Below are 57,671 nucleotides of genomic sequence, written 5' to 3'. Positions count from 1 at the left end.
CCCCAAATAGTACATCATCCCGCCTCCTTTGTTCTTCTCCCTGATTATAATGCACCCGGCCCGGCGGCACAAGAGGAAAAAACGGCGTCCATAGGACGCCGTTTTTCAGGTCACGATAGGCCCCCGGGCCTGCTTAGGGTAAGGGGTGGAATCCTCCATTCTCCGCTGGCGGCGGGTCCGCAGATGGACCGCCAGCGCGACAATGGCGCTGATCACCAGGAAGGAGTAGAAGCTGATGCCCCGGGACACCAGCACGGCAGGCGTCACCAGGCTGGAACCGAAGAAGAGGGCCATGGCGGTCACAAAGCCGCCCTCAGAGGCGCCCACGGCGCCGGGCAGCGGCAGATTGGCCACCGCCAGGGTCACCAGCGCCTGGGTGGCGATGATCTCCAGCGGACTGGCGCCCGACAGGCCGAAGGCGTAATATACCGCCACAGGAACGGAGAAGAGCGCGGTGAGCTGGACGATGGTGATGAGCACCAGGCCCACCATCATGCCCGGATTCTGTTTGACGCACTGGGCGCCCTTGTGGTACTCCTCCATCTGCTTCTCCAGCCGCTGGCGGGCCTTGTCCTCATTGCGGATGATGCGCACCTTCACCAGCAGCTTGAGCACGCCGCCGGTAAGCTTGCGGGCTGCGTTGGGCAGGAACATCAGGGAGAGCATTCCCACTGTCAGGCTGCCGTTGACCACCACACCGTAGAGCAGCAGCAGTCCCAGACCGCTCCCCAGATTCTGCACCAGATAAAAGTGGGTCAGGGCCGCCGCCAGAGCATAGACGATGACCACCGCCTGATAACACACCGCGATGAGCATCATATTCAGCGCGCCGTGGGCCGCCGGGATATTGTCCTTGGACATATAGTAGACCTGAGCCGGCTGACCGCCAGTAGAGGAGGGGGTAATGGAACTGACATAAAAGCCCACAAAGGAATAACCCAGACAGCGGCGGTAGCGCACCTTATGGCCCAGACGCCCCAAAACGATCCTGGAACACAGGGCCTCGCTGCCCACAAACACAAACATCATACCCAGCCCCACCAGCAGCCACAGGGGATTGAGCTGCCGCAGGGTGCTGGCCAGCCGCGAGAAGGACATATCCCGGAGCAGCATATAGCCGGTAAAGGCCATGAGAGCCAGGATCAGCCCGATACCGACCAAGCTCTTCCGTTTGTCCATCAGGCGCACACCCCTTTTCCCGCAGTGAGCCGGGCCAGGATATGGGTCAGGCTCTCCTGCTCCAGCTGTTCTTTCAATGCGTGCATTTTGGCCGACATATCGGCCAGCGTATAGTCGTCATAGATCAGTTCCCGAATGGCGGTCAGGCACTCGTCGGGCTCCTTGGCCGCCACACGGCCCAGTCCCCGCTTCACCAGGAAACGGGCGTTGTTCTTCTCCTGCTCCAGGAAGGGCTCCCAGGCCAGAATGGGCAGCTCGGAGAAAATGCTCTCAAACATGGTGATGCCGCCGGGCTTGGTGAGCACTAGGTCGGCCCAGGCCATATATTCATAGACCCGGTCGGTAAAGCCGATCACCCGGATGTTCTCATATTTGTTGACCAGCCGGTCGTACAGCTTCTGGTTGCGGCCGGTAATGATGGTGGTATGTACGCCGGGCATGGTGTCCAGCGCCTCATAGAAGGAATCCTTCCGGGGCATCATGCCCAGGCCGCCGCCCATAATGAGCAGGTTGCGTTCCTTTCGGTCGCCCCGGTGGACGGGCAGCTTAAACTCCGCCCGGACGGGAATACCAGTGACATAGATGATGTCCCGGCTGACCCCCTTGGCCGCCAGCCGCTCCCTGATCTCCTCGGTACCCACCAGATAGCAGTCGGTAACCCGGTGGATCCACTCGGAATGGCTGGTCAGGTCGGTGACGCAGGTCACCATGGGCAGGCTGCTCCCCGTCTCCTTCTTCCAGCGGGCCACAATGCGGGCACAGATGGGATGAGTGGCGATGATCACATCGGGCCGCTTGCGTTCGAAGAGCTCCTCCACCCGGTCGGGGCACTGCTCATCATTCAGGGGCCGTTCGTCGGAATCCTTGTTCTGGGTAAACTTATAATAAAGGTTGAACAGTCCGCTGCCCCGGGTCACCAGGACATTGAACCACTTGTACATGGACTCGGAGTTGTGGTTGGTATAGGCGATCAGGTCCATGACCTCCACCTGTGCTTCCGGGAAAGCCCGCAGCAGCTGCTGACGCAGGGACATGGAGGCCGACCAGTGGCCCATGCCGAACTTACCCGTTACGATCAGGATATTCACGCTGCTCCCTCCTCACGATACTCTTTCTCATGGTCAAGTATAGCGGGTGTTCTTTTAGAAAATCAGAGCCTGTTTCTTAAAAAGATATTAAGAAAAAGAAACAGATTGTCACTTTCCCGCCCAGACCTGCCTGGGCAGGGGCTCTTTTCCAGCAGTACACACCGCCGCCCGCCAGTCCGGACCGGCGTAGGCCCCAAAGCGCAGGCCGTCTTGTTCCCCCGTCTGTCCCGGCTCCAGCAGAGGCACGCCAATGGTCCGGGGCGCTTGACGCAGGCCGGTCCCCAGGCACTTGACCTTGGCCTCCTTCAGGGTCCACAGGGTATACAGGCTTCCCCAGTCTCCCCCCCGGTCCTGGAACCAGGCAAATTCCTTCTCCGAGAGGACATAACGGGCCAATCCTGCCCGCCGGGGCCGCACCCGCTCCACATCCACCCCCAGCGGAGCCTCATCTGCCCCGCACAGGGCCAGGCCGCCGCTGTGGCTCAAGTTGAAGTGCAGGCCGGGCACATCCGGAAACCAGGGCTTCCCCGACTCCATGCGGGCCACCCGGGGCAGTTCCGTCCGGCCAAAGTTCTCCCTGATCAGACGGGCGAGCAGCGCCCAGGCGTCGCCATTCTCCATCCGGAGCACCATCGTTGCCCGCCTCCTTCCGCAGCCACAAAAAGACGGCGAGCCCCGCCGGCCGCTTCACGGCACGGCAGGGACGCCGCAATATGCGTTTATTCATCATTATATCCGTCCGTCTCCCAATCCGCAAGTCCTTTTTACGTCATGATACCATTTTTCACAGTTTTTCCCTCTTCATTGAAAAAGAAGAAGAGGCCATTTACCCCTGCATTTGCTTTTACCGGTGGTTGGAGGTACAATGAGATATAACACGCATCAGACCAGACGCTCTTAAAGGCTTTTTAAACAAATTCCCGTTCCGCCCTTAAAAGACGTCTGCTATTCTTTACAGCATACGAGGTGAGCCTATGTATACCATTCTCGTCTGTGATGACGACCGCGACATTGTTTCCGCCCTGGACATCTACCTGACCAGCGAAGGTTACCGCACCGTCAAGGCCTACGACGGACTGGAGGCCATCAAGGCAGCCGAGGCCCAGCCGGTGGACCTGATCCTGATGGACATCATGATGCCCGGCCTGGACGGCATCCGGGCCACCGCCAAGCTGAGGGAAAAGTTCAATGTTCCCATTATCCTGCTCACCGCCAAAAGTGAGGACGCCGACAAGGTTCTGGGACTGAACATCGGCGCCGACGACTATATCACCAAGCCCTTCAACCCCATCGAGGTCATTGCCCGGGTGAAAAGTCAGCTGCGGCGCTATACCAGCCTGGGCGGTAAAAGCGGCGCCAGTGAGAACACCCAGCTGCTCACCAACGGCGGCATCGCTCTGGACGACAGCGCCAAGTCGGTCACCGTGGATGGGGACCGGGTGAACCTGACCCCTCTGGAGTACAACATCCTCCTTCTGCTGCTGAAAAATCCCGGCCGGGTCTTTTCCACCAGCCAGATCTACGAGCTGGTATGGAACGATCCCTCCCTGGGTTCGGAGAACACCGTGGCGGTCCATATCCGTCACCTGAGAGAAAAAATCGAGATCGATCCGGCCAACCCCAGGTACATTAAAGTGGTGTGGGGGCTGGGCTACAAGATGGAAAAGCTTTGACCCATTCAAAAGGAGGGGAAACACCATGAAAAAACTGGGGACCCGGCTGGTGGTGAAGGCGATCGCCTTCCTTCTGGCCCTGGGCACCGGCGTTGGGGGCTTCTGGGCCACCCTGTTTATCCTCTCCCAGTGGGACACCCTGTGGACCGGCGTTGGCTACTACTCCAGCAACGCCTGTTCTCAATACATGAGCAACTGTATGGTACCGGTGGAAGAACTGGCCCGGCTGCTCCAGTATCAGGCCTGGGAAGCCCCGCTGTCCTACCTGGACCAACAGCGCCTCAGCGATCTGGAATACGCTCTGGACAGCGAGCGCACCAATTTCTGCTTTACCATCCGGCGCAATGACAGCGGCGCGCTGGTCTACTCCAATCTGGAGGATGGCCAGACGGTGGAAAGCAGCGTCCATACCGTCCTGCGGGATTCCATTGACGTCACCTACAACGACGGCGGCGAGCGCCGGAAGGATTACTTTGTATGGAACGGAGAAAAGCAGTTTTATCTGCTCTATGTGGTGCTGGACAACGGCACCGAGCAGCTGCTCACCCCTACCGACGCCGCCCTGGCAGCTCAATACGGCTACACCTTTAACGGAAACTCCTGGGACTACAACCAGGCTCAGGACAGCCGCCTGCTCTATACGGAGCTGGCCATTGAATACGGCGTGGCCTATCCCCTGTCAGTCCACGATGAGTTCTGGGACAGCTTCCAGGATTTCAACGAATATGCCAGGTACCTGCCCGCTCTGGCGGTGCTCACCGTAGTGCTGGACGTATCCTGCGTGCTGGCCTGCGTCTTTCTATGCCGGGTGGTAGGACGCCGTCCCGGCAGAGAGGACATCATCCCCAGCCGGTTTGACCGCATTCCGCTGGACCTGCTGGTACTGCTGGAACTCTGGGTCATCATCCTGCTGCTGACCGGCGGCGATCCCATGGCAGTGGCCCTTAACTCCAACGGCCCGTCCACTGATGTGGTGGTGGGGCTGGCCCTCGTCTCCAGCGGGGTGGGTCTGTGTCTGCTCTCCTCCCTGCTCACCCTTATGACCCGCATCCGCACCAAAACCCTGTGGACCAACACCCTTGTTTGGCGGCTGATCCAGGTACTGGGCCGGGCGATCCGCAACGCCGCCCACAGCTGGCCCCTGACCGGGCGGGTCATCGTGCTCTTTCTGCTCTATCTGGTAGGCACCTACCTCACCGCCCTCACCATAGTGCTTGTTCCGGTCTACCAGGGCCTGGTGCTGTGGCTGCTGTGCCGCTGGGCCATCCAGTGGCACCGGGTTCGCCAGGGCGCCGACCACATCCTGGGCGGCGACCCCAGCTTCAAGATCGACACCAGGGGCCTGTACCACGACCTGGCCCAGCACGCCAAGCAGCTCAACGACCTTGGCGGCACCATTAGCCAGGCAGTGGATGAGCGCATCCGCAGCGAACGTTTCCGGGCGGAGCTCATCACCAACGTATCCCACGACCTGAAAACCCCCCTGACCTCCATCATCAACTATGTGGATCTGCTGAAAAAGCAGCCCATTGACAACCCCCAGGTCCAGTCCTATATTGAGGTACTCACCCGGAAAAGCCAGCGGCTGAAAAAGCTGACCGAGGATCTGGTGGAGGCCTCCAAAGCCTCCACCGGCACCCTGCCCGTCCACCTGGAGCGGCTGGGTATGGTGCAGCTGGTCCAGCAGGCTCTGGGTGAATTCGAGGAGCGATTTGCCCAGAGCAATCTGGCGGTGGTCACCCTCTATCCGGAAGAAGAAGTATGGATCATGGCGGACGGCCACCACCTGTGGCGGGTCATCGACAACCTGCTGTCCAACTGCAACAAGTACGCTCTGGAGGGCACCCGGGTCTATCTGGAGATCACCCGCCGGGATAACAGCGCCGTATTCTCGGTGAAAAACATCTCCCGGCAGCAGCTCAACATCCCCCCAGAGCAGCTGATGGAGCGTTTCGTCCGGGGAGACACCTCCCGCACCACCGACGGCTCCGGCCTGGGGCTGTCCATTGCCCGCAGCCTTACCGAGCTGCAGCACGGACAGTTCGATCTGAGCATCGACGGCGACCTGTTCAAGGCCACCGTCACCTTCCAGCTGGCTCCCCCGCCCAAGGCGGAGACGGAGCCCCAGCTTCCCCCGCCCGCATAAAAGAAGTCCTGCCGTTTTCACGGCAGGACTTCTTCGTTATCCGCAGGAGGAGCAGCAGTGCCCCTCCTCACAATCGCAGGGCAGCTTAAGGGACTCGGGCACCGGCTCTCCCTTCTTCTGATAGTAGTCGGCCAGCGCCGCCTTGATGGCCTCCTCCGCCAGCACGGAACAGTGCATCTTGTGGGCGGGCAGCCCGTCCAGGGCCTCAGCCACGGCGGCATTGGTAAGGGTCATGGCCTCGGCAATGGTCTTGCCCTTGATCATCTCGGTGGCCATAGAAGAGGTAGCGATGGCAGAACCGCAGCCGAAGGTCTTGAACTTCACGTCGGTAATAACGTCGCCGTCGATCTTCAGATACATCTTCATGATATCGCCGCACTTGGGATTGCCCACCTGGCCCACCCCGTCGGCGTTCTCGATCTCTCCCACGTTGCGGGGATGCTCAAAATGGTCCATCACTTTATCTGAATACAGCATTGTAGTTGCTCCTTTCCAATTACAGTTCCCAGGTGGGTTTCTGGGCTTCCTTGTCCCACACCGGGGACATCTCCCGCAGGTAGGCTACCACGGCGGGCACTTCTTTCAGGATATAATCCACGTCCTCCTCGGTATTCTCCGCTCCCAGGGAGAGCCGCAGGGACCCATGGGCAATGGCGTGGGGCAGTCCGATGGACAGCAGCACATGGGAGGGGTCCAGAGAGGCGGAGGAACAGGCCGAACCGGAGGAGGCACAGATCCCCTTGGCGTCCAGATGGAGCAACAGGGCCTCACCTTCCACACCTTCAAAGACAAAAGAGGCGGTGCCGGGCAGCCGCTTCACCGGATGGCCGGTGAGGCGGGTATAGGGCAGCGCGGACAGGCCGGCGATGAGCTTGTCCCGCAGAGCGGCCAGCCGGGCGGACTCCTGGGCCAGGTGGTCCACCGCCTCCTTCAAAGCGGCAGCCATACCGACGGCGCCGGGCACGTTCTCAGTGCCGGAGCGGCGGCCCTTCTCCTGTCCGCCGCCCTGGATGAGGGCGGGCAGCCGGAGGGGCTTTTTCATATACAGGGCCCCGATCCCCTTGGGTCCGCCGAACTTATGGCCGGACAGGGAGAGCAGGTCCACATTCCACGCCTCCACATCCACCGGGATGTGGCCCACCGCCTGGACGGCGTCGGTGTGGAACAGCACCTTATGGGCTCTGGCAATGGCGCCGATCTCCGCAATGGGCTGGATGGTACCGATCTCATTGTTGGCGGCCATGACGGAGATCAGGATGGTATCCGGCCGGATGGCCTGTTCCAGGTTGGCGGGGTCCACCAGACCGTCCCCGTCCACCGGCAGGTAGGTCACCTCATAGCCCTGCTTCTCCAACCACTGGGCGGTATGGAGGATGGCGTGGTGTTCAATGGCGGTAGTGATGATATGGCCGGTCTTTTTGCCCTTGAGGGCCATCAGTTCGGCCACCCCCCGCAGGGCCCAGTTATCGGCCTCGGTGCCGCCGGAGGTAAAATAGACTTCTTCCGGCTTTGCGTTCAGGCAGGCGGCCACCTGAGCCCGGGCTTCCTCCAGATGGGTCTTGCCCTCCTGGGCAAAGCGATACAGGCTGGAGGGATTGCCATAATCCCGGGTAAAGTGGGGCAGCATAGCGGCAAGAGCGGTATCGGTAACGGCTGTAGTAGCCGCATGATCGGCGTAGACAAATTTTTCAGACATCGGTGGCTCCTTTCCGGAATCTACTTAATTCCTATCTGTTTACTAGATTATACGAAATCTCACTTTGTTTGTCAAGCAAAATCTTCCGGCCGCATTTGATTCGGCCGCTAATTAAATTTTCTTAAAGATCCTGCTTTCCCGTTGACGGTATGCGGCGAGGGTGCTATAGTGGAGTCACCAGTTCCTGTAAAGAAATCGAGGTTTCACATGGATAAGAAACTCTTCCGCAGTATCCTGCTCATTATTACATACGCAGTCCTGCTGGTTATGGTCCTGGCCCGTCTGGATGTGATCGGCGGTGTGCTGGGCACTTTACTGGCGGTCTTTAAGCCGCTGATCATCGGCTTCTGTCTGGCCTTTATCCTCAACCGGCCCTGTCAGTTCTTTTACCGGCTGTACAGCCGTGGGCTGGACAAAACACCCGCCCGGGGGGCCGCCCGCCCGCTGGCGGTGCTTACCGCCTATCTGGCCCTCATCCTCCTGATCGTGGCGTTGTTCTCCTTCGTGCTGCCCAAGCTGGTGGAGAGCATCCAGACCTTTGTGCTCAATCTGGGCGGCTACATCACCAACGCCCAGAACTCCATCAACCAGCTGCTGGAATACCTGCACCTGGACATCGAGCAGCTGGACCTGTCCAGCCTGAACACCACCCTGGAGGGTGTGCTCAAAAACGCCCTGAACATCCTGTCCAACCTGGGTCCCCGGTTGGTGGAGTTCACCACCGGTCTGGTCTCCATTCTGGTCACCGGCGTGCTGGCCCTGGTCTTTTCCATCTATATGCTTTCCGGCCGGGACAAACTGCTGGGCCAGTGCCGGCGGCTGCTGAAGGCCTATGTTCCCGCCAAGGTGGCCGGCCCCATCTCGGACGTGGTCTCCCTCACCGCCGCCACCTTCACCAAATTTGTTACCGGTCAATGTATCGAGGCCTGTATCCTGGGCAGCCTGTGTTCCCTGGGAATGCTCTTTATCCAGCCGGATTACGCCCCCCTCATCGGCGTCACGGTGGGAGCCTCCGCCCTCATCCCGGTAGCGGGCGCCTACATCGGCGCCATCGTATCCGCCATCCTGCTGCTGATGGTCTCCCCGCTGAAGGCCTTTATTTTCGTGATTTTCCTTATTATCCTCCAGCAGGTGGAGGGCAATGTGATCTATCCCCGGGTGGTGGGTACCTCCCTGGGACTGCCCGGCATCTGGGTGCTGGCCGCCGTTACCGTGGGCGGCAGCCTGCTGGGCCTGGTGGGTGTGCTCATCAGCGTACCCATCGCCTCGGTGATCTACACCCTGCTCCGCCGGGACATCCACAAGCGCCTGGGACCCCCGGACCAGGCCTGAAAACTATAAAAAAAGCCTGCTGCCGCAGCAGCAGGCTTTTTTGTACTTGTCAATCCTCCAGAATCTGGATGCCGCCCCCCAGCACACCGTCGCCGATGTACACGCTGAGGGTGGCGTCAATCTCGCCCTCCCACATATGCACAGCGTCGGGGAAGCGCTCCTTCATCCGAACGGCAAATTCCGCCATCTCCTCGGGCGCGCCGCCGTTGGCAATGCCCAGGTTGTACCGGACGCCGGGCCGGATGTGCTGTTCCATCAGCTCCAGGATCTTGTCCTGAACCTGCCGGCGGCCCCGCACCTTGGCCACGCTCTGAAGCTGGCCGTCGGTGGCGAAGGAAATCACCGGCTTGATGCTCAGCAGGGTACCGGCAAAGGCGGCCACCTTTCCAATCCGCCCGCCCTTGCTCAGGTATTCCAGGGTGTCCACCGAGAAGAAGGGGAAGGTATTTTCGATCAGCTTGGGTACCCGGTGGCTCACCAAAGTGTCCCAGTCCATCCCGGCCAGAATGTCCTCCCACAGCTGGAGCACCATGATCCCCATACCCAGGGAGCCGCTTTTGGAGTCGAACACGGCGATGTCCAGGTCCTTCCGGGTCTCCGCCTGGAGGCGCACCATATTATAGGTGCCCGACAGCCCGGAGGAAAGCATGACGGCCAGCACCTTTTCATAGCCGTCGGCCTTGATGCGGTCCAGGGTGTCGCTGATGCTGCCGCCGTCAGGCAGAGAGGTGCGGGGCAGCTCTCCCCGATGGAGGCGGTCATACACATCCTTGGCAAAGATGTCCACTCCGTCGGAGTATTCTCCGTCGTCGCAGACGATCTTCAGGGGCACCGTATAGATGGGCTTATCCGCCCGCAGCGCAGGGGACAGGTCGGCGGTGGAATCGGTAAGCAGCGCGATCTTCTGTACGTTTGACAAGTTGATCATCCTACCCTATAATCAATATTGCGAAACTGACATAACGTCGTTATGTGACTACTTAAATTATAGCGGCAAAGAGCCGCTGCTGTCAAGAGGTGGAAGCCAATGGAGGACTATCGGACCCGCAGAAAAGAGCAGGCCAGGCAGACCGAACAGGCCATTTTGCAGGCCGCCATGGATCTGTCCCGAAAGCAGAGCTTTGACAAGGTATCCATCCGGGAAATCTGCCAGCAGGCGGGGATTACGACCGGCGCCTTCTACCACCACTTCCGCTCCAAGGAGGATCTGCTCTCCCGGGGTTTCGCCCCCCTGGACACCTATCTGGAGCAGTGCCTGGCAGGCCATGAGGACGATCCCCCCGCCCGCCGCCTGTGGCGGCTCATGACCAACTATGCGGAATTTTTGGAAAACCTGGGCTGGGAGCTGGTGGCCCGGTACTATCAACGGCGTCTGGACGCCCCCGACGACACTTCCTCCATGGACTCCAGCCGGTTCACCCTCCGGGCCATGGCCGGCTGCCTGGCTCAGGCGGAGGCGGAGGGCGGACTGCTGCCCGGCTGGTCGGCGGAGTGGACCGCCGATTTTCTGCTCCGCCATTTCCGGGGCGTGGTCATTGACTGGACCCTCCACCGGGGCTCCTACCGCCTGCTGACCAAACTGGAGCAGGATTACACCCTCTTCAGCCATGTGTTCCGCACCGGCTGAGGGAGACAGGCAACTTTTGGCTCCATGGCGCATACCCATCTGTGAAGGAGGTGTGTGCCATGTCCCGGCTGCTGTCCAAAGCCAGAGTCCGCGATCTGATTCTGGGTCTTGTTCTGTTGTGCGCCACATTGGCGCTGATGCTCTACCCCAAGCCCTCCATGGAGGCGGCCCGCACCGGCCTCCAGCTGTGCTACAACGTGATCATCCCCTCGCTCTTTCCCTTTTTTGTGCTCTCCTCCCTGGTGGTGGAGCTGGGCCTGGCCCGCTATCTGGGCCGGCTGCTGGAGGGGATCATGCGCCCCCTGTTCCACGTCAGCGGAGCCTGCGCCTCCGCCTTTGCCCTGGGTTTTGTGGGGGGCTATCCGGTGGGGGCCAAGACCGCCATCAGCCTCTATGAAAAAGGGATGTGTACCCGCACCGAGGCGGAGCGGCTGCTGGCCTTCTGCAACAACTCCGGCCCGGCTTTTATCCTGGGCGTGGTGGGCGCAGGCATCTTCGCCAGCAGTACGGTGGGAGTCCTTCTCTACCTGGCCCATGCCATGGCCTCGGTATGCGTAGGGCTGCTCTTCCGCTTCTACAAGGCCGGCGAGGACAGCGGCAGAGGGAAATCCACCCGTCCCGCGCCCCAGTTTCAGGCCCAGCGCTTTTCCACCGCCTTTACCGGCTCGGTGAAAAGCGCCTTTCTCTCTACCTTAAATATCTGCGCCTTTGTGGTGTTCTTTACGGTGGTCATCCAGCTGCTTATCCGCTCCGGCTTCCTGCCCGGTCTGGCCCAGGCGCTGGGCACCGTGCTGGCCCCCTTCGGCCTGACACCGGAATGGGCCCAGCGGCTGCTCACCGGCGCGCTGGAGATCTCCTCCGGGGTGTCCACCCTGTCGGAGGGCGGCGCCCTCAGCAGCCGGTTGACCATGGCAGCCTTTATGCTGGGCTGGGCAGGCATCTCGGTCCACTGTCAGGTGCTCTCCTTCATCGGGGGCAGCGGCCTGTCGGTGGGCACCTACCTGGTAGGCAAGCTGCTCCACGGCGGTCTGTCCGCCCTTTTCATCGGCATTCTGGTCCGTTTTGTCCCCCTCAACGCCCCCGTCTCCAATTACCTGGCCGATCAGGTGGCCGGCATCGCCGGTATGGAGTTTCACGGCGCCCTCACCGCCTCCATCCTGGCCGCCTGGATGATCTTTCTGGGCTTTCTGCTGGCAGCAGCCCTGGGTTCACGAAAAAGCCTTGGCAAATGCCGCAAGCCCGTGGTATAATGACAGGTACTGAATTTATATAAGGACAGGAGGGATTCCATGCTGTTCCAAAAGGATATCGAACCCCGCTGCTGCTACTGTCAACGGGGCACTCAGCTGGACGAGGAGCAGATCCTCTGCGTCAAGAAGGGTGTGGTCTCCCCTGGGGGCAGCTGCCGGGCCTTCCGGTATGATCCGCTGAAGCGGGTACCTACCCCGCCGGTGACGCTCAATCTGGATAAACTGAAAGACGAAGATTTTTCCCTGTAAACAGGCCGGGACCCGCTGCTCAAGCAGCGGGTCCCGGTTTTTTGTCTCAGAAGATCAGCCGCACCGCCCAGGCGGCAGCCAGAAAGCCCGCCAGGTCGGCGCACAGAGCGGCGGGGACGGCATAGCGGGTTTTGACGATGCCCGCCGCCCCGAAGTACACGGCGATGGTATAAAAGGTAGTTTCGGTCGACCCCAGCATCACGGCGGCAGTACGGCCGATCTCCGAGTCGGGTCCATAGGTAGAGATCAGCTCCGCTCCCACGCCCAGGGCGGCGGAGCCGCTCACCGGCCGCACCAGCATCAGGCCCACCGTCTCCGGCGGGATGCCCACAGCGGTAAGCAGAGGGGCCAGCGCATTGGCGGCCAGCTCCAGGGCTCCGGAAGCCCGGAGCATATAGACCGCCGTCAACAGCCCAACCAGAGCCGGAACAATGCGGATGAGCACGCTCAGCCCCTCCCCGGCCCCCGAGAGCAGGGCGCTGTAGACGTCCACCTTCCGGGCCATACCCCACAGGGCCACCACTCCAATGATGAGGGGCACCAGCATGGTGAAAAAGGTATCCATGCTCAGTCCCTCCACAGCCGGGCCAGCACCTTGGCCGCCAGGATGCCCACGCATACCGAAATGGCGGAGGCCAGCCACACCGCCGGCAGAATATCAAAAGGGGTCTCACATCCTGCGGCCAGCCGCACCCCTGCCACAGTGGTGGGGATCAGCTGGATGGAGGCGGTGTTGCACACCACCAGCATACACATCCCGTCGCAGGCCACCCCCGGCCTGCGGCGGCTCATCTTCTGGGCGGCCTGAATGCCCAAAGGAGTGGCCGCATTGCCCAGCCCCAGCAGATTGGCCGACACATTGGCGGAAATACAATCCATTACCTCCCGGTCCCGGGCAAACTCCGGATAGAGCCGCCCCAGCAGCGGGCGCAGCAGCCGGGACAGACCCGCCGACAGGCCGGAGCGCTTCATGATCTCCATAACTCCCATCCACAGGCAGAGCACCCCCGCCATGGCCAGACAGAGATCCACCGCCGCCCCGGCTCCCTCCAGCGCCGCCGCTCCTACCGCCGGACCGTTCCCCGTGGCCAGCCCACACAGGATGGAAATCACCACCATGCCCGTCCAGATCGCCGCCATTGCCATGGCTGTCCGCCCCTTTCCCTGTCCAAATTTCCAGTTCAGACTATCTATACGATCCAGCTTCGGAAAAGATACCCAATTCCAAGGCGAAAAATGGCAGATAATATATGAAGTTTTTGTAACATTGCTTGACAGAACAATACGTTGTGTTATAATTGTGTCAGTTTCTAGTTAATGAAGGGAATAATTGGAAGCTAATAGGGAAAGGAAGTAGCATTTATGAAGTCAACCGGGATCGTACGTAAAGTAGATGAATTGGGCCGCATCGTTCTGCCCATCGAGCTCCGCCGCACGCTAGATATCGCAGAGAAGGACTCTCTGGAGATCTATGTGGACGGTGCTTCCATTGTGCTGAAAAAGTATCAGCCTGCCTGCATTTTCTGCGATGATGCAAAGGATGTCATCAACTTCAAGGGCAAGAACGTCTGCACCAACTGCATTCGTGAGCTTCAGCTGAAGTAATCCGAGTTGAAAGAAAAAGGGACTCCTCTGGCGTTTTCGCCGGGGAGTCCCTTTCTTTTTCCATTACTGTTAATAATTATACAATTAACACAGGTTAAAAGAATCCTGCAATTTTGTGCTGTTTTTTCCCATCTTTTTCCCTGTTTTCCCGGCGATTCGACCGTTTTTTTGCTGTTTCAGCATTTTTGGAACGTCTCCAAAAAATACATTTTGTAATATTCAATTCCTCTCATTAGCATAACGGCGTTTTTTCATTCATCGCCCTGCCGTACAGCTCATTCTTAGGCAAACCGGTCTCCTTGGCGGCCTGCCGGGCGGCATCCTTCAGGGACAGCCCTTCGGCCCGCAGCTGGGCCACCCGCTCCAGGCCCTGCTCCAGGGTGGGGGTCTCTTTGGCGCTCTCCGCCGCCCCCTCCACCACCAGGACAAACTCTCCCCGGGGCGGGTTTTCCTCATACCAGGCCACCGCCTCCCCCAGAGTGGTGCGGCGCACCTCCTCGTGGAGCTTGGTCAGCTCCCGGCACAGGGAGATCCGCCGGTCCGGTCCAAACACCTCCGCCAGGTCGGCCAGGGTGGCATTCAGCTTATGGGGGGCCTCATAGAAGATCATGGTCCGCTGTTCCTGCCGGAGCTCCTCCAGGTGGGCGCGGCGGTTTTTCTTGTTCATGGCCAGAAAGCCCTCAAAGGTAAAGCGGCCGGTGGGCAGGCCGGACACCGACAGAGCGGTGATGAGGGCGCAGGGACCGGGAATGGCCACCACCTCCACCCCGCTCTGAGCGCACAGCCGCACCAGGTCCTCGCCGGGGTCGGACACCGCCGGGGTGCCCGCGTCGGTAACCAGGGCGCAGCTCTCCCCCGCCAGCAGGCGGCCCAGCACCGCCTGTCCCCCCGCCTCGGTGTTGTGGCGGTAGTAGGAGATGAGGGGCTTTTTCAGCCCCAGGTGGTTGAGCAGCTTGAGGGTCACCCGAGTGTCCTCGGCGGCGATAAAGTCCACCGCCTCCAGAGTGTCCGCGATGCGCTGGGAAATGTCCCCCAAATTGCCGATGGGGGTGGGTACCAGATATAAAATGCCGGCCATAGGATTACCTCCGGTTCATCAGTAGTGTGGGCAGGACCTCCAGTCCCGGCCTGCCCTGGCGCACCGCCTCCACCAGGACGGCAGAGGGGGGCGTATCGGCGTCATGCTGGATCAGTTGGAGCCGCTTGGGCTCCAGGCCGCCGCCCTGCAGGGCGGCAAAGAGCTCCGCCAGCCGTTCCGGCCGGTGGACCAGAGCAAACCGCCCGCCGTTTTTCACCAGCCGTCCGGCGGCGGCGCACCAGTCGGTTACAGAGGCCGCCTCCATGCGGGCGCCTCCGCCGTCTCCCCCGCTGCCCGCCTTGAAATAGGGCGGGTTGGAAATCACAAGAGAGAAGCCTCCCGCAGGCAACGTTTTGCACACCTGGCGTACATCGCCGGTGTAAATTTCCCCTGTCAGACCGTTTTCCGTCAGATTCTTGCAGGCCAGAGCGCTGTCCTCGGGGGAGATTTCCACACCGGACAGGGTCAATGTGGATTGCCTGGCAGCCAGCAGCAGGAGCAGGGCTCCCGCGCCGCAGCCCAGGTCGCACACCCGATCTCCCCGCCGCAGGGTGGCGAAGGAGGCCAGGGCCAGACTGTCCTGCCCCAGGGGAAAGCAGGTATCCGACTGCTCATAGCGGTAAGGCCCCAGCTGCTCCGGCGCTCTCATGCCATTTCCTCCATCAGGTGGCGGACGATGCGGCCGGTGAGGCCCCAGATGGGCCGGTCCGGCCAGGCGTAGACAGGCACGGTGGTCTCTCCGCTGCGCCAGCGGTAGCCCCGGGGAAAGCCGATGCTGTCATAGGGAAAATCCGCCGCCACCTGGGGTTTGAGCTCATAGGAGTAGACCTGGGGCGGGTGGGCCAGCAGCCAGGCTACCGGCACCAGAAAGGTGCTGTCCACCTCGGCGGGGCTGGGGGCCATAGCGGCCATTCCCGCCGGACTCACAATACCTAAAAAGGGGTGCATCACAAACTTACCCTGCTGCACCAGCAGATCCAGAGGTGCAATAATCTCCACCTCATGGGGCGGAATTGCCAGCTCCTCAAAGGTCTCCCGCAGAGCGCAGTCCGGGGGATTCTCCCCCGGCTCCACTCGCCCGCCGGGAAAACATACCTCCCCCGGCTGATGGGCCAATGTGCTGGCCCGCACTTCAAAGAGCAGGCTGGGTCCCTCCGGCCCATCCACCAGAGGGACCAGCACGGCGTACTGCTGCTTGACGTCCTGTATGCCAGGCATATGGCCCGCCCAGCGGGCCCGGAAATCCGATAAGGTCATAGTGTCTCCATCCAATCACAGAGGGCCTGATGGAAGCGTCCCACATGGACGCCGTCCAGCAGGCGGTGGTTCAGTTCCAGACTGAGACTGAGCAAGGTTCTGTCCCCCCGCTCCTCCCAGCGGCCCCAGCTTACCCTGGGCACCGAATTCCAGGGCACCACATCCCGCTCGTTGGTCAGGGCAGTAATGGGGAACCAGGGCAGACAGGTAAAGTAGATCAGTTCATCCTCCGCCCAGGGCCCGGCGGTGATCAATTCCGTCTGGGCCGCCGAAGCGGCCTTGGCCCGGCGGCAGAAGTCGGCCAGATCCTCCCCCGCCTCCAGGGTGACAATGTGGAAGAGATCGCTCCCCTCCTTCAGGTCGGTGAAGCTGGGCACCAGCCGGTCATGGCGCACGATCCTGCCGTTGCGGTCCTTGTAGAGGAATGCCTCCACCCCCTCCATGGCCTTGGTCACCCCAAAGGCCATAGCGGAGTAAAAGGACAGTCCCTCCTGCTTGCACCGCCGCCGGAGCGCCGTCACATCCACCGGGAAGGTCAGGCTGTAAAAGGGGTGGGACATGGGGGCGAAAAAGGCATAGTGTTCCTTTCGGGCCCAGGTCTCCAGATCGATCTCCTGTGTCATAACAATTCCCTCTCTTTTCAGCTCTCCGGCCGGGTGAAGTGAGCCAGCGGATCGGGCCGGCTCCACAGCACCACCGTTCCCGCCTCCCGGCTTTTGGGCACATCGATGAGCCGCTGATTGGTGCTTCCCCGGAACAGGGCGTCGTAGGACTTGAGATTTTCCACAAAGGGCCCATCCACCAGCACGTCCACCTGCTCCAGCAGAGCCAGCACATCCGGCGCGCCCTGCTCCAGCAGGGTTTCGTAGCGATAACCGGTGTAAGCCCACACATTGAGGCCATTTTCTCTGGCCCGGGCCGCCAGGGCGGCGCACTCCCCCGCCTGGTCAAAGGGCTCCCCGCCGGAGAGGGTGAGCCCATCGGTCAGGGGATTGGACAGCATCTGCTCCGCCAGCTCCGCTACCGTGGCCTCCCGGCCCCCTGCGGGATCGTGAGTCTCCGGATTGTGGCAGCCGGGACAGTGGTGGGGACAGCCCTGGGTAAAGACGGTAAACCGCAGGCCGGGACCGTCCACAATGGAGTCGGACACAACATTGGCAATACGCATATCATTTCTCCTATAAAAAGCGGGAGCTGCTGCACCAGGGTGCAACAGCCCCCGCTTCTTTAGAATTGGAACACAACACCGATCACCGCGGAGGCGGCAATAAATACGATGGGGTGCAGCTTTTTCAGAGGCTTTACCTGGAGGCAGGCAAAGACCGCTGCCGCCAGAACAATGCCCTTCCAGTGGAAGAAGTCCGCCGTCCCGAAGGCCGCGCCGGTGTTCACCAGGGCAATGGCGCACACCTCCACCAGGGCCGCCGTAATGAGGGCGGTGGAGGCGGGGCGGATGCCGTAAAACACCGCGTCCACCCCACGGCTCTCCCGGAATTTTTTCAAAAATCCGGCAATGATAAGAATGACGATGATGGAGGGACACACCAGCCCCAGGGTGGCGATGATGCCCCCCAAAACACCGCCGGTGTGTAATCCCACATAGGTGGCCATGTTCACCCCCATGGGGCCAGGGGTGGACTCAGAAATGGCGATCATATTGGCCAGATCTCCGGCGGTAAACCAGCCTGTGCGGGCACCGATGTCGGTGAGGAAGGGAATGGTGGCCAGGCCACCGCCAATGGCGAACAGGCCCGCCTTGAAAAACTCAAAGAACAGCTGAAGGTAGATCATGCTTTCAGCCCTCCCTTGGCAGCCCGGACGCACAGTCCGGTCACCCCGGCCAGTACCACCAGCACGATGGGGGAGGTCACAAAGCCCATCACTACCGCCAGCGCGGTGCCGGCAGGGAAGGTGACAAAGTTGCCCACCACTGCCAGAACGGCCACCACCACAAAGATGATCACAGTGGGCACATCCACCACGGTGCTCTTGCGCAGCTTGAGCACGCTGGACAGGATGAGGGCGCACACGCAGGCCCGCACACCATTGAAGGCGTGGATCACCACCGGCAGCTCGGCAAAGTTCTGAAGAAATGCCGCAATGAGCATGATGATGACCAGGCAGGGAAACACCAGCCCCAGGGTGGCTACTACGCCTCCCACCGGGCCTTTCAATTTATGGCCCACAAAGGTGGCGGTATTGACGGCGATAATGCCGGGGGTACACTGACCGATGGCAAAGTAGTCGGACATCTCCGCCTCAGTGGTCCAGTTTCGCTTCTCCACCAGCTCCCGCTGGAGGATGGGCAGCATGGCATAGCCTCCGCCAAAGGTACACACGCCAATTTTGGCGAAGGTCCAGAACAATTCGAAATAGAGGTTCACCTTACTCCAGACCCTCCAGTTCCTCCAGCCACAGAGAAGCCATGGCGTCGGAAGGCATCCGCCAGTCGCCCCGGGGGCTGAGGGCCACCGAGCCAACCTTGGGGCCGTCGGGCAGGCACGAGCGCTTGAACTGCTGGGAGAAGAACCGGCGATAGAAGTTCTTCAGCCACTTGAGGAGGGTGGAGCGGTCATAGCGCTTGCCCATGGCCTGCTCCGCCAGCCGCAGCACCTTTCGGGGCCCGAAGCCCCAGCGGATGGCGTAGTAGAGGTAGAAGTCATGGAGCTCGTAGGGTCCCACCAGATCCTCGGTCTTTTGGGCAATCTGCCCCTCGATGGCTGGGAGCAGCTCGGGGGACACGGGGGTATCCAGAATATCCGCCAGCACGGTGGACAGCTGGGGGTCCTCCGCCTCCTTGTCGTCCGAGATAAAGCTGACCAGATGGCGCACCAGAGTCTTGGGGATACCGGCGTTGACGGCGTAGTTGCTCATGTGGTCGCCGTTATAGGTGCACCAGCCCAGGGCCAGCTCGGAGAGGTCGCCGGTGCCGATGACCAGGCCGCCGGTCTGGTTGGCGATGTCCATGAGCACCTGGGTCCGCTCTCTGGCCTGGCCGTTCTCAAAGGTCACGTCGTGGTCCTCCATGGACTGGCCGATGTCCTTGAAGTGGCGGCGCACCGCCTCCCCAATATCGATGGTCTTGAGGGTGCAGCCCAGCCGCTCGGCCAGCAGCACCGCGTTGGACTTGGTGCGGTCGGTGGTACCGAAGCAGGGCATGGTCACCGCAATGATATCACTGGCCGGCCGGTCCAGCATCTCCATGGACACCGCGGTGATGAGCACCGCCAGGGTGGAGTCCAGGCCGCCGGACAGGCCCACCACCGCCGTCTTGGCGTGGGTGTGCTCCAGCCGCTTCTTCAGGCCCAGGGCGGCGGTATACAGGATCTCGTTGCACCGCTCCGCCCGGTCGCTCTGGTCCTGGGGCACGAAGGGGGTGGGGGACACGGGCCGGGTGAGATGGGTATCCGCCAGATCCATGTCAAAGGACATCCGCCAGCACTCCTGGGAAGGATCGGCCCGATAGGTATTCATCCGCTGGCGCTCGTAGACCAGCCGGTCCACGTCGATCTCGCTGATGGTGAGGCCGGTGGCAAACCGGCGCTCGGCCAGGATGGAGCCGTTCTCCGCCACAATGTTGTGGCCGGCAAAGACCAGGTCGGTGGTGGACTCCCCCTCCCCGGCGTCGGCATATACATAGCCGCATACCAGCCGGCCGCTCTGGCCGGACACCAGCCCCCGGCGGTAGGCCGCCTTGCCCGCCAGTTCGTTGGAGGCCGACAGGTTCAGGATGATGGTAGCCCCCGCCCGGGCCAGGCGAATGGAGGGAGGCTCGGGGGCCCACAGGTCCTCGCAGATCTCCACGCCAATGACCAGATTGGGCATATCCGCGCAGGCAAACAGATCGTTGTTGGACAGGGAGACCTCCTGGCCGCACAGGGGAATTCTGGTCTCCACCCCGGCCCCGGAGGCGAACCACCGCCCCTCATAGAACTCTCCGTAGTTGGGCAGGTAGGTCTTGGGCACCAGGCCCAAAATCTCTCCGCTCTGTATCACAGCGGCGCAGTTATACAGTTTGTTGTCCCATTTGTTCCATACGGGCAGACCAATGGCCGCCACCATATCCAGATTCTTGGTGGCCTCCAGAATGGTGGCCAGGCCCTCCTCCGCTCCTCTCAGCAGGGTGGGCTGAAGAAACAGATCGGCACAGGTATAGCCGGTGAGGCACAGCTCAGGCAGGGCCAGCACCTTCACGCCCTGCTTGTCCGCCTCCCGCATCAGAGTAAAGATCTGCTCCGCGTTATAACGGCAGTCGGCCACCCGGATTTTGGGGGTGCCGGCGGCTACTTTTACAAATCCATCGCGCATATCACGCGCCTCCTTCGCTCAGGATCTTTTTCTAGCGAATATGATACCCCAAACCGGTCCCGATTGCAACGTCTCCCAGGCCTGGAGAAACAAAACCCTGCTGAAACCCGGCAAAGGCCGGCTTCAGCAGGGTCTTTGTGAATTGGTCGGGGCTGCTCAGTCCCGATTCTCTCCCCGGTCGCGCCCCTGGCGCTTCCGGTCCGGGTCAAAATCGTTGGCCGCCATAATGTCCTGGAGCTCCTGCGTATATTTGCTGGAGGTATGGACCACAAAGGCGTCAGAGTCGATGGGGATACCCCGTTCGTCCATCTGCCGGATGCTCCAGATATACAGAGCGTCCAGCGCGGGGATGAGCTGCTCTCCACTGGGGGTGAGCACATACTCCACCTTGGGCGGAATGGTGTCGTAGGAGATACGGCGGATCAGTCCCGCCTCCACCAGCTCCCTCAACTGCTGGCTGAACACTTTCTCGGAAATGGGCAGAGCCTTCAACGTCTGGTTAAAGCGAATGCTCCCGTAGGTGTGGATCTCATGGAGGATGGTCATCTTCCACTTCCCGCCGATGCAGTGCAGCACATAGTGGTAGGGATTTGTCGGTGTGTCAAAATGATCGTTCCACACAAGCAGTTACCTCTTTCTCTTCCCGGATTTACGCAGGGGAGCCGGTTTGGCTCCGCTGATATCATGATAACACAGCCGCCAGTTCACCACAAGATAGCAGTCCAGACTTCCGCGTTATGTATGCCAAAATTTTAACAAAGAATTTGTGCAGCTTTAACAACGGTGTATCATTCCGTCATCCGTTTTAGCTTTTTTGCACATTTTATTTTCGCCCCTTTTGTCCAATTTTACAACTTTCCGACACTTACCATTCGGTGGGTGCAAACCCGCAAGTTACCTACTTACATAATTGTGCGTATTGCACAAAAGCCGCGTCGTGGCTACACTATAACCAGACAAAGTGCTTAGGCCAAAGGGCCTGGCAGAGATCCCAAAACATGAAATATTTTATTTAAAGGAGCGGATTTCAAATGGTTAAGCGTACTGTTGAGGAGCTCAAGACTTATGAGGCCGCCGGCCACTTCGGCTGCGTCGCCATGCGTATTCACGGCAAGGAAGAGACCGGTGCTGAGAAGTTCTGGGTTGGCGTTTCCACCTTCCTGCCCGGCGGCGGTGCTGAGTGGGCTTACGAGGACAACCCGCTGGAGAAGGTCTACTACGTCCTGGAGGGCGAGATGACTGTCACCGATAAGGACGGCAAGAAGTATGTCATCCACAAGAATGAGTCCATCTCCTTCCCCCCCAACGAGGGCCGTGGCCTGAAGAACGAGAGCAACCTGCCCGCCCGTATGCTGGTCATCATCAACTACCCCAACGCCTGATCCGGTTGCGGAACAGACATTTGACCACTCATTCGATATAAGGAGGAAATCATCATGGTTCCCGTGAAGAAGGATTTCGTTGAGAATATGTTCTCCGTTAAGGACAAGGTGGCCCTGGTCACCGGCGCTACCGGCGCTCTGGGCTGCGTGCTGGCTAAGGCTTACGGCTACGCCGGTGCCAAGGTCTTCATGACCGGCCGCAACGACGCCAAGCTGAAGGCTCTGGAGGACGAGTTCAAGGCTGAGGGTATTGACTGCGCTTACTTCGTGGCCGACCCCGCCAAGGAAGAGGATGTGGACGCTCTGGTGAAGGCCTGCGTGGCTCAGTACGGCTGCATCGACATCCTGGCTGTTTCCCACGGCTACAACAAGCCCCAGAACGTGCTGGATCAGTCCGTTGCCGACTGGCAGTACATCATGGACGCTGACTGTAAGAGCGTGTACATCGTGACCAAGTACGTTGCCCATCAGATGGTGGCTCAGTACGAGGCCGACAACACCAAGCGCGGCAAGATGGTCATCGTGACCTCTCAGCGTTCCAAGCGCGGCATGGCCGGCTACACCGGTTACTGCACCTCCAAGGGCGGCGCTGACCTGATGGTCTCCTGCCTGGCCTGCGACCTGTCCGCCAAGTACCACATCAACGTCAACTCCATCTGCCCCACCGTGTTCCGCTCCGACCTGACCGAGTGGATGTTCGATCCCGAGTCCGCTGTGTACAAGAACTTCCTGAACCGCGAGCCCATCGGCCGCCTGGGCGAGCCCGACGACTTCGTTGGCTACGCTCTGTTCCTGTCCTCCGACGCCTCCAACTTCATCACCGGCAGCAACTGCGACTGCTCCGGCGGTTACCTGGTGGTGTAATTTCCGCTTGACGGGAAGGACGGCATAACGCAATGAAGAACATTAAGAATATCCTGATCTGCGGCGCGGGCATGATGGGCAAGAACATCGGCTTCGTGTTCGCTTCCAACCCCGACTTCCAGGTGGGTATGTACGACCTGTACCCCACCGATGTGGAGGCCGGTATCCGTACCAACACCAAGCAGCTGGTGGAGAAGGGCGTCATCACCGAGGAGGAGCTGGCTGACCGGCTCTCCCGCATCTCCTTCACCAACGATATCGACAGCGACATCGTCAAGAACGCCGACTTCGTCATCGAGGCCGTGTTTGAGGACATGAAGATCAAGCGCGAGACCTTCGCCAAGCTGGAAGAGCGCTGCGCCGAGGACACCATCTTCTGCACCAACTCCTCCGTGATGAGCCCCAGCGAGATCTCCGCCGAGCTCAAGCATCGCGAGCGTTTCGTGGGCACCCATTTCTGGAACCCCGGCCACCTGATCCCCCTGGTGGAAGTGGTCAAGTCCGACGCTTCTTCCGACGAGACCGCTCAGACTGTCATGGAGGTCCTGCGCTCCGTGGGTAAGAAGCCCGTGCTGTGCAAGAAGGACGTCCCCGGCTTCATCGCCAACCGGATGCAGCACGCCCTGTGGCGTGAGGCCATCTCCATCGTGGAGAACGGCATCGCCGATGCCGCCACCGTGGACGAGGCGGTCCGCTACTCCTTCGGTCTCCGTCTGCCCCAGCTGGGCCCCATGGAGAACGCCGACATGGTGGGCACCGACCTGACCTACAACATCCACGACTACATCCTCCAGGACCTGGAGGATTCCCACAAGCCCTCTCCCCTGCTCAAGCAGCTGCGGGATGAAGGCAAGATCGGCTTCAAGACCGGCGAGGGTTTCCAGAAGTGGACTCCCGAGCAGGTGGCCAAGGCCAACGCCGATCTGAACGAGTACCTGATCCGGATGCTGTACGGCAAGTAAGACATTCGGCCTATCCACAAGCATTTGTATATTATTTAAGGAGGCACCTGTTATGGGTAAAGTTTATGTTGATCTGACCCACCCCTTCAGCGCTGAGATCCCCCGCTGGCCCTACTTCGACAAGCCCGAAATCACCAACGCTCACACCATGGCCAAGGGCGGCGTTCTGACTTCCAAGATCACCTGCACCATGCACACCGGCACCCACTGTGACGCTCCCCGTCACGTCATGGAGTACGAGTTCGACGGCCGCCGCGCTCGTTACACCCACGAGATGCCCATCGACGCCTACACCGGCGAGGCTGTTGTGCTGAAGCTGGACGTGGAGCCCTGGACCCTGATCACCGACAAGCACCTGGACGAGGCCTGCAAGAAGTGGGGCGTGGATCCCGCCTCCCTGAAGGGCAAGGTTCTGTGCCTGAACACCGGTATGCACCGCCTGTTCGACGACTCCAAGGCTTACTATCACTACGCCATCGGCACCGGCATCGACGCCGGCAAGTGGTTCGTGAAGCACGGCGTGAAGTGCGTGGCTATGGACGGCCAGGCTCTGGATCACCCCCTGCACACCGCCATGGGCAACAACGGCATGACCCGCATGAACCTGCTGGGCGCCACCGGCAAGCCCATCACCGAGGAGTACAAGGAGCTCTTTGGCGAGGAGGCCTATGCTGAGTTCGATAAGTTCGAGTACATCCGCATCCACGGCCAGGCCGCTTACGACGAGAAGTTCGGCGAGCTGGAGAACCTGGGCGTGTGGGGCACCTGGGAGCCCTGCCACAAGGAGATGCTGGGCCACGGCATCGTGGGCGTTGAGAACCTGGGCGGCGATCTGGACAAGATCAAGCCCGGCACCGTGTTCCAGTTCTTCTGCTTCCCCCTGCGCTGGTACATGGGCGACGGCGCCATGTCCCGCTGCGTGGCTTACATCGACGAGGAGAACATCGATCCCTCCGTGCCCGACCGCACCTACAAGTACGGCGGCACCGGCTATGCCGATGAGGACGGCCACGGCGCCAGCGGCCTGGAGTATATGCAGAAGCTCTTCAACCGCAACAAGTAATCCTTTGTTCCAATAACTTTCCTAATTCCCTTCCATCCCATTCCATGCCGAACGTAAAGCGGCGGGCAGTCGCCCGCCGCTTTATGCGGTATCCTCATTCAGAAAGGACTTTGAACGATCATGGCTGATCTGAAGAATAAGACTATTATCACCGTGGCCACCACCGGTGCCTGGCCCACCAAGGAGAACAACCCCAACGTGCCCATGACCCCCGCTGAGATCGCCGAGGACGTGTACGCCTGCTGGAAGGCCGGCGCCGCTGTGGCCCACCTGCATATGCGCGACGACCAGGGCAAGGGCACCATGGACAAGGAGAAGTTCCGCCAGACCGTGGAGCTGCTCCGCTCCAACCACCCCGACTGTGACATCATCCTCAACATGACCACCTCCGGCGACCTGAACGCCACCGACGAGACCCGCCAGATCCACCTGAAGGAGCTGCGCCCCGAGATGGGTTCCTACGACTGCGGCTCCATGAACTGGCTGCACACCTCCCTCTTCCTCAACCCCCCCGCCTTCCTGGAGGAGCTGGGCAAGAATATGCAGGAGTGGGGCGTCAAGCCCGAGATCGAGGCCTTTGACCCCGGCATGATCGCCAACGCCCAGTACTACCTGAAGAAGGGCGTCCTCAAGGGGCCCCTGCACTTCCAGTTCTGCATGGGCTGCGCCAACGGCATCCCCGGCACCATGAAGAACCTGATCTTCATGAAGGAGACCATGGAGTCCCTGTGCCCCGGCTCCACCTGGAGCTGCTTCGGCGTGGGTCACTCCGCCATGACCATGCTGTACGGCGCTGTGGCCCTGGGCGGCCACATCCGTGTGGGCATGGAGGACAACGTCATGTACGCCAAGGGTCAGCTGGCTCAGAGCAACGTCCAGTTCGTGGACCGTGCCCGCCGCGTCATTGAGGAGTTCGGCAAGCAGGTTGCCACGCCCGACGAGGCCCGTGAGATCCTCAGCCTGAAGTAATTTCACAAGTTTTCCTGCAAAAGGACCGGGAGCATACCGACGCGGTGGAGCCGCGCCGGTTTCCCGGTCCTTTTCTGATTTTTGTCAGGCGTTCCCTCTGTGAGGCCCGCAGCGCCTCTGTACGCCGCTTTTCCATCCTGCGTATAGAATGACTCATTTGACTTTTTCCGTGTTTACAGCGCCTTCACGCTCTTTCTGAACACATTGCACAATGACCAATTGTACTGTCGGCTTTTGTGCGTTTTTTTGCGCTGCCCCCATGTTATGCAGGTTTGCCGCCATGCACTTCCAAATTTTATATCCGAAATTTGTGCATACTGAACATTCTATATTTTATACCAAAATTTATTCGCACCTCTTTGTCAAATCTTTAACTATCATTTTATGTAGTTTATACAAAATTAGATACTTACTTCTTGGTTACTATGTACTTATTGGTTAGTAACTCACCAACTTGTGGGGATTGCACAAAAGCCTCCAAATCGATAAAGTATAGCTGCAACAAGGAATGGACTTGCCGGCACTTGTCCTGATCCAAACCATTTAGAGATGAGGGAAAATAAATGGCGAAACAAAATCTCCGCGACGGTAATAAGAATTCCGTCGTCAACTTCGGCGCAGGCTGGGTTGTCATCATCTATTGCCTGCTGATGTTTTTCCTGTACGTTGGTATGTGCAACGACGGCGCTAACATCACCGCCCCCAACGTAGCCGCCCGCCTGGGTCTGGAGCAGGGCGACATCATGAACATGAACTCCCTGGCTGGTATCATCGGCGTGGTGTTCTTCATCGTGGTGGGCCAGATCAACCGCAAGGTTGGCGCCCGCATTACCTCCGGCGTGTGCTGTATTATCTCCGGTATCACCTACATCATTGCCTGCAGCGCTCCCAACATTGCCGTATATACCATTGCGATGTGCTTCGTGTACGGCAGCATCATGTCCGCCGGTTATGTGGCTGGCGGCACCCTGGTTGCTACCTGGTTCCCCAAGAAGAAGGGCGTGGTCATGGGCTACACCACCATGGGCCACAACTTCGCTTCCGCTTTCTATGTGCAGCTGGTTGCCATCCTGATCGCTCCCACCGCTGTTGCCACCAGCGTGGGCGGCGCTGACCTGTCCAACGTGGGCGCAAACTTCCCCGGCGGCATCGTGCCCATCGGCATCGCCGCCATCGTACTCGGCATTCTGGGTATGCTCTTTATCCGCAACACTCCCCAGGAGCGCGGCATCAACCCCGACAACGTCTCCGACGAGGTCTACAAGAACGAGTACGATACCACCGACGCCGTGGAGGGCGACGGCGGCTGGACCACCGGCAAGCTGCTCAAGACCAAGGAGCTGTGGCTGGCCGCTATCACCACCGGTTTCTTCCAGATCTGCTCCGTGGGCGTTATGAGCCAGCTGGTGACCCGTAACATTCAGCTGGGCTTCACTCCCCAGGCCGCTATGAACGTCATGACCATCCTGGCCCTGGGCGGCGTGGTCGGTTCCTGGATCATCGGCATCATCGATGACAAGATCGGCACCAAGAAGACCATGGTTGGCTTCGGCATCTGGTATGCCATCGCCCTGCTGTGCAACTTCGGCGCCACTGACAGCTCCTCCCCCCTGGTGTACGTCTCCCTGTTCATGATCGCCATGGGCATCGGCGGCTCCGCCAACTTCACCACCTCCCTGCCCACCTCCATCTTCGGCCGTCAGGGCTTCGATAAGGTGAACAGCGTGATCTTCCCCATCCAGGGCGCTATCACTGCTCTGTGCTTCCTGGTCAATGGCATGGTGCAGAAGATGACCGGCGGCGAGATCAAGATGGCTTATCTGGTGTTCGCCGGCGTGGCTCTGGTCAACGTGGTGCTGGTGCTCATCGTCAACGAGCATCGCTTCAACCGCGACTGGAAGGCCGCTCACCCCGGCAAGTAAGTTTACCCCCTCTTGGGCGCGCCGCAGAAACTGCGGCGCGCCTCTTTGCTGTTCAGACACCAAAAAGCCCCGACCGTACGGTCGGGGCTTTTTGGGTGTGTGTTGTGTGTGTTGCAAAGGTGTTGGAGAGGGATAAGAGAGGAATTGGTTTGGGAGGATGGTCTCGCTTGTGATTCATCTCTGAATCTGTCTGTATCATACCCTGTAAATAAGGCCAAATCGTGTATTCATTGTGAATAAACTGTTAATTTCAATTCCCATATTTTTCTCCCGGTCCTTCGCCGGTTCTTTCCCCGATTTTTGGCTTGACAGCCGTGTGGTTTGGTGCTATAGTTTCGTTGTTAAAATGGCAAAGACGGAGAAGAAACCGCGCAGCGGCGGACAGAGAGGAGCCCATTTGGTGGAAGGGTTCCACGACACGCAGCGGCCGTACCACTCCTGAGCCGCCCGGGACGACCGGGCCGGGGCTTTCCCGTTACAGAAAGTCACAAGCGGCATGAAGTCACGCTGCGCGCCCTCCGCGACGGCGCCTAAGTCCTGCGACTGCGCAAAACACCAAAAAGCCCTTTTGCTTTTTGGTATTTCGCTTCGCTCCGGCCTTAGTCACCTGCTCCCGGGCGCCTCCGCGCTCTATGCAAGCAGGGTGGAACCGTGGGACGTTTTTTACGCCTCACCCCTGACCGACAGGGGTGAGGCGTTTTCTTTACCCTCCGCCCCAATTTACAAGGAGGTTTTATTTATGTCCGAAGAAGTCAAGAACGAATTTACCTTTGAAAACCCCGAATACCGTCAGACCTACTGGCATACCTGCTCCCATGTGATGGCCCAGGCTGTCAAGCGTCTGTGGCCCGAGGTAAAGCTGGCCATCGGCCCCTCCATCGACGAGGGCTGGTACTATGATATGGACGCTCCCTTCGCCTTCACCCCCGAGCACCTGGAGCAGATTGAGGCCGAGATGCGCAAGATCTGCAAGGAGAAACTGAAGCTGGAGCGGTTTGAGCTGCCCCGGGAGGAGGCCCTCAAGTTCATGGAGGAGAAGGGGGAGCCCTTCAAGGTGGAGCTGATCCAGGACCTGCCGGAGGACGCCCACATCTCCTTCTATAAGCAGGGTGAATTCACCGACCTGTGCGCCGGCCCCCACCTGGACTCCACCGGCCGCATCAAGGGCAACGCCATCAAGCTGACCGCCTGCAACGCCGCCTACTGGCGGGGCGACTCCAACCGGGAGACCCTCCAGCGTATCTACGGCATCGCCTTCCCCAAGAAGGATGAGCTGGATGCCTACCTGCAGCGCATTGAGGAGGCCAAGAAGCGGGACCACCGTAAGCTGGGCCGGGAGCTGGGCCTGTTCATGCTGCGGGACGAGGGCCCCGGATTCCCCTTCTTCCTGCCCAAGGGCATGGTGCTGCGCAACACCCTGATCGACTACTGGCGTCAGGTCCACAAGCGTTACGGTTATGTAGAGATCTCCACCCCCATGATGCTCAACCGACAGCTGTGGGAGCGGTCCGGCCACTGGGATCACTATAAGAACAATATGTACACCACCGTCATTGACGACACCGACTTCGCCATCAAGCCCATGAACTGCCCCGGCGGTATGCTGGTCTACTCCAGCGAACCCCATTCCTACCGGGACCTGCCCATGCGGGTGGGTGAGCTGGGCCTGGTCCACCGCCACGAGCTGTCCGGCGCCCTCCACGGCCTGTTCCGGGTGCGCTGCTTCACCCAGGACGACGCCCACATTTTCATGACCCAGGACCAGCTGAAGGACGAGATCAAGAACGTGGTCAAGCTGTTTGACGAGGTCTACTCCGTCTTTGGCCTGCCCTACAAGATCGAGCTGTCCACCATGCCCGAGGATCACATCGGCACCGTGGAGCAGTGGGAGCACAACCAGAACATCCTGAAAGAGGCCATCACCGATATGGGCAAGGAGTTTGAGGTCAACGAGGGCGACGGCGCCTTCTATGGCCCCAAGCTGGACTTCCACCTGGCTGACTCCCTGGGCCGCACCTGGCAGTGCGGCACCGTCCAGCTGGACTCCCAGCTGCCCGAGCGGTTTGAGCTGGAGTACACCGGTGAGGACGGCCAGAAGCACCGTCCCGTCATGCTCCACCGGGTGGTGCTGGGTTCCATCGAGCGGTTTATCGGCGTCATCACCGAGCACTTCGCCGGCGCCTTCCCCACCTGGCTGGCTCCCGTGCAGGTAAAGGTGCTGCCCATCACCGACCGGGCCGCCGACTACGCCAACCAGGTGGCCGCCAAGCTGGATGCGCTGGGCTACCGTGTGGAGACCGACCACCGCAACGAGAAGATCGGCAAGAAGATTCGGGACACCCAGCTGGAGAAAGTCCCCTATATGCTGGTGGTGGGCGACAAGGAAGCCGAGACCGGCGACGTGGCTGTCCGTAACCGCCATGGCCAGCAGACCGTCATGTCCCTGGATGCCTTCGCCCAGCAGCTGAAGGACGAGGTGGACTCCAAGTCCATTGAACAGAAGATCTGATCCCCTTTCAGAGAGCGCTCTGCATCATGCAGGGCGCTCTTTTTTGTCACCCTTTCTCTCCGGCATACTGCGAGCAGACGCTCAATACACTTGAAGGAGCATACGCTATTATGGGAATGCCCGTTATCACCTCCAGCACCACTACCCGTACCCAGGCCATCACCGATATCATCGAGTCTGTGGCGCTTCAGGAGACCGCTCTGTCCCACATCCTCAACGCCGAGGGTGAGAAGATCCAGAAGATGGTCGCCCTGGAGGACGTCACCCCCGATGTGCTGCTTGCCACCAACAAGTCGGTGGAGTCCATGGTCAACGCCGTGTCCAGACTGGAAATGATCCTTCATTCCAAACTGTCCGTCTTTGACGGCTGCCTGTGCCAGACCACTCCGGCCACCGAGCAGTAACATCCATGTCCCAGGCGGGACTCCAGTCCGGAGTCCCGCCTTTTTGGAACCAAACAGGGATACGCCGCGTAACATGGACCACACATGAGATACCCTCATACCACACCATGGGAGGACCCATTATGGCAATCAACTTTGGCCTTGCCAATGACTATAACGTATTCGTATTCGGCAATCTGAGCCTGAGCAACACCGACGCAGAGGGCCGGGTGGCCGTGGGCGGCAACGCCGTGCTGAGCAACTACGGCGTGGGCGCAGGCATTACCCCGCTGCCTCCGGCAGGCACCGACCCGTCCTTTGTGGTGGGCGGCGCCGTCAACGTGTCCAGCGGCTCCAACGCCAGCGGCAACACCGTCATCAGCCCCACCAGCACGGTGATCAACTACACCATGGGCAACCCAAACGGCGCCCTGACCACCGGTACGCCCATCGACTTTGCCGAGGCGGAGCGCTACCTGAAATGCGCTTCCCTCTTCTGGGGCTCTCTGGAGGCCAACGGCACCGGTACCGTGGTGTTCGGCCAGCTCAACCTCACCGGCACCGATGAGACTCTGAACATCTTCCAGCTGGACAGTACCAACCTGTACGGCTCCGGTCTGTCTCTGGCCCAGCTCAACGGCATCAACATCATCGCGCCCATCAATTCCACCATCCTCATCAATATAACCGGCACCAACATCCTGTATGGCAGCTACCAGATCTTCCGCAACGGTATCACCGCTACCCGGGAGAACGCCCGGAAGATCCTGTGGAACTTCCCCGAGGCCCTGACCTGGTCCAACAGCACCACCGCCATCTACGGCTCCGTCCTGGCCCCTTATGCCGCTGCCGCTACCACCTTCAGCCAGATCAACGGCAATATCATCTTTGACAGCTACACCGGCAACGCCGAGAGCCACAACGAGCTGTTTGAGGGCGAGCTGCCCGAGCCCACCGGCTGTCTGGTGACTACCAGTTCCACCACCTCCAGCAGCACTTCCACCACAACTACGACTACGACCACGACCACCACTACCACTACCACTTCCACCACCAGCACCACCTCCACCACCACGGCGGTCCCGCAGCCCCGGAGTCAGGCCATCACTGACCTGTTTGAGTCGGTGGCCCTCCAGCAGGCGGCCCTGTCCCACATTCTCAACGCCGAGGGGGAGAAGCTGCAAAAGATCTTATCTTTTGAGGATCTCAGAACCGAGACCATTCTGCAGGCTAATAAGTCTGTGGAGTCCATGGTGGACGCGGTCTCCGGTCTGGAACTTATTCTGAAGCAGAAGCTGGAGCTCTTTGACGACTGCCTCTGTGACGGCGATATGCCCTAAACCCAACTGTGGCGCGGCAGAATCCTTTGCCGCGCCACAGTTCTCCATCTGGACAAGGAGGTATTTGGTATGAAGGTTGCTCTGTTGACCATGTTTTCCGGCCTGTCCCCCACCTACTCCCTGGTGAATGTGGCGGCCGACCAGATCCGGATGCTGCTGGAGGCCGGGGTGTCGGTGAAAATGCTGGTCAGTGAAACCTGCCCCGATGGGGAGCGGACCGGCATTTTTGCAGATGAGCGGCTGGAGTGGGTCAAAATCACCAACACCCTCCACGGGCAGCCCATCCAGTGGCACGACTACTCCTCCCCCACCGGACAGGTTCACGATACCTTCTTTGAGGAGGCCGACCACATTGCCAAAGACCTTGTGACCCATTTAAAAGACGTGGACGTGTGCATCCTCCACGACATTCTCTACCAGGGCTGGCACCTGGTCCACAACATCGCCGTCCACAAGGCCCAGCAGGAGCTGCCCCACCTGCGGTTTCTGGCCTTCACCCACTCTTTCCCGGCGGCCCGGCCCCAGGAGATGGAGTATCCCTTCTCCGCCCGGTTTACCGACCTGCCCCGGACCAAATTTGTCTACCCCACCCGCTCGGGCATCCCAGCCCTGGCCAAGCAGTACGACGTGCCGGAGGGGCGATGCGCCGTGGTGTACAACACCCTGCCCCTGATTCCCTCCATGAGCGAGGCGGTACAGGAGGTGGCCCGGCACATGGATCTGACCCGGCCCGACCTGCTGGCGGTCTACCCGGCCCGGCTCACCACCGGCAAGCGGCTGGAGAAGGTGGCCGCCTTGGCGGGCGCCATCCGCACCGCCACCGAGCAGGACATCAAGGTCATTTTCTGCGACTTCCCCAGCGCCGACATCCCGCCCAAAGTCTACAAGGCCATGATCCGCACCGAGGGCAAAAAGTACGGTCTGCGGGACGAGGACCTGCTTTTCACCTCGGACATCGGCTTCCCCGACGGCTTCCCCCGGCAGGGGGTATTTGAACTGTTCCAGCTGTCCAACCTGTTTATCTGCCCCTCCTACTCCGAGTCCTTCGGCCTCACTGTGCTGGAGGCCGCCAGCCGGGGCAACTTCCTGGTGCTCAACCAGGCCGTCCCCGCCCTGAAGGAGCTGGGAGAGAGCCTGGGGGCCTATTTCATGCGGTGGGATGCCCGGAACTTCGGCTTTGACACCCACGAGAGCTACTCTCCCTCCGAGCAGGCCTACTATGAGGAGCACGGGCGGGCCATCGTCAATCTGATGCGGGAGGACCGGAGCCTGAACGCCAAAACCATCGTACGCAACCGGTACAACGATGAGTGGATCTGCCGCAATCAGCTGCTGCCTTTGCTGGAGGGATAAAAAAGAGCCCCGATGAGACGCTGCTCGATGCAGCGCCCCATCGGGGTTCTCTTTCCTTTGAAATTAGAAGTCGGCATTACCCACCGTGCGGGGATGCAGCTCCGCCCCGGACACGCTGGCGTGTCCGGGGACCCCTTTTGATCCTGCGCGGGCGGAATGAATCCGCCCTGCGCCAAGGTTTTGCCCCACGGCCAAAACACTTGTACGGCGCAAGCGCCGCCCCATTTAAAATGGGGCCCCGACGTGGAGCTGCACGAAACAGTACCACATCGGGACCCTCTTTCCTTTGAAATTAGAAATCAGCGTTGCCCACAGTACGGGGATGCAGCTCCACGTCGCGGATGTTGGACACGCCGGTGAGGTACATGACCATCCGCTCGAAGCCCAGGCCGAAGCCGGCGTGGCGGCAGGAGCCGTAGCGCCGCAGGTCCAGGTACCACCAGTAGTCCTCGGGGTTCATGCCCAGCTCCTTGATGCGGCTCTCCAGCAGCTCCAGGCGCTCCTCACGCTGGGAACCGCCGATGATCTCACCGATGCCGGGCACCAGACAGTCGGCGGCAGCCACGGTCTTGCCGTCGTCGTTGAGGCGCATATAGAATGCCTTGATGTCCTTGGGGTAGTCGGTGACAAACACGGGGCGCTTGAAGATCTGCTCGGTGAGATAGCGCTCGTGCTCGGTCTGCAGATCGCAGCCCCACTCCACCTTGTAGTCGAACTTGTCGTTGTTCTGCTTGAGCAGCTCCACCGCCTCGGTGTAGGTAACGCGGCCAAAGTCAGAGTTGGCCACGTGCTCCAGCCGCTCCTTCAGGCCCTTGTCCACGAAGGAGGAGAAGAAGTTCATCTCGTCGGGGCACTTCTCCATGACGGTGTTGATGATATACTTGATCATGGCCTCGGCGGTGTCCATATAGTCGTTCAGGTCAGCGAAGGCCATCTCAGGCTCGATCATCCAGAACTCGGCGGCATGGCGCTGGGTGTTGGAGTTCTCCGCCCGGAAGGTAGGACCGAAGGTGTACACGTTGCCGAAGGCCATAGCAAAGTTCTCGGCGTTGAGCTGGCCGGACACGGTGAGGTTGGCCTTCTTGCCGAAAAAGTCCTTGGTATAGTCCACAGTGCCGTCCTCGTTCTTGGGCACGTTCTGGAGGTCCAGAGTGGTGACCTGGAACATCTCGCCGGCGCCCTCACAGTCAGAGGCGGTGATCAGCGGAGTCTGGGCGTACACAAAGCCCCGGTCCTGGAAGAAGCAGTGGATGGCGTGGGCGGCCACGGAGCGCACCCGGAAGGTGGCGGAGAACAGGTTGGTGCGGGGCCGCAGGTGCTGGATGGTACGCAGGTACTCCACGCTGTGGCGCTTCTTCTGCAGGGGGTAGTCGGGAGTGGAGGTGCCCTCCACCTGGACCTTGGAAGCCTTGATCTCCAAGGGCTGCTTGGCCTCGGGGGTCAGGACCACGGTACCGGTGACAATGAGGGCGGCGCCCACATTCTGACCGGCGATCTCCTTATAGTTGTCCAGCACATTGGCGTCCAGGACCACCTGCAAATTCTTGAAGCAGGAGCCGTCGTTCAGCTCCACAAAGCCGAAGCTCTTCATATCACGAATGGTACGGGCCCAGCCGCAGACGGTGATCTCTTTGCCGCCGAACTGCTCCTGGTCCGCAAAAATCTGTGCGATTTTGGTGCGTTCCATTTCCATTTCCCTCGATTCGTAAAATTTAACCTCAGTGGGCACTAGTATATCATTTTTCTTCGATTTTGCAAGGGGTTGCGGGCAATTCTCCCGCCAGAAGGTCCCCGAAAATCAGCTTTTCCTGCTCCGCTGCGCCCACGGACCGGTCCCGGAACTGGTAGAGCGCCCAGCCCAGCACCGCCAGGGCCGCCGCCAGGCCGTACTCCAGGCCGCTGAGGCCCCCTGGACTCATGGGCAGCAGGATGTTGCCCGCCAAAAAGGCCGAGGCCAGAATGCCCAGCACCGCCGTCACCTTCCCGCCGGGCATGGACACCGGCCGACGGAGGCCGGAGCGGGTTTTCCGCAACCACAGCACGGCGGCAAAGGACATGACCCACATGACAATGGTAGTCAGGGAAGCCACATTGATGAAGGGGATAAAGAACAGCTTGCCGGTGAAGGGGGTAAGCACCACGAAGGCGGCGGTGAAGCAGATGCACCGCACCGGCGTGCCGTATTTGGGGTGTAGGACGGCGAACTTCCGGGACACCAGGGCGAACCGGGACAGGCCGTAGAGCATCTGGGCGGAGGAGTAGAGGGTGGAGTTCATCACCCCCACCGCCCCCACAAAGGCGGTAACCAGGAACAACAGCCGCACCCAGGGCAGGCCGGTGATGGACACCAGCACGTCGGCAAAGGGGGCGGTGCGGCCCACCGCCTCGGTCCAGGGCATACAGCCCGCCACCGCGGTGGACACCAGGCACAAAATGCCGGTGACCAGAATGAGGCAGGTAATCAAAGCGGCTCCCGCCTTACGGGCGGCGGGACCGGTGGCATCGGCGGCGGCCTTGGACACCGTCTCCCATCCGGCCACCGAGAACACCAACAGGGAGAGCAGGGAGGCCGAACCGGCAAAGTCAAACTCCATGCCTCCATCTGAGGCATACACCGCCGGGTCGAAGTGGGCAAAGCACACCGCCAGACCGATGGCACACATGACCAGCAGCACCACCGTGGCGATCTTGGCCAGGGAGGCACACACGTTGGCTCCCTTGATCTGCACCCACAGGATGGCTCCCGCCAGCAGCAGCTGGAGGACCAGGTTGGGCAGAGTCACTGGGAAGTCCCCCACATGGTAGAGGACGGCGGTCTCCTTCAGAACGGGGAACAGCTCGTCCAGCAGGGAGATGGCAGCCAGATCCACCCAGCAGAACACGATGGTGTTCATGAGGATGCCCGCCCAGCCCACGGCAAAGCCTCCTCTGGGGCCAAAGGCAGCGTAGGAGTACACCACCTCGCCTCCCGGCAGGGGGAACATGGGGATGGCCTCCATGTAGGCGAAGGCAAAAGGCAGTTCAATGATGATGCACAAAAGAAAGGCCACCGCCAGATTCAGTGGCCCGCCCGCCGTGTCCAGCCAGGTGCCGGTAAGCAGCAGCCAGCTGGTGCCCAGCATACAGCCGATGCCCATGGCCACCAGGCCGAAAAAGCTGATGGACTGTTTTCCAGATTGTTCCATATCTATGTACCCCTTTCTTACAGGTTACTGGGGCAAGATCGCCTGGATCCGGGCATTGAGCGCCTCGATGTCTGGCTGGCCCACCAGGTGGTTGGTAAGGCCGTACTCCTGTTTCAGGGACAGGATGCGGTAGACGCTCTCGTCCAGCCGCTCCATAGAGATGCGGCCGGCGTCCACCGCCGCCAGCAGGGCGTCCCGGGCGGCGGTGAGATTGTCCGCCTCATGGCACACCAGCAGCAGGTCGCACCCGGCCTCCACCGCCATGACGGCGGCCTCCCCCATGCCGTAGGTATTGGAGATGGCGCCCATGGTCAGATCATCGGTACACACCACCCCGTCAAAGCCCAGCTCCTGCCGCAGCAGGCCGGTGACCACCTCTGGGGACAGGGAGGCAGGCAAATCGGGGTCGATCTGGGTCATGAGGATATGGGCCACCATGACGCAGGGGGTTCCCTCGTCAATGGCTGCCTGGAAGGGGATCAGCTCAAATTCCTTCAGCTGCTCCGCCGTCTTGTCCACCACCGGCAGATCTACATGGGAGTCGGTGCTGGTATCCCCGTGGCCGGGGAAGTGCTTGACCACCGGGATCACACCCCCCTGCTCCAGTCCCTCGTTCACCGCCAGCCCCGCCCGGGTCACCGTGTCGGGGTCGCTGCCGTAAGCCCGGTCCCCAATGACGGTGTTGTCCGGGTTGGACCAGATGTCCAGGCAGGTGGAGAAGTCCAGATTGAAGCCAAATGCGGCGCACTGGGCGGACAGCACCTTCCCCCGCTCCAGAGGATCGCCTCCGCCGGCGATATAGTCATAGGCGGAGGGCAGGTCGTCCACCTCCGGGGGCATCCGGTCCACCCGTCCCCCCTCCTGATCCACGCACAGGAAGAGGGGGATGTTGTCGCCGTTGAGCGCTTTCAGTTCGTTGGTCAGGTCCGCCAGCTGGTCGGCGCTCTCCACGTTCCGGCCAAAGAGGATCACGCCGCCCACCTGGTAGTCCTGGACCGCCTGAAGGCCATCCTCACCGGCCCCAGTTCCCCCGATGCCCGCCACCAGCAGCTGGCCCACCTTCTCTTCGGTGGTCATGGCCGCCAGAGCCTCCGCCACCGGGTCAGGGGTGGGGGTAGGCTCCGGGGTGGGCGCAGGTGTGGGGGTGGCGCTGGGGGTGGCGGCAGGCGTAGGCGTCGGCGTAGGGGCGGGCATTTGACTGCCGCACCCCGTTAAACCCAATACACAGAGCAATAACACCCCAGAAAGAATACGCTTCATCATCGTTTTCTGCCCCCTTTTCGCCGTTTGGGCAGGTGCATGGCCCGGCGGTTGCCTCCCTTCTTCCGGCGAGGCTTTTCCTCTCTGGGCTTCTCCGCTCGCCGCTCCTGCTTGGCTACAGGGGTACCGCCAGGGAGGATAAAGTCCACCTGACCGCTCACCGGATCGGCGGCGGCGCACTCCACCTCCAGGGCCATGCCGAAGGTATACCGGCCGCTGCCGCCCAGCTCCACCAGGAGCAGATGGGCCTGGTCATACTCCCAGGGCCCGCCGGGCAGGGCCTCCACCGGCAGCAGTCCCTCCACGCCCCCGGCCACCGACACAAAGAGGCCAAACCGGGTGACACCAGTCACCACACCGGCAAAGATCTCCCCAACGTGGCCGGCCATAAACTCGGCCAGGTAGCGCTTCTCGATCTCCCGCTCGGCCTCCTGGGCGGCCAACTCCCGCTGGGAGGACTGGACGGCGGCCCGCCCCACAGCGGTGGTCAGCTTCTTCTCCTGTTTATCCAGCGTCCCGTCCAGCAGGGCGGTGAGCACCCGGTGGACCATCAGGTCGGGATAGCGGCGGATAGGAGAGGTGAAGTGGCAGTAATACTCCGCCCCCAGGCCGAAGTGGCCCAGGTTGTCCTCGTCGTACCGGGCCTTCATCAGGGAGCGCAGCACCATCATGGACACCGCCCCCTCCTCCGGCCTGCCCTTGGCCCAGTCCAGGAGCTTCTGGAGGGAGTGGCTGTCGGTCCCCTTCAGGTCGTAGCCCAGAGGGGCCACCATGGTACGCAGGGCCTCCCCCTTCTCGTCGGAGGGCTTCTCATGGACCCGGTAGACACAGGGCTTGTGCAGCCGGTTCAAATGCTCCGCCACGCACTCGTTGGCGGCCAGCATAAAGGACTCGATGAGCTTCTCGCTCTCCCCCTGCTGCCGCAGGGCCACGTCCACCGGCCTGCCCTCACTGTCGCAGATCACATAGCTCTCTTTTGTCTCCAGGTCCAGGGCCCCCCGGTTCCGGCGCAGCTTCTCCAGCTGCCTGGCCAGGGCGGCCATATCCTTCAGCATGGGCAGGATGTGGGCGTACCGCTCCGCCAGGGCGGGGTCCTCCCCCGCCAGCAGCACGTTGCAGTCCTCGTAGGTCATCCGCTCGGTGGAGCAGATCACCGATTTGGTGATGGTGTGGTCCACTACCGTTCCATTGTCATCCATGATCATGATGCAGGACAGAGCCAGCCGGTCCACATGGGGATTGAGGGAGCAGATGCCGTTGGACAGCTCTACCGGCAGCATGGGCACCACCTGGTCGGCAAAATACACCGAGGTGCCCCGCTCCCAGGCCTCCAGGTCCAGAGGGGAGCCGGGGCGCACATAATGGCTTACATCTGCGATGTGGACCCCCAGCACCCAGCGGCCCTGGTCGTCCTTCTCCAGGCTCACCGCGTCGTCAAAGTCCTTGGAGGATGCCCCGTCGATGGTGATGATGGTCTTGCTCCGCAGGTCCAGCCGCCCCGCCAGAGCGGAGGGTTCCACCGCCTGGGGGATGGTCTCGGTCTCTGCCAGCACGGCAGGCGGGAAGGTGCGCACAATGTCATGGGTGTAGAGGATGGCCTCCACAGCACTCTCCCGCCGGTCGGCGGGACCGAACCGCTCCCGCAGGGTGCCCATGGGGGCGGTCTTGCCGCCACCGAAACTGGTCATGGCCACAGCCGCCCGCTCGCCGGGGCGCACCCCCTTCCGCTTGGTGAATACCTGGATGGGGCCAGGCAGGCGGTCGTTGTCCGGTTTCAGCCAGAGGGCGTGGTCCTGCCGCTCCAGCACGCCGGTGACGGTTTTGTTGGCCCGCTCCAGCACCTGGACCACCTTGGCCACCCGTCGGCCCGCCTCTGGGTCCTCCTCGGTGATGCAGGCCGTTACTTTATCTCCATTCCAGGCGCCGCCGTTGGCCCGGGGTGGAATGAAGCAGTCCTCCCCCTCCTCGGGGATCAAAAAGCCGAAGCCCCGGCCGCTGGCCTGGTAGATACCGGTCAATTCCTTTGTCTCTTTCATAGATCGTTCCTTTCTGATTCTGGTGTTTCTGGTTTGTATTATACCCCTTTTTGCCCCAGGCGCAACAAAAAACGCCCTTCCGAAACCGGAAGGGCGTTTTTTCGCATTCTCAGATCAGGCAGATGACAAAGGTGAGGATCATGAATCCAATGGCCACCCACTTGGTCATCTTGGCCAGCTTGGCGTCCCAGCTCTTGGCCTTATTCTTGGCCATAAAGGTGTCGGCAACACCGGCAATGGCACCGGACAGGCCGGCGCTCTTGCCAGACTGGAGCAGCACCACGGCGATGAGGAACAGGCAGGCCGCCACATCGATAATGCTCAGAATCAGCTTGGTGTAATCCACGCTACATCGTCCTTTCGGCCCCGTCAGCGGGGCAATATACACTCTATTTGGGCGCAACACACCCGCGCCATCTCTTACACGTAAGAGAAATGATAGCACAAATGCAGACCGATTGCAAGGGCTTTTCGCATTTTTTACGGGAAGTTCCAAAGATACACACTGGTATCTTGACTTGCCTCCCGCCCCGGCCTATCATGGAGCCAGAGGTAGAACCATGAAAAGGAGGCGCAGTTTATGGATCCGATCTTCCTGGCTTATCTGGACCCGCCCGGCATGGAATCGTCCAGCAGCGGGGAAGCCGAACTGGCACAGCTTCTGTCCCACCCGGCGGCCAGAGCCATTGTGCTCTCCACCCTCCCGGTGGCATTCTTTCCGCCTCTCAAGTTTCTGCGGGACCGGTTGAGCCAGCGGCTGCGCCCCAAACTCTCCCGCTACAAGACCCCTCTGTTGGTGCAGTTTCTCATTTTCTTTTCCCAGCTGGCCTTTCTGGTCCTCTTCTCGGCGGTGGAGTATTTTTTCCTGGACGGCAGCACCGCCCGCTTCGTGGGCCTGCTGGCTGTGGAGACGGTGGTCTGCTCCGCACTCTGGGTCCTGCTTCGGGCCATGCTCCAGGTCTTTTACCCCCCTGAGGAAGCCGATCCCGCCGAGGAGCCGGAGGATTCAGAGGATTGAGACGATTCAGACGAGCCATAACCCCGCAAGGGCCTGCCGCAGACTGCGGCAGGCCCTTGCTTTTGCAGAATCAGGTCATCCTCCCTTGAGCAGCCGTCGGCTGCCCCAGCAGGTGGCCAGGAAGTAGCCGCCGTACACCGCCACCAGCAGCAGGGCGGTGACAGCGCTGGAGGCAGCGGCATCCACCTTGCCCACCTCGGCAATGACGGCATTGGCGGCGGTCATGCCCACCACGGCATGGACCAGAGCCAGAGCCAGCGGCAGGAAGAAGGCCAGAAACACCTGGATATCCACCGACCGGCCCCGCATCCGCCGGGAAACCCCCAGCTGGGAGAGGACCCGATAGCGCTGGGCGCTGTCGGCAGCCTGACTGAGCTGCTGGAGGGCCAGCACCGCCGCCGAGGCCACCAGGAACACCACGCCCAGGTAGAGTCCGATGAAGAGCACCAGCACTTTGGTACCCATCAGGTCCATCCAGGTGGACAGCTTGGTGGTATAGGAATAGCCACCGGTATCCTTCAGACCGCTCACCGCCGCCAGGAAAGCGTCCTCCCCCTCCTGTCTGTCCCCGGCATAGTCGGCCAGGAAGTACCAGCGGGACACAGACAGCTCCTCTGTTTCCTGGGACACCATCTGGATACGCCAGTCCTCCACAAAAGCGTCGGCCTTTTCCTTCCCCCAGGCAGCCGCATAGGCATCATAGTCCGTCTGGAGCAGATAGGAGCGCCCGTTCTCGTCCTGATACATAGGGAAGGTGATCCAGCGGCTGCACTGCTGCTCCGGGTCAAAGCCCTCCGCCGTCAGCAGTGCGGGCAGATCCATGGTCCCCCCATCCTCCTCCGGCCAGACAGACAATTCCACATCCTGGGGCACGGTCTGGTCCGCCATCTGAGAGACGGTGTTGTTCAGTCCTACAGAGGTGGCGGTGATGCCGATGGCCAGCAGCAGCATGAGGCAGATCACCGTCATGGACCGGTAGGTGGTATTGATATTGGCGTTGAACTGCCGCAGGATGAACAAATTCAGATTTTTATAATAGAGCTTCTTGCTGGTCTGGCACAGACGCAGCAGGAAACCGGACAAGGCCCGGAAGAACAGCAGGGTACCCAGGCTGCCCAGCCCGATCATTACCCAGAACAGTTCGTCCACCCGCAGCAGGCCCCGGGTCAGCAGCATGGTGTAGGCCACGGCCAGCAAAACGCAGCCCACGAGAAAGAGCACCACCGAGACGCCCAGGCTGCGCACCTTCAGTTCCTGATTGACCCGCCGGGCCCGCAACAGGTCGATGAGCTTCCGCCGGGATATGGTAAATGCGTGGTAGAACATCACCAGCAGGAAGATAGCCGCAAAGGCCAGCACCGTCTTGCCGATAGCAGGGAGAGAGATGGAAAAGGCAAAATAGGTCATGGGCACCGCAAACAACCCCGCGGTAAAGAGGGACAGGGCCTGGGAGAGCACCACACCCAGCGCCAGCCCCACCGCCAGCGCCGTCAGGGCAATGACGGCGGTCTCCGCCAGCAGCAGCCGGGCCACCTGCCAGCGCTCCATGCCAAGCATCAGGTAGGTGCCCAGCTCCCGGGACCGGCGGCGGACCAGAAAACCGGAGGCGTACAGGATGAGGAAGGCCAGTACCACCCACACAAAAACCGACAGGATGCCGATGAGCTGCTGAATAGCTCCCACAATGTTGGCCCGGGGGTGCTGGGCCAGATAGCGGATCACACTCTGGGTCTCCAGAGCGTTGAACACATAAAACAGGCACACGCCGAAGGCCACGGTCAGGAAGTACACCCCGTAGTCCCGGAAGCTGCGCCCTACATTCTTGACAGCCAGCTTAGAGAACATCGTTCTGGTCACCTCCCAGCTCAGTCACCACGCCGATGATTCGCCGGAAAAAGTCTCTGCGGTCCAGATCCCCCCGCTCCAGCTGTGCAAACACCGCCCCGTCCCGCAGGAAGAGGATGCGATGACAGTAGCTGGCGGTAAAGGCGTCGTGGGTGACCATCAGGATGGTAGCCTCACACAGTTCGTTCATCACCTCGAACCGCTCCAGCAGCAGCCGGGCGGACTTGGAGTCCAGAGCACCGGTAGGCTCGTCGGCCAGGATCAGGGCTGGCCGGGTCACAATGGCCCGGGCGGCGGCGGTGCGCTGCTGCTGGCCCCCCGACATCTGATAGGGGTATTTGTTCAGGCAGTCGGTGATCTCCAGCAGCTGGGCGGTCTCCTGCACCAGACGCTCCACCTTCTGAGGCGGGGTTTTGCGGATGGTGAGGGCCAGGGCGATATTTTCAAAGGCGGTGAGGGTGTCCAGCAGGTTGCAGTCCTGGAACACAAAGCCCAGCCGCTCCCGGCGGAATTGGGAGAGCTGCTTCTGTTTCAGCGAGGTAATGTCTTTCCCCTCCACCCAGATGTGGCCCGCCGTAGGGGTATCAATGGTGGAAATGCAGTTGAGCAGGGTGGTCTTTCCGCTGCCTGACGGGCCCATGATGCCTACAAATTCCCCCTTTTCCACCGAAAAATCCACATGGTCTACCGCATGGGTGACCGTTCCTCTGCCATAATCCCGGCACAGTCCTTCTACCTTCAGAATCTGCTCCATCTGTATGCCTCCTTTGCTTCTGAAGATAGTGTATCAGGATCATCTTAAAAATTTCTAAACGCCCTCTTACCGTTTTATGAAAGAAAAACGGACGTCCCGCAGGACGTCCGTTTTCCTATAAACAGGTTCAATCCAATGTTTTTAAAACTTCCATGGTCCGCTGGACCTCCGCCCGGGTCATGGTGGCAGAGGGTTGGAACTGGCCGTTCACCGGCTCCAGCAGACCGTTGCGGAGGCAGAAATCCACCGCCGTCACCGCCCAGCCGGAGACAGAAGCCCGGTCGGACAGGGCGTTGACAGCCGAGCCATCGGCGGTCAGGTCCAGCCCTTCCGCTCTGGCGTAGTTATAGAGCATGGCTGCCGCCTGCTCCCGTGTCACTTCCATCTGGGGCAGGAACATACCCTTGCCGTCTCCGCTGACGATGCGCTTTTCCGCGGCCCAAACCACCGCATCGCTGCCCGTCACATCCGCAAAGGCCACATTGGCCCCGGGCTTGGGCCGGCCTGCCACCTCATAGAGCATCTCCACAAAACCCAACCGGGTCATGGGACTGTCCACAGCACCGGCGTATACCGCCCAGGTGCTCTCCCGCTGAGGTACAACAGCCCCGGAACGGGAAGTAAACGCGGTCAGAAGGGAGGCCATTGTTCCGCCGGTGGCAGCATACTGCATATCGGCTGCGGCGGACCACAAAATGGTGCAGGAGGGGAACTCGTCGTCATACAGATGCGACTCCTCCAGAATCACACGATAGGTGCGATCCTCCTCAACCGGCTGGCCCTGCCAGGTCAGATTGACCACCCGCTGGCCAGGCTGGCCGCCTACATAAAGCTCATAGTCCATGCCATACAGGAAATCGGCGTCCTGCCCACCGGTCACCCGACCGCTCTCATCCACCTGGTACCGCCCGGCACAGACCTCCAGCCATGCCTCCAGCTGGGCACCGGTCAGTTCCACCATCACCACCGGGCTGTCTCCGCTGGCCAGGGTAGCACAGTCCCTCAGGCTCAGGGCACGGGCTCCGCTGCCGCTGCTGCTCTGCTCCGGCAGATATCCAAGGCTTCCGTTGGTAATCAGGGCCGCATCCGCCCCTGAGGTCCACAGCATAGCCCGGGCAACCAGATCAGCCGCCTGGGTCTGCCGGGTAGCACTGGCAGCTGTCTCCGTCCAGTTGCCGGACAGGGTCCCTGCGCGCTGCTCGGCGCGGGCCTGCTGGGCCTTCTGGCCGCCGGCCGTGGCTTGGGCCAGCGCCGGATCATTTTCATAGTCGCTCAGTCTCAGCAGCTGGCTCTCGCCGATCACAGGAGTACCGTTGTCAGAGAGAATCACCTCGGTACGGGTCAGGGTGGTTCCGCCGCTGCTGACCCAGGACACCATCTGGCCATCCCGATTCTCCAAAGTGCCCATATCCGCCTGGCCGTGGCCGCTCACCAGCAGGTCAATCCCTGCGGTTTGGGCGGCAAACTCCTCCAGCGTCTCCTGGTCTGCGTGGCAGCATACCACTACCAGGTCGCAATTCTGCTGCTCCAGCTGGGGCCAGATCCAGTGGTTCCACTCCCAGGCATAGCTCATGCCGGTGTTGTCCGTATGGCCGAACTGGCTGTCACTATAATAATAAGAGGGCAGAGACTGGGGCACCTCCAAAGTGCCCAGGCCAACCACTGCGATCCGGATCTCCTTGCCCTCCAGCTGGCGGGTATAGATGTGGTAGGGCTGGGCAGCGTTCTGTCCGCTCTCCCCGTCCATCCAGTCGGCGGAGATCAGTTTCACCGGCGTACCCTGGCCGTTTTCTTCGGTCAAATCCCGGAAAAAGGCGGCCCGGTGGCCCTGCCCCAGCCGGAACTCCTCCACGCTGGGGATGAGTCCATCATAGCCAATGGTACGCAGAGCCAAAGCGGTGTCGGCGGCACTGCCGCTGACCAGGGTATTGGCCACCGCATCCCCGCTGTCCAGCAGCAGCGCGCTCTTCACGGTCTGACGCTCCTCCGCCATGGCGGAAGCTACCTTCAAATAGCTGTTTTCTTCCGTTTGTCCGGTCATGGGATCGGTCTCTCCTACCCGGCCCGCCATATCTCCTGTGGTATAGATCGCCAGGGCAGGCGCCGCCTCAGCAGGTGCAGGTTCCGCAGCCCAGGCGACCGTAGCCGGCAGAAGCAGCAGCGCCAGCAGCGCCGCACCCAGCCGGCGAAACAATATGGATTTCCGTGCCATTAAGATCGCCTCTTTTCTCCCACATGGGGCACGTTCCTCCGGCATAAGGCCGGTAATCTGGTCCAAGTATTGTCGTTTTGTTTATTATACGTCCAGGCAGAGGCGGATTCAACGCATGGCAGGTGAATGTAAACAAAAAGAAATATTGTTACAATTCCTTTTCTTGAAGCAAAAAAGAACGCCGCATATGCGGCGTTCTTTTGCGTGAAAGAAAGGGAAAACTCAGCCCATGGCGCACAGCTCGGCGGCGGTGCGGGCAGCCAGACGGGCGTTGTTGAATACCAGCTGGATGTTGGAATCCAGGCTGTCGCCGCCGGTGAGTTCCTTCACCTTGGCCAGCAGGAAAGGGGTGGTGGCCTTACCGTGGATGCCCTGCTCCTTGGCCTGCTCAATGGCCTCGTCGATGGCCTTGTTGATGACGTCGTGGTCCATGGCAAACTCCTCGGGGATGGGGTTGGTCACCAGCATACCGCCCTTCAGGCCCAGCTCCTGGGAAGCGTGGAAAGTGGCGGCGATCTCCGCGGGGGTGTCCATGCGGTAGTCCACCTCGAAGCCGCTCTTGCGGGTGTAGAATGCGGGCAGCTCCTTGGTGCCGTAGCCGATGACGGGCACACCGTGGGTCTCCAGGTACTCCAGAGTCAGGCCCAGGTCCAGGATGGACTTGGCGCCGGCGCACACCACCATCACGGGGGTGGAAGCCAGCTCCTCCAGGTCGGCGGAGATGTCCATGGTGGTCTCGGCGCCCCGGTGGACGCCGCCGATGCCGCCGGTGGCGAAGATCTTGATGCCAGCCATGTGGGCGATCATCATGGTGGTGGTAACGGTGGTGGCGCCGTCGGCCTTGCGAGCCACCAGCACAGCTAGGTCACGGCGGCTGGCCTTGGTCACAGCCTGGCCCTGCTTGCCCAGGTACTCGATCTCCTCTGCGGTAAGACCGGCCTTCAGGCGGCCGCCCAGGATGGCAATGGTGGCGGGCACCGCGCCGTTGTCCCGGATGATCTGCTCCACCTTGAGAGCAGTCTCCACATTCTGGGGATAGGGCATACCGTGGGAGATGATGGTAGACTCCAGGGCCACCACAGGCTTGCCCTCAGCCACGGCCTGGGCTACTTCAGGGGCTACGTCCAGATACTTGTTCAGATTCATTGCAATTACCTCCATATGAAATCAGTTGTTTTTATGCTTATGCTTCCATCCGGTCTCTGAGCAGTCGGGCGCTCATAGCCGGGTTAATGGTCTCGGCGCTCTCCATGGCGATGGCTCCCGCTGCCATGGCGGCTTTGGCAATGCCCTCCAGATCGGTACCTTCCAGGTAGGCCCAGGCAATGGCCGCCATCCCTGCGTCGCCGCAGCCGGTGGTGTTCACCATCTGACCGGGACAGCAGGGCACATGAACCCGCCCGTTGTGGTCGGCGGCCAGCACGCCCTCCCCGCCCAGGCTGATGAATACCCGCCGCAGGCCGGTGTCCAGCAGGACGTCAGCCGCCCGGTTCAGGCTGGCCTCGTCGGTGATGGTCACCCCGGAAAGCAGTTCTGCCTCCATCCGGTTGGGCTTGAGGGTGTGGAGCTTGCCCAGCACCGGCCGCAGCTTCTCCGCCTTGGCGGTAGATACCGGATCGGCAAAGATGGGCAGATGCAGGTTGTCCGCCAGCCAGGCAATGGACTGAGCCGGAATATTGGTATCCACCACCACCAGCTGGGCGTTTTGCAGCAGGCGGCTCCGCCCGGCCAGAAAGGCCGGGGTCATATGCTCATAGATCTCCATATCGCTCACTGCCAGGGCCATATCCCCCCGCTGGTCGGCGATGAAGAGATAGGTGGAGGTGGCTCCGCCAGGCACCGTCAGACACTGGCTGATGTCGATGCCCAGCTCCCCGCAGCTGGCAGCAATGCGCTGGGCGTTCATATCGTCCCCGAAAGCGGTGAGCAGCCGCACATCCATCCCCAGCAGCGCCATGTTGTGGGCAATGTTGCGGCCTACGCCTCCCAGACTGGTTCGCACCTGTCCGGGGTTGGAGTCCGCCGGCACCAGCTTGCCGAAGGACCGGCCGCCAATGTCCAGGTTCACTCCTCCCACCACCACCGCGTAAGGAGCAGTGCGGACGATGTAGCCCTTTCCGGCGATATGTCCCTGCTTCATCAGGTTGGAGATATGCACCGCCGCCGACGACCGGGTGATACCGGCCTTTTCCGCCAGCTCCTGCTGGGAGATCAGGGGGTTTTCTTCGATCCATTTCAGGATCTGCCGTTCCCGCTGGGTCATGGGGCACCTCCTAAACTTTTATCTTTTTTCTAATCATATGCTTATGCAATGAGTTTGTCAAGCCCAATTTAGCCTGCCGCGATGCGGGCGGCTACCGTGTTGAGCACCTCCTGGTGGGTCTGGTCAAAAATGTGGGTATAGATCCGACCGGTGATGGACACATCCTTGTGTCCCAGGGCTTTGCCGATGTCCACCAAAGGAATGCGGGCGCTGTTGGCCAGGCTGGCAAAGGTATGTCGCAGGCCATGTACCGTGATGGGCGGCAGGCCGTGCCGCTCCACAAAGGTGCGGAAAGACCAGGTCACCATATTGGGGTGCCTGGGCTCTCCCTTGTCGTCGGTCAGTACATAGCCGCTGTCCACATAGTCCGGCTGGGTGGCCGCCCGCTCTGCCTGCTCCTGCCGGATGCTGTGGAGCAGATTGGTCAGGTCCTCCAGTCCGGCGATGCCCAGGGTGCGGATGGAATTGCGGGTCTTGGGTTCCTTTTCCACCACCTGATCTCCCGCAGTGGTGCGTGTGACCCGGATGCGGATCACATAGTGCTCAAAATCCACGTCAGTCCACCGCAAACCGCAGATCTCCCCCCGCCGCAGGCCCAGGTAGGCCCCCAACTTGACCACCAGCTCCAGCCAGGAGCCCTCCACCTCCCGGAAGAGATCCCGCAGCTGTTCCGGGGTGTAGTAGAACTGCCGGGTGGGGTGCTCTCTGGGGGCCTCCACCCGCTCCACCGGATTCTCCCGCAGGATCTTCTGCCGGAAGGCCAGCTGGAGGGCGGTGTGGAGCAGGATGTGGTGCTTGTGGACGCTGTTGGAGTCCAGACGGCCCTCCCGCATTTTTTCGGCGTAATATTTCTGGATGTGCCACGGCTCCAGCTGCCGCAGGCGGATGCGGCCCAATGCGGGAACGATGTGGTTTTTGATGAGTGCTCGATAGCAGTAATAGGTGGTATAGGCCCGATTGGGGGCAATGACCTCCTCCAGCCAGTACTCCAGCCACTCCGCCAGGGTCAGGCGGCTGGAATCACAGAGCACCCTTCCGCCCAGCCCCTTTTGGAACTGTTCCAGGGCCAGTTCCGCTTCTGCCAGATCGGTAAAGGTGCGTACTCTTCGGTCCCGGTGTCCATCGGCATTGGTGCCGTAATTGAAGCAGACGTAGTACAGCTGCTTTTGATCGTCATACGCCAGGTTCTTTTTGATCGTCTTTCTTGCCATTCCAACTCCTCCTCAGTGCACCCTATGATGGTCGAACAGTGTCGTATCTTGTATTTTGTCAGGGATCGTTTCAGCCGTCAACAGTCCTGTACTGACCGTTTCACTTTTCTTTTTCCCCTCATTTTGGCTACCTGGAGGATACCTGTCGCCATTTCTATTTCTTTAACCGACTGTGCCACAATGGATTGCGGATTTTCAAATAATTTGTCCCCTCCTCATGGTCAAATCAAATAAGGAGGAATTCCAAATGAGAAACCTCAAGAGGACTCTCAGCCTGGCTCTGGCCGCTGTTATGCTGATGGGCATGATGGTCGTGGGCGCCGGCGCTGCGAGCAAGGATTTCACTGATGCCAGTGAGATCAAGAACGTTGAGGCTGTCGACGTTATGGTCGCGCTCGGTATTCTCGAGGGCGGCGATAAGGGCGACTTCCAGCCCAACTCCATCCTGACCCGTGAGCAGGCTGCTAAGATCATCTGCTATATGCTGCTGGGTGAGGACTCCGCCGAGAAGCTGAGCACCAACTCCGCCGTGTTCAACGACGTGGCTGCTGACCGTTGGTCTGCTCCCTACATCGGCTACTGCGTGAACCTGGGCATTCTGGCCGGCGACGGCCAGGGCAACTTCTTCCCCGAGGGCAAGCTGACCGGCGCTGCCTTCGCCAAGATGCTGCTGGTTGCTCTGGGCTATGATCCCGCCATCGAGGAGTATGTGGGCAACAGCTGGACCATTAACGTGGCCGCTGACGCCATCGAGGCTGGCATCTCCCCCAAGGGCGTGGTGCTGACCGACGAGCTGTCCCGTCAGGACGCTGCTCAGATGGCCTTCCAGACCCTGACTGCCACTGTTGTGAAGTATGACAACAAGGGCACTACCGTCATCGGTTCCGACGGTATGCAGGTCATCGTGGGCGCTTCCTCTGCCAGCGCTGTTGCCAACACCACTTCCAACTATGATAACACCAAGGCTACCGACAATGTGATGCAGTTCTGCGAGAAGTACTTCTCCGACCTGACCAAGGAGTCTGCCACCGCCGATGACTTCGGCCGTCCCGCCGACTATGCTTGGGAGCTGAAGAGCAACGAGGTTTACACTGCCTCTGCTGCTCCTGTTGCCACCTTCAACAAGGCTGCCTCCGCCGACGATGTGGCTGCCGCTCTGAAGGGCTATAAGCTGGTGAATGACCAGAATACTGCTGGCGAGAACGACGACGTCACCTATAAGGTTGACAACAGCAATAAGATCACTACCAGCGGTACCGCTCTGACCAATGCCACCTCTGGCAAAATTCTTGACCACAACACTTACGACGGAACTTCCACCAACTATGCTATTTCTACCAATGCGGCTAATCAGACTGTAGCTGCGCGTCTTGCTGAATATACCCAGAATGGCCGTCTGGTTGAGTTCTATGCCAACAGCGACAAGGAGATCACCGCTATCGTTTGCGTGCAGTACGGTGTAACCCAGGTCACCAAGGTCACCACCAACAAGGATGGTGATGTGAGCTATCAGCTGAAGAACGTTGGTACCTACACCGCTTATGCTAACGAGGATAAGACCGACGAGATCATTCTGAACGGCGAGGTTGCCAAGGACGACATCGTGACCTATGTCACTCGCGATGGCCAGACCTATGTGTACCCCACCACTAAGGTGGTTGGTGCTCAGAGCGCCTTCAACGAGGACAAGGAGACCATCACTGTCTCTGGTACTACCTATGACGTTTCCACCTTCTCCTACGACAAGCTCAACAACCAGCAGGTGGACGTGGATGGCACTGCCAACAACTTCCCCAACAGCAGCGACGACGCCAACTACTATGTTGACCAGTTCGGTCTGGTTGTTTACAGCGACGCTGTTGCCTCCGAGACCAAGTATACTGTCATCAACGCCATCGCCAAGGTCAACGGCCTGTCCGACAGCATCGAGGCTGAGCTGATCTTTGCCGACGGCAGCCGCGAGGTCGTTACCGTCAAGTCCGTTAAGGATGAGAGCGGCACCGATAAGACCGGCTCCGTGGAGACTACTTCCAATGGCACTGAGGCTGCTAAGCTGGCCGGCATCGTTTACACCTACACCGTGAAGGACGGCAAGTATGAGCTGACCGCTGTGCCCACCTCTGGTGGCAAGAGCGTTGCTAAGGAGCCTGTGTCTAACGCTACCGTGACCGAGAAGGGCAACCCCGATGTGAACCTGGCCACCGACATTACTACCAACAACAGCACCGTCTTTGTTGTGAAGTATAAGAGCGGTTCCGACACCCTGTATGCTACCTACACCGGCTTCAAGGCTGTTCCCACCATCACCGCTGGTTCCACCGGTGTGACCGTGGACTACGCCAAGAACGGCAGCGGCACTGTGGAGTTTGTCTACATTGATGCCACTGCCGCCGGCAACAACCTCACCAGCAACTCTGAGCAGGGTGACATCGTGTACATCACTAGCACCAAGTACACCACCGCCCTGGTGGACGACAACACCGTCTACTACTACAACGCCATCATCAACGGCGAGAAGGGCACCCTGGCTACCGACAGCACCAACGACTCTGCTGCCTCCGCTCTGGCTGTGGGCCTGTACAAGGTCACTGCCGTGAACGATGACAATGTGGCTACCAGCATTGTGAAGCAGGCCACTGCCGCTGGCTCCGGTGATGACTTCTACGCCTACACCACCCTGACCGGCTCCAAGGACGCCAAGGACGGCGTGGTTGTTATTAACAACACCACCTACACCTATGACGGCTCTGAGACTGTCTATGTCATCGATGCTGACGGCAACGTCACCGAGGGCACTGTGGACGGTCTGGACATCGGCACCAACACTGCTGATTACAAGGCCATCTATGTGAAGGAAGTGGATAACACCACTACCGCTAAGGAAATTAACACCATCTATGTGGTAATGAAGTAATTTACTTCACCTCGTTGATTTCAATCAAAAAAGGGTTCCCCGCTATTTAGCGGGGAACCCTTTTTTTAGGAAAATGCGATGTAGCAGTAGCGGAGTTTCGCATTGAGATGGGGCGTAATAAAGGATGAACCATTGAAATATGCACTTCCCACCAAAAAACCCGTGTCTGTAATTTCAGCCAGCGCCTTGTTGTTGTGCATTAGCGGGTTGTCCGTCGAGAGCATAATACTTCTGGTAGGCTCCCAAGCGTTTACTTGGGTGATGATTACTAGGGAAGGCTGAAAGCCTAAGTTGACTGTTGTGGGAGTTAGAACATTTTCTGTGCCCGCATAGGTGCCAACCACAATTTGGGGTATTCTACCTAGCGCCGTGTCAATCTTCTTGAAATCGTCGTTGAAGTCCGTCCGCAGGAAGGGGTCCGACCCTTCCCACTGGTGCAGATGATAATGTTCCGTATAGTTTGCCATACGCATTCCTCCTAGTTTTTCTTTCAAGCTGAAAGCCCTCCGTCCAAACCCGGACAGAGGGCTTTTGTTGCATGGCCGAAAAATGCTTTTTTTTCTTGTAAGTGATACATCTACGCCGGTTTTCAGAAAATAACTCCAGTTCGAGTGCCTTTGTACTGACTGACAAAGGCGGCGGCAGATTACCGACGCTGTTTTCCCGGTGTGCAACAAAGAAGCCTTGTTTTGGTATCGGTGGGGACTGGGACAGGAACGCTTTTGCCCCGCAAATGAAAAATAAGGAGGAATGTTTATGGCAAACTATACGGAACATTATCAGCTGCATCAGTGGGAAGGGTCGGACCCCTTCCTGCGGACAGACTTCAACGAGGACTTTCAGAAGATCGACGAGGCGCTGGGCGGGCTGGCTGTAGAGCGGATCGCACAGGGCAGTTATGTGGGTGACGGCACCAATGACAGAACAATCCAGCTGCCCTTTTCTCCAAAATTTGTAATTGTATTTGGCCATTATTGTTCTGGTCCATACGATAACTATATGCTGTCTATTATTACAGAGGAGGACAACCGTTATGTGGCTTCCGGCGGTTGCGGCGGAGGACTGGGATATAATCTGCTGCTAAAGGATGATACACTAGAGGTAAAAAATGCGTCGTATAACAATACTACAGGTAAAATAGTCCGGTATACTGCAATACGTTAAAAAAGGGTTCCTCCGGCATAGCCGGAGGAACCCTTTTGTTTATGCAAATTTTGCTTTGCAATTAGCGGAAGACGAAGATGGTCTCCACGTCGCTGGTCACATTGCCGTTGTCGGTCTTCAGCACGAAGAAGCCAACGTTGCCGTTCACATCGCTCAGGTCGGAATCAACGTAAACGACGGAAGCATTGGACATATCGTAGTAGGTGGTGTCATCCATGGTCAGCATATTGCCGGTCACGGTCAGACGACCATAGCCGTACTTGATGTTCCGGATGGTACCACTGTTGTCCTGCTGACGCAGCAGATCATTGTTGGAAACAGTGTTCTCGCTGGTGTACTTGTACAGGCCAACGGTGGAGCTGCGCTCAGTAGCGGGAGTCAGCGTGGAGGTGGCGGTCAGATCGATGGTGCTGCCGTCAGCCAGATAGCCGGTGTAGACGTACTTCTCAGTGTTGCCATCCAGGATGGTGCTGTACTTGGAAGCGTCAATGAAGGCATAGTTGCTGGACTCGGCCACGACGCCGTTGGTCACGGTGTCAAACACGATGCTGGCGGTGCCCACGGTGCTGGAGCTACCGGACACAACAGCCTTGTAGCTGTCCAGATTGGTGGAGCCCAGGTTGGAGGTGCCGGTAACGACCTTGGCGGTCTTGGCGTCGTCATCATAGATCACGATGGTGACATCCTTGTTCAGCAGGACGGTCTTGCCGCTGCTGACCACGGAGGTGTTATTCTTGCTGATGTTGTTGGTGCTGTGGCTCACCAGAGTGGTGCTGCCGTCAGCCAGAGTGGTGCCCAGAGGCTCCAGGGTCATGACGTTGCCGTCCAGGGTGTAGCCATAGACGCCGGTGGACTTCAGGCCGTCAGCAAAGTCCTGAACAGTGCTGCTGTCAGTAACAGTGATCGGCTGGTTGGTGCCCTTCAGGTACCAGTTGCCGCTCTTCTTCTCAGTAGCGACCTGGTACACGCTCACGGTGCCGTCAGCCAGGACAGCACGCACCTCGATGTAGGGGGTGGAGCCATCGATGCTGGTATCCAGGCTACCGTAAGCGCTCACGATGTAAGCGTAGTCGGTAGAAGCAGCGCGAGCGGTGGACTTCACAACATAGCCATACTGATCCACATAGTAGATGTTGTCAGCCTTATTGCTGTTGCCGAAGTCGGAGATGGACAGGTAGCTGCTGGCGTTCTTCTTTACGCCGGTAGCCACGGTGTAGGTCTCGCCCTCAACAGTGATGGTGTTCTTGCTGGTGTTGTAAGCAGACTGAGCACCATTGAAGGAGGTGGTGGTGTAAACATAGAGCTTGTTGTTCTGCAGGGTAAAGGTAACAACATCGTCCACAGCAACCTCACCATTCAGCACAATGGTGTCGGTCTTGTCAGGATCGGCGTAGTTTACCTTAGCGCCAGCGCCGTTGCTGATGGTGTAGGTCACGTCGCCATCCTTGTTGGTGGTAACCTTGGTGACCTCGCCCACAGTGTAGGTGACGATAACAACATCCCCAACAACCTTGTTGTCGTTGGCAAAGATCTCGACCAGACGGCCATTGGCAGTCTCGTCCTTCACGGCCTGGGCAATAGCCTCGTTGCTGCCGACAGTCAGGTTACCGATGGTAGCACCGTCGGTATCCTTGGTGGTCTTGTCAACAACCTTCACACCGTCAAAGGTGTAGCCCTTAATGGCCTTGGCCACATCGTCCAGAGAGGTATCAGCAGTGAAGACAACAGAAGCCTTCTGAGCAGCGGTGTACACGTCATCGTTGTTCAGCTTCCACATATAGTCGGCGGGACGGCCGAAGTCGTCGTCAGCGCCATCAACCTTAGTCAGGTCGGGGAAGTACTTCTCGCAGAACTGCAGCACCTTGTCATCGGTAGCACCGGTAACCTTGTTGTAGTTAACGTTGTTAGTGGCGGTGACAGGAGTAGCAGAAGAAGCGCCGATGTTGACGGAGTTGCCGCCGCCGAAGTTGATGTCAGCGCCCTTGTTGTCGTACTTCACCACATTGGCGGTCAGGGTCTGGAAAGCCATCTGAGCAGCGTCCTGACGGGACAGCTCATCGGACAGCACAACGCCGGAGGGGGAGATACCGGCCTCGATGGCGTCAGCAGCCACGTTGATCATCCAGTCATTGCCCACATACTTCTCGATGGAAGCGTCGTAGCCCAGAGCAACCAGCAGCATCTTGGCGAAAGCAGCGCCGGTCAGCTTGCCCTCGGGGAAGAAGTGACCGTTGCCGTCGCCGGCCAGGATGCCCATGTTCACGCAGTAGCCGATGTAGGGAGCGGACCAACGGTCGGCAGCCACGTCGGAGAACACGGCGGAGTTGGTGGTCAGCTTTTCAGCGGACTCGGTGCCCAGCAGCAGGTAGCAGATGATCTTGGCAGCCTGCTCACGGGTCAGGATGGAGTTGGGCTGGAAGTCGCCCTTATCGCCGCCCTCGAGCACGCCCAGAGCGACCATAACGTCGACAGCCTCAACATTCTTGATCTCACTGGCGTCAGTGAAATCCTTGCTCGCAGCGCCGGCGCCCACGACCATCATGCCCATCAGCATAACAGCGGCCAGAGCCAGGCTGAGAGTCCTCTTGAGGTTTCTCATTTGGAATTCCTCCTTATTTTATTTGACCATGAGGAGGGGACATCCTCTCCATGAGTCTGGCATAATGATAATCCATCAAATCCGTTCCGTCAACACCCCCGGCGCTTTTGTAACACAAGCGTAATCTTCCGGCCAGGCTGTACCGGCGGAGGAAAGGAACGGGGTGCGGGTTAGTCCAGCAGCAGCTCGTATACCGCTCCCTGGACGTAGTCGATCTCTTCAAAGGTGGTGAAGGGGCCCACGGAGAAGCGGACCGCCCCCTGGGGGAAGGTGCCCAGGGTCTGGTGGGCCACCGGGGCACAATGAAGGCCGCAGCGGGTCTGGATGCCGTACTCCTGCTCCAGCCGGAAGGCCATTTCCCCATTGTCCGCCTTCAGAAAGTCGATGGACACCACCCCGGTGCGGTTGGCAGGGTTGTCGGTACCCAGCACCCGGATGCCGTCCTCCTCCAGCTCCATAAGCCGGGCCCACAGGTGTCCCGCCAGCTTATGCTCCCGGATACGGAGGGCCGCCCCCTCCCCCTCCAGATAGTCCAGGGCGGCGCCCAGGCCAAAGATGCCGGGCAGGTTGAGGGTCCCCGCCTCAAAGCGGTCGGGCAGGAATGCGGGCATCTCCAGAGATTCCGACATACTGCCGGTGCCGCCGGAGAGCAGCGGGTCCAGCTCCGCCGCCAGAGCGTCGGTCACCACCACCCCGCCGATGCCCTGGGGCCCCAGCAGGCCCTTATGGCCGGGGAAGGCCAAGCCGTCGATGCACATGGCGGCCATATCCACCGGGATGGCCCCCAGGGTCTGGGCGGCGTCCACCAGAAAGAAGATCTCCCGCTCCCGGCAGAGGGGGCCCACCTTATCAATAGGAAAGAGGGTGCCCGAGACGTTGGAGCCGTGACAGAGCATGACGGCCCGGACGTCGGGGGTCAGCTTGTCCGCCAGTCCGTCCAGGATCAGCTCACCCCGGTCCGTACAGGGCAGGTACTCCACCACAACGCCCTGCTTTTTCAGCTGCTCCAGCGGACGAAGCACCGCATTGTGCTCCATGGGGGAGGTGAGCACCTTATCCCCCGGCCGGAGCAGACCCTTGAGCAGCAGATTGAGTCCGGCGGTAGCGCCGGCAGTAAAGACCACATTGCGGGGGCCAGGGCCGTTTACCAGAGCATTGAGTTTTTCCCGCACCTCCAGCACCCGGCCGGCGGCGTCATAGGCCTGCTGATAGCCCCCCCGGGCAATGTTACAGCCGATGTTGGTGATAAAATCGCTCATGGCCTCCCCCACACCGGGGGCTTTGGGGTAGGACGTGGCGCCGTTGTCCAGATAGACGCTGCGCATGGCAGTTTCCTCCTGTCTCTACATTATTACATATAAGGTAAGGGGCGGGCATCTGCCCGCCCCCTTGGTTCAGAACCAGGTCTCCAGCGCCAGCCGGGTCCGGTAGTTCTCCCGCTCCATCCGTGGCAACAGCCGGTCCAGCAGATCGGCGGTACCGGGCCGGTCATCCAGCATGACCCGAACCGAGCCGGTACGGCTGTCAAAGCTGTTCATCAAGGCATTGCTGCGGGTGGCTGCTGAGCGGGTATCCACGGTCTGATCCAGCTGGGGAGACCAGCAGGCCCAGCCTTCCTCCGACAGCGCTGAGGACACATCCCGTCCCGCCTTCTCCAGATAGACGGTGTGGGTCTTGAGCCGCACCAGCCGGTCCAGCAGGGCCTCGCCCTGATCCAGCTGCTCCTCCACCTGGCTCAGAGTGGTCCCCTCCACGCTCAGGCCCACAGCGTGGCCGGAGCCCACGATACGGCGGAGGTTTTCCTCATTGGCCTCCAGCTCCTCGGACCGGAACAGGAAGAGGGCTTTCACCCCCGCCCCATCCAACTGGTCCAGGATCTGGGTCACACCGCCGCCTCCGGTACACTGGAAGGCGAAATACACCGTCAGCTGTGCGCGCTCCGGCTCCTCCCCGGGACTGGGGGTGGGGCTTGGCG

The 57,671-nt window shown here is 60.1% G+C and carries 52 protein-coding genes and 1 pseudogene (1 of these 53 running past the window's edge); 20 read left to right on the top strand and 33 right to left on the bottom strand.

Annotated elements, in window-relative coordinates; all coding sequences use genetic code 11:
• The 4 genes from B5E56_RS03295 to B5E56_RS03280 all read right to left on the bottom strand — a co-directional run.
• Positions 1-15 carry the beginning of an ROK family protein gene (locus tag B5E56_RS03295; protein WP_087388549.1) on the bottom strand. The gene continues 936 nt to the left of window position 1, outside the view, so only the first 15 of its 951 coding nucleotides appear in the window; it begins with the start codon at positions 13-15; its stop codon lies off the left edge, out of view.
• A gap of 90 nt (positions 16-105) precedes the next feature.
• Positions 106-1,179: a lysylphosphatidylglycerol synthase transmembrane domain-containing protein gene (locus B5E56_RS03290; RefSeq protein WP_087388547.1), complete on the bottom strand. Its 1,074-nt coding sequence runs from the start codon at positions 1,177-1,179 to the stop codon at positions 106-108.
• Entirely contained in the window at positions 1,179-2,267 is a 1,089-nt protein-coding gene (locus B5E56_RS03285) for an MGDG synthase family glycosyltransferase (protein ID WP_087270585.1), read from the bottom strand. Before B5E56_RS03285 ends, B5E56_RS03290 begins: the two co-directional genes overlap by 1 nt.
• 108 nt (positions 2,268-2,375) lie before the next feature.
• Positions 2,376-2,900, bottom strand: a complete 525-nt coding sequence (locus B5E56_RS03280) for a 4'-phosphopantetheinyl transferase family protein (protein WP_242958752.1) — start codon at positions 2,898-2,900, stop codon at positions 2,376-2,378.
• Between the two features lie 341 nt (positions 2,901-3,241).
• Here B5E56_RS03280 and B5E56_RS03275 point away from each other — a divergent pair, with 341 nt between their 5' ends.
• Together B5E56_RS03275 and B5E56_RS03270 are read left to right on the top strand one after the other, a co-directional pair.
• Positions 3,242-3,940, top strand: a complete 699-nt coding sequence (locus B5E56_RS03275; RefSeq protein WP_087388545.1) for a response regulator transcription factor — start codon at positions 3,242-3,244, stop codon at positions 3,938-3,940.
• A gap of 25 nt (positions 3,941-3,965) precedes the next feature.
• Complete coding sequence (locus tag B5E56_RS03270; RefSeq protein WP_087388543.1) at positions 3,966-6,086, top strand: sensor histidine kinase; 2,121 nt, start codon at positions 3,966-3,968, stop codon at positions 6,084-6,086.
• A gap of 36 nt (positions 6,087-6,122) precedes the next feature.
• On the opposite strand, the gene nifU is transcribed toward B5E56_RS03270, so the two are convergent.
• Both nifU and nifS read right to left on the bottom strand, forming a co-directional pair.
• Positions 6,123-6,563 (bottom strand): Fe-S cluster assembly scaffold protein NifU, encoded by a 441-nt coding sequence (gene nifU / locus B5E56_RS03265; protein WP_087187602.1) that lies wholly within the window; start codon positions 6,561-6,563, stop codon positions 6,123-6,125.
• A gap of 19 nt (positions 6,564-6,582) precedes the next feature.
• Entirely contained in the window at positions 6,583-7,782 is a 1,200-nt protein-coding gene (gene nifS / locus B5E56_RS03260) for a cysteine desulfurase NifS (RefSeq protein ID WP_087388541.1), read from the bottom strand.
• 207 nt (positions 7,783-7,989) lie between these two features.
• Between nifS and B5E56_RS03255 the strand changes: the two genes are divergently transcribed.
• Complete coding sequence (locus tag B5E56_RS03255) at positions 7,990-9,114, top strand: AI-2E family transporter (RefSeq protein ID WP_087270564.1); 1,125 nt, start codon at positions 7,990-7,992, stop codon at positions 9,112-9,114.
• 49 nt (positions 9,115-9,163) lie between these two features.
• On the opposite strand, the gene B5E56_RS03250 is transcribed toward B5E56_RS03255, so the two are convergent.
• A complete protein-coding gene (locus tag B5E56_RS03250; RefSeq protein ID WP_087388540.1) occupies positions 9,164-10,042 on the bottom strand; it encodes a DegV family protein in 879 nt (292 codons plus the stop codon).
• A gap of 99 nt (positions 10,043-10,141) precedes the next feature.
• Between B5E56_RS03250 and B5E56_RS03245 the strand changes: the two genes are divergently transcribed.
• The 3 genes from B5E56_RS03245 to B5E56_RS03235 are packed head-to-tail and all read left to right on the top strand — an operon-like array spanning position 10,142 to position 12,240.
• Entirely contained in the window at positions 10,142-10,741 is a 600-nt protein-coding gene (locus tag B5E56_RS03245; protein WP_087270558.1) for a TetR/AcrR family transcriptional regulator, read from the top strand.
• 59 nt (positions 10,742-10,800) lie between these two features.
• Positions 10,801-11,991 (top strand): nucleoside recognition domain-containing protein, encoded by a 1,191-nt coding sequence (locus B5E56_RS03240; protein ID WP_087388538.1) that lies wholly within the window; start codon positions 10,801-10,803, stop codon positions 11,989-11,991.
• 39 nt (positions 11,992-12,030) lie between these two features.
• Positions 12,031-12,240, top strand: a complete 210-nt coding sequence (locus B5E56_RS03235; RefSeq protein ID WP_087187596.1) for a hypothetical protein — start codon at positions 12,031-12,033, stop codon at positions 12,238-12,240.
• A gap of 46 nt (positions 12,241-12,286) precedes the next feature.
• Here the strand turns inward: B5E56_RS03235 and B5E56_RS03230 are convergent, their stop codons facing one another.
• Both B5E56_RS03230 and B5E56_RS03225 read right to left on the bottom strand, forming a co-directional pair.
• Positions 12,287-12,805: a spore maturation protein gene (locus B5E56_RS03230; RefSeq protein WP_087187595.1), complete on the bottom strand. Its 519-nt coding sequence runs from the start codon at positions 12,803-12,805 to the stop codon at positions 12,287-12,289.
• Between the two features lie 2 nt (positions 12,806-12,807).
• Positions 12,808-13,386 carry a spore maturation protein A gene (locus B5E56_RS03225; RefSeq protein ID WP_087187594.1) on the bottom strand — a complete coding sequence of 193 codons (579 nt, stop codon included), beginning with the start codon at positions 13,384-13,386 and terminating at the stop codon, positions 12,808-12,810.
• Between the two features lie 216 nt (positions 13,387-13,602).
• On the opposite strand from B5E56_RS03225, the gene B5E56_RS03220 reads away from it, so the two are divergent.
• Positions 13,603-13,845: an AbrB/MazE/SpoVT family DNA-binding domain-containing protein gene (locus tag B5E56_RS03220; RefSeq protein WP_087187593.1), complete on the top strand. Its 243-nt coding sequence runs from the start codon at positions 13,603-13,605 to the stop codon at positions 13,843-13,845.
• A gap of 232 nt (positions 13,846-14,077) precedes the next feature.
• Here B5E56_RS03220 and rsmI read toward each other — a convergent pair whose 3' ends face one another.
• The 9 genes from rsmI to B5E56_RS03175 form a co-directional block, all read right to left on the bottom strand.
• Positions 14,078-14,923, bottom strand: coding sequence for a 16S rRNA (cytidine(1402)-2'-O)-methyltransferase (rsmI, locus tag B5E56_RS03215; protein WP_087388537.1), 846 nt, complete (start codon positions 14,921-14,923; stop codon positions 14,078-14,080).
• Positions 14,924-14,927: 4 nt separating this feature from the next.
• A complete protein-coding gene (locus B5E56_RS03210) occupies positions 14,928-15,572 on the bottom strand; it encodes a tRNA1(Val) (adenine(37)-N6)-methyltransferase (protein ID WP_087388535.1) in 645 nt (214 codons plus the stop codon).
• A complete protein-coding gene (locus B5E56_RS03205) occupies positions 15,569-16,180 on the bottom strand; it encodes an NUDIX hydrolase (RefSeq protein WP_087388534.1) in 612 nt (203 codons plus the stop codon). Before B5E56_RS03205 ends, B5E56_RS03210 begins: the two co-directional genes overlap by 4 nt.
• Positions 16,177-16,803, bottom strand: a complete 627-nt coding sequence (locus tag B5E56_RS03200) for a CatA-like O-acetyltransferase (RefSeq protein WP_087388532.1) — start codon at positions 16,801-16,803, stop codon at positions 16,177-16,179. The genes B5E56_RS03205 and B5E56_RS03200 overlap by 4 nt, the downstream gene beginning before the upstream one ends.
• 17 nt (positions 16,804-16,820) lie before the next feature.
• On the bottom strand, positions 16,821-17,348 hold the full coding sequence (gene nrdG, locus B5E56_RS03195) for an anaerobic ribonucleoside-triphosphate reductase activating protein (RefSeq protein WP_087187588.1): 528 nt from the start codon (positions 17,346-17,348) through the stop codon (positions 16,821-16,823).
• 59 nt (positions 17,349-17,407) lie between these two features.
• Positions 17,408-17,971, bottom strand: a complete 564-nt coding sequence (locus B5E56_RS03190) for a chromate transporter (protein WP_087388531.1) — start codon at positions 17,969-17,971, stop codon at positions 17,408-17,410.
• On the bottom strand, positions 17,968-18,564 hold the full coding sequence (locus B5E56_RS03185; protein WP_087388528.1) for a chromate transporter: 597 nt from the start codon (positions 18,562-18,564) through the stop codon (positions 17,968-17,970). Before B5E56_RS03185 ends, B5E56_RS03190 begins: the two co-directional genes overlap by 4 nt.
• Position 18,565: 1 nt before the next feature.
• Complete coding sequence (locus tag B5E56_RS03180; RefSeq protein WP_087388526.1) at positions 18,566-20,488, bottom strand: NAD(+) synthase; 1,923 nt, start codon at positions 20,486-20,488, stop codon at positions 18,566-18,568.
• A gap of 156 nt (positions 20,489-20,644) precedes the next feature.
• A complete protein-coding gene (locus B5E56_RS03175) occupies positions 20,645-21,109 on the bottom strand; it encodes a winged helix-turn-helix transcriptional regulator (RefSeq protein WP_087388524.1) in 465 nt (154 codons plus the stop codon).
• 410 nt (positions 21,110-21,519) lie between these two features.
• On the opposite strand from B5E56_RS03175, the gene B5E56_RS03170 reads away from it, so the two are divergent.
• The 10 genes from B5E56_RS03170 (at position 21,520) to B5E56_RS03125 (ending at position 33,235) form a co-directional block, all read left to right on the top strand.
• On the top strand, positions 21,520-21,870 hold the full coding sequence (locus B5E56_RS03170; RefSeq protein WP_087187583.1) for a cupin domain-containing protein: 351 nt from the start codon (positions 21,520-21,522) through the stop codon (positions 21,868-21,870).
• Between the two features lie 54 nt (positions 21,871-21,924).
• A complete protein-coding gene (locus tag B5E56_RS03165) occupies positions 21,925-22,734 on the top strand; it encodes an SDR family NAD(P)-dependent oxidoreductase (protein WP_087187582.1) in 810 nt (269 codons plus the stop codon).
• 32 nt (positions 22,735-22,766) lie between these two features.
• A complete protein-coding gene (locus tag B5E56_RS03160) occupies positions 22,767-23,696 on the top strand; it encodes a 3-hydroxyacyl-CoA dehydrogenase family protein (protein WP_087270521.1) in 930 nt (309 codons plus the stop codon).
• Between the two features lie 52 nt (positions 23,697-23,748).
• Positions 23,749-24,759 carry a cyclase family protein gene (locus tag B5E56_RS03155; protein WP_087187580.1) on the top strand — a complete coding sequence of 337 codons (1,011 nt, stop codon included), beginning with the start codon at positions 23,749-23,751 and terminating at the stop codon, positions 24,757-24,759.
• 120 nt (positions 24,760-24,879) lie between these two features.
• Complete coding sequence (locus B5E56_RS03150; RefSeq protein WP_343214223.1) at positions 24,880-25,728, top strand: 3-keto-5-aminohexanoate cleavage protein; 849 nt, start codon at positions 24,880-24,882, stop codon at positions 25,726-25,728.
• 563 nt (positions 25,729-26,291) lie between these two features.
• Positions 26,292-27,650: an MFS transporter gene (locus tag B5E56_RS03145; protein ID WP_087187579.1), complete on the top strand. Its 1,359-nt coding sequence runs from the start codon at positions 26,292-26,294 to the stop codon at positions 27,648-27,650.
• 739 nt (positions 27,651-28,389) lie between these two features.
• Entirely contained in the window at positions 28,390-30,159 is a 1,770-nt protein-coding gene (gene thrS, locus B5E56_RS03140; protein ID WP_087187578.1) for a threonine--tRNA ligase, read from the top strand.
• Positions 30,160-30,269: 110 nt separating this feature from the next.
• A complete protein-coding gene (locus tag B5E56_RS03135; protein ID WP_087388522.1) occupies positions 30,270-30,563 on the top strand; it encodes a hypothetical protein in 294 nt (97 codons plus the stop codon).
• Positions 30,564-30,685: 122 nt separating this feature from the next.
• Positions 30,686-31,882: a choice-of-anchor A family protein gene (locus B5E56_RS14580; protein ID WP_158098650.1), complete on the top strand. Its 1,197-nt coding sequence runs from the start codon at positions 30,686-30,688 to the stop codon at positions 31,880-31,882.
• Positions 31,883-31,951: 69 nt separating this feature from the next.
• On the top strand, positions 31,952-33,235 hold the full coding sequence (locus B5E56_RS03125) for a glycosyltransferase (protein WP_087388519.1): 1,284 nt from the start codon (positions 31,952-31,954) through the stop codon (positions 33,233-33,235).
• 292 nt (positions 33,236-33,527) lie between these two features.
• Here the strand turns inward: B5E56_RS03125 and asnS are convergent, their stop codons facing one another.
• The 5 genes from asnS to secG form a co-directional block, all read right to left on the bottom strand.
• Positions 33,528-34,922, bottom strand: a complete 1,395-nt coding sequence (gene asnS / locus B5E56_RS03120; protein ID WP_087388517.1) for an asparagine--tRNA ligase — start codon at positions 34,920-34,922, stop codon at positions 33,528-33,530.
• Between the two features lie 49 nt (positions 34,923-34,971).
• Positions 34,972-36,420: an APC family permease gene (locus B5E56_RS03115; protein WP_087388515.1), complete on the bottom strand. Its 1,449-nt coding sequence runs from the start codon at positions 36,418-36,420 to the stop codon at positions 34,972-34,974.
• A 24-nt stretch (positions 36,421-36,444) separates the two neighbouring features.
• Positions 36,445-37,683 (bottom strand): beta-N-acetylhexosaminidase, encoded by a 1,239-nt coding sequence (nagZ, locus tag B5E56_RS03110; protein ID WP_087388513.1) that lies wholly within the window; start codon positions 37,681-37,683, stop codon positions 36,445-36,447.
• Complete coding sequence (gene rnr, locus B5E56_RS03105; RefSeq protein WP_275532715.1) at positions 37,680-39,734, bottom strand: ribonuclease R; 2,055 nt, start codon at positions 39,732-39,734, stop codon at positions 37,680-37,682. The genes nagZ and rnr overlap by 4 nt, the downstream gene beginning before the upstream one ends.
• A 91-nt stretch (positions 39,735-39,825) precedes the next feature.
• Positions 39,826-40,062, bottom strand: a complete 237-nt coding sequence (gene secG, locus B5E56_RS03100; RefSeq protein WP_087189548.1) for a preprotein translocase subunit SecG — start codon at positions 40,060-40,062, stop codon at positions 39,826-39,828.
• 234 nt (positions 40,063-40,296) lie between these two features.
• Between secG and B5E56_RS03095 the strand changes: the two genes are divergently transcribed.
• Positions 40,297-40,734 (top strand): hypothetical protein, encoded by a 438-nt coding sequence (locus B5E56_RS03095; RefSeq protein WP_087388508.1) that lies wholly within the window; start codon positions 40,297-40,299, stop codon positions 40,732-40,734.
• Between the two features lie 75 nt (positions 40,735-40,809).
• On the opposite strand, the gene B5E56_RS03090 is transcribed toward B5E56_RS03095, so the two are convergent.
• The 6 genes from B5E56_RS03090 to B5E56_RS03065 all read right to left on the bottom strand — a co-directional run bounded on the left by B5E56_RS03090 (position 40,810) and on the right by B5E56_RS03065 (position 49,019).
• Complete coding sequence (locus tag B5E56_RS03090) at positions 40,810-42,579, bottom strand: ABC transporter permease (protein ID WP_087388506.1); 1,770 nt, start codon at positions 42,577-42,579, stop codon at positions 40,810-40,812.
• Positions 42,569-43,333: an ABC transporter ATP-binding protein gene (locus tag B5E56_RS03085; protein WP_087388504.1), complete on the bottom strand. Its 765-nt coding sequence runs from the start codon at positions 43,331-43,333 to the stop codon at positions 42,569-42,571. The genes B5E56_RS03090 and B5E56_RS03085 overlap by 11 nt, the downstream gene beginning before the upstream one ends.
• A 127-nt stretch (positions 43,334-43,460) precedes the next feature.
• Positions 43,461-45,545, bottom strand: coding sequence for a 5'-nucleotidase C-terminal domain-containing protein (locus B5E56_RS03080; RefSeq protein WP_158098649.1), 2,085 nt, complete (start codon positions 45,543-45,545; stop codon positions 43,461-43,463).
• A gap of 222 nt (positions 45,546-45,767) precedes the next feature.
• Positions 45,768-46,691, bottom strand: coding sequence for a pseudouridine-5'-phosphate glycosidase (locus tag B5E56_RS03075; protein ID WP_087388500.1), 924 nt, complete (start codon positions 46,689-46,691; stop codon positions 45,768-45,770).
• A gap of 37 nt (positions 46,692-46,728) precedes the next feature.
• Positions 46,729-47,808, bottom strand: a complete 1,080-nt coding sequence (locus B5E56_RS03070; RefSeq protein WP_087388498.1) for a PfkB family carbohydrate kinase — start codon at positions 47,806-47,808, stop codon at positions 46,729-46,731.
• A 68-nt stretch (positions 47,809-47,876) separates the two neighbouring features.
• Complete coding sequence (locus tag B5E56_RS03065) at positions 47,877-49,019, bottom strand: tyrosine-type recombinase/integrase (RefSeq protein ID WP_087388496.1); 1,143 nt, start codon at positions 49,017-49,019, stop codon at positions 47,877-47,879.
• Between the two features lie 247 nt (positions 49,020-49,266).
• Between B5E56_RS03065 and B5E56_RS03060 the strand changes: the two genes are divergently transcribed.
• Complete coding sequence (locus B5E56_RS03060; protein ID WP_158098648.1) at positions 49,267-51,933, top strand: S-layer homology domain-containing protein; 2,667 nt, start codon at positions 49,267-49,269, stop codon at positions 51,931-51,933.
• A gap of 65 nt (positions 51,934-51,998) precedes the next feature.
• Here B5E56_RS03060 and B5E56_RS03055 read toward each other — a convergent pair whose 3' ends face one another.
• Positions 51,999-52,400 (bottom strand): hypothetical protein, encoded by a 402-nt coding sequence (locus B5E56_RS03055; RefSeq protein ID WP_087388491.1) that lies wholly within the window; start codon positions 52,398-52,400, stop codon positions 51,999-52,001.
• 289 nt (positions 52,401-52,689) lie between these two features.
• On the opposite strand from B5E56_RS03055, the gene B5E56_RS03050 reads away from it, so the two are divergent.
• Complete coding sequence (locus B5E56_RS03050; RefSeq protein ID WP_087388489.1) at positions 52,690-53,097, top strand: hypothetical protein; 408 nt, start codon at positions 52,690-52,692, stop codon at positions 53,095-53,097.
• Positions 53,098-53,158: 61 nt separating this feature from the next.
• Here the strand turns inward: B5E56_RS03050 and B5E56_RS03045 are convergent, their stop codons facing one another.
• The 3 genes and pseudogenes from B5E56_RS03045 to B5E56_RS14575 form a co-directional block, all read right to left on the bottom strand.
• Complete coding sequence (locus tag B5E56_RS03045; protein ID WP_087388487.1) at positions 53,159-55,696, bottom strand: S-layer homology domain-containing protein; 2,538 nt, start codon at positions 55,694-55,696, stop codon at positions 53,159-53,161.
• A gap of 170 nt (positions 55,697-55,866) precedes the next feature.
• On the bottom strand, positions 55,867-57,021 hold the full coding sequence (locus tag B5E56_RS03040) for an aminotransferase class V-fold PLP-dependent enzyme (RefSeq protein WP_087388485.1): 1,155 nt from the start codon (positions 57,019-57,021) through the stop codon (positions 55,867-55,869).
• 69 nt (positions 57,022-57,090) lie between these two features.
• Positions 57,091-57,671 (bottom strand): annotated as a pseudogene (locus B5E56_RS14575) (hypothetical protein); the annotation flags it as partial.

This window comes from Flavonifractor sp. An112, from assembly GCF_002161085.1.
GTDB lineage: Bacteria > Bacillota > Clostridia > Oscillospirales > Oscillospiraceae > Flavonifractor > Flavonifractor avicola.
The sequence above is the reverse complement of the archived record's forward strand: the minus strand, read 5'-3'. Positions and strand labels throughout refer to the sequence as shown.

Coding starts and splice junctions, on each gene's coding strand:
- B5E56_RS03290 (WP_087388547.1), bottom strand. CDS start 1,179: ATGGACAAACGGAAGAGCTTGGTCGGTATCGGGCTGATCCTGGCTCTC.
- B5E56_RS03280 (WP_242958752.1), bottom strand. CDS start 2,900: ATGGTGCTCCGGATGGAGAATGGCGACGCCTGGGCGCTGCTCGCCCGT.
- B5E56_RS03275 (WP_087388545.1), top strand. CDS start 3,242: ATGTATACCATTCTCGTCTGTGATGACGACCGCGACATTGTTTCCGCC.
- B5E56_RS03270 (WP_087388543.1), top strand. CDS start 3,966: ATGAAAAAACTGGGGACCCGGCTGGTGGTGAAGGCGATCGCCTTCCTT.
- nifU (WP_087187602.1), bottom strand. CDS start 6,563: ATGCTGTATTCAGATAAAGTGATGGACCATTTTGAGCATCCCCGCAAC.
- nifS (WP_087388541.1), bottom strand. CDS start 7,782: ATGTCTGAAAAATTTGTCTACGCCGATCATGCGGCTACTACAGCCGTT.
- B5E56_RS03255 (WP_087270564.1), top strand. CDS start 7,990: ATGGATAAGAAACTCTTCCGCAGTATCCTGCTCATTATTACATACGCA.
- B5E56_RS03250 (WP_087388540.1), bottom strand. CDS start 10,042: ATGATCAACTTGTCAAACGTACAGAAGATCGCGCTGCTTACCGATTCC.
- B5E56_RS03245 (WP_087270558.1), top strand. CDS start 10,142: ATGGAGGACTATCGGACCCGCAGAAAAGAGCAGGCCAGGCAGACCGAA.
- B5E56_RS03240 (WP_087388538.1), top strand. CDS start 10,801: ATGTCCCGGCTGCTGTCCAAAGCCAGAGTCCGCGATCTGATTCTGGGT.
- B5E56_RS03235 (WP_087187596.1), top strand. CDS start 12,031: ATGCTGTTCCAAAAGGATATCGAACCCCGCTGCTGCTACTGTCAACGG.
- B5E56_RS03230 (WP_087187595.1), bottom strand. CDS start 12,805: ATGGATACCTTTTTCACCATGCTGGTGCCCCTCATCATTGGAGTGGTG.
- B5E56_RS03225 (WP_087187594.1), bottom strand. CDS start 13,386: ATGGCAATGGCGGCGATCTGGACGGGCATGGTGGTGATTTCCATCCTG.
- B5E56_RS03220 (WP_087187593.1), top strand. CDS start 13,603: ATGAAGTCAACCGGGATCGTACGTAAAGTAGATGAATTGGGCCGCATC.
- rsmI (WP_087388537.1), bottom strand. CDS start 14,923: ATGGCCGGCATTTTATATCTGGTACCCACCCCCATCGGCAATTTGGGG.
- B5E56_RS03210 (WP_087388535.1), bottom strand. CDS start 15,572: ATGAGAGCGCCGGAGCAGCTGGGGCCTTACCGCTATGAGCAGTCGGAT.
- B5E56_RS03205 (WP_087388534.1), bottom strand. CDS start 16,180: ATGACCTTATCGGATTTCCGGGCCCGCTGGGCGGGCCATATGCCTGGC.
- B5E56_RS03200 (WP_087388532.1), bottom strand. CDS start 16,803: ATGACACAGGAGATCGATCTGGAGACCTGGGCCCGAAAGGAACACTAT.
- nrdG (WP_087187588.1), bottom strand. CDS start 17,348: ATGCGTATTGCCAATGTTGTGTCCGACTCCATTGTGGACGGTCCCGGC.
- B5E56_RS03190 (WP_087388531.1), bottom strand. CDS start 17,971: ATGATCTACCTTCAGCTGTTCTTTGAGTTTTTCAAGGCGGGCCTGTTC.
- B5E56_RS03180 (WP_087388526.1), bottom strand. CDS start 20,488: ATGCGCGATGGATTTGTAAAAGTAGCCGCCGGCACCCCCAAAATCCGG.
- B5E56_RS03170 (WP_087187583.1), top strand. CDS start 21,520: ATGGTTAAGCGTACTGTTGAGGAGCTCAAGACTTATGAGGCCGCCGGC.
- B5E56_RS03165 (WP_087187582.1), top strand. CDS start 21,925: ATGGTTCCCGTGAAGAAGGATTTCGTTGAGAATATGTTCTCCGTTAAG.
- B5E56_RS03160 (WP_087270521.1), top strand. CDS start 22,767: ATGAAGAACATTAAGAATATCCTGATCTGCGGCGCGGGCATGATGGGC.
- B5E56_RS03155 (WP_087187580.1), top strand. CDS start 23,749: ATGGGTAAAGTTTATGTTGATCTGACCCACCCCTTCAGCGCTGAGATC.
- B5E56_RS03150 (WP_343214223.1), top strand. CDS start 24,880: ATGGCTGATCTGAAGAATAAGACTATTATCACCGTGGCCACCACCGGT.
- B5E56_RS03145 (WP_087187579.1), top strand. CDS start 26,292: ATGGCGAAACAAAATCTCCGCGACGGTAATAAGAATTCCGTCGTCAAC.
- thrS (WP_087187578.1), top strand. CDS start 28,390: ATGTCCGAAGAAGTCAAGAACGAATTTACCTTTGAAAACCCCGAATAC.
- B5E56_RS03135 (WP_087388522.1), top strand. CDS start 30,270: ATGGGAATGCCCGTTATCACCTCCAGCACCACTACCCGTACCCAGGCC.
- B5E56_RS14580 (WP_158098650.1), top strand. CDS start 30,686: ATGGCAATCAACTTTGGCCTTGCCAATGACTATAACGTATTCGTATTC.
- B5E56_RS03125 (WP_087388519.1), top strand. CDS start 31,952: ATGAAGGTTGCTCTGTTGACCATGTTTTCCGGCCTGTCCCCCACCTAC.
- asnS (WP_087388517.1), bottom strand. CDS start 34,922: ATGGAACGCACCAAAATCGCACAGATTTTTGCGGACCAGGAGCAGTTC.
- B5E56_RS03115 (WP_087388515.1), bottom strand. CDS start 36,420: ATGGAACAATCTGGAAAACAGTCCATCAGCTTTTTCGGCCTGGTGGCC.
- nagZ (WP_087388513.1), bottom strand. CDS start 37,683: ATGATGAAGCGTATTCTTTCTGGGGTGTTATTGCTCTGTGTATTGGGT.
- B5E56_RS03095 (WP_087388508.1), top strand. CDS start 40,297: ATGGATCCGATCTTCCTGGCTTATCTGGACCCGCCCGGCATGGAATCG.
- B5E56_RS03090 (WP_087388506.1), bottom strand. CDS start 42,579: ATGTTCTCTAAGCTGGCTGTCAAGAATGTAGGGCGCAGCTTCCGGGAC.
- B5E56_RS03085 (WP_087388504.1), bottom strand. CDS start 43,333: ATGGAGCAGATTCTGAAGGTAGAAGGACTGTGCCGGGATTATGGCAGA.
- B5E56_RS03080 (WP_158098649.1), bottom strand. CDS start 45,545: ATGGCACGGAAATCCATATTGTTTCGCCGGCTGGGTGCGGCGCTGCTG.
- B5E56_RS03075 (WP_087388500.1), bottom strand. CDS start 46,691: ATGAATCTGAACAAGTATCTGGACGTAGCCCCTGAAGTAGCCCAGGCC.
- B5E56_RS03070 (WP_087388498.1), bottom strand. CDS start 47,808: ATGACCCAGCGGGAACGGCAGATCCTGAAATGGATCGAAGAAAACCCC.
- B5E56_RS03065 (WP_087388496.1), bottom strand. CDS start 49,019: ATGGCAAGAAAGACGATCAAAAAGAACCTGGCGTATGACGATCAAAAG.
- B5E56_RS03060 (WP_158098648.1), top strand. CDS start 49,267: ATGAGAAACCTCAAGAGGACTCTCAGCCTGGCTCTGGCCGCTGTTATG.
- B5E56_RS03055 (WP_087388491.1), bottom strand. CDS start 52,400: ATGGCAAACTATACGGAACATTATCATCTGCACCAGTGGGAAGGGTCG.
- B5E56_RS03050 (WP_087388489.1), top strand. CDS start 52,690: ATGGCAAACTATACGGAACATTATCAGCTGCATCAGTGGGAAGGGTCG.
- B5E56_RS03045 (WP_087388487.1), bottom strand. CDS start 55,696: ATGAGAAACCTCAAGAGGACTCTCAGCCTGGCTCTGGCCGCTGTTATG.
- B5E56_RS03040 (WP_087388485.1), bottom strand. CDS start 57,021: ATGCGCAGCGTCTATCTGGACAACGGCGCCACGTCCTACCCCAAAGCC.